We start from the raw sequence: 57,671 nt of genomic DNA, 5'->3' as shown, positions 1-57,671 counted from the left end.
ACTTGCACCGCAGATTGGTTGATATGACAAACTGATGTTCATCATAAAAAAAGCTGCTGAGACAAGCTCAAGCAGCTTTTTGGTTCTGTATTAATGAAGCACGATTTGTTCATTCATCAAATCAATGGCGTAAAGCGATTGCCCATATTCATCTAATAGAAGGTATACTTTGAGCGGGGCAGTGGTTTGATCTGTTTGCTGCGTGAATAGGACACAAGTGAATTTTTCAATCCCATCTGGCAGCTTGCTTTTCAGAAAAGGATGAAGAATAGGAGAGATTCGAAGGGTATCAACATCTTTCAGCCAAAGCTCATCTTGTAACGCAGGATAATGGTCAACCAAAAACTGACGAAACACTTCCAATGTACTCAAGGTAGATATCCTCACTTTCTTCTAACTTGGCTTCAAACTCACCTAAAAACAAACGGAACCAACTCATCATATGATCTCGGTACACGTATTTTCGCATACGGCTTGAGACATGATCACTCACTTTTTAGACTTGATACTGTAGATCAACTGTACTGTCACGAATGTTTAATATGTATAACGTTTCCTATGTCTTCTCATTGACTCCACCACGAATCCAAACAATGGACCTATGATCATATTCTTACCTGTTTTCTTTCGTGATGAAACGACAACTTCCTGCTACAATATTCCATTTTTCTGCAAAAAAGAGGGAGATGGGACAAAAAAAAGAACAGCACTGACTGTTCTTTCAATAGCGTAAAGTGCCAATTCAAATATCCTGTAAAGGAATGACTTCCCCGCTCACTGCATCCACTCCATCATGACAATCTAGTTTTCCACATAAGACATACTGCTTTTCTGTAAAATCATATACATAGATGGGGGTCAGCTCTAACCGATCTTTTAATTTTTCGAAGGCTTCTTGTTTTGTCAGGGTGATTTCGCCAGGGGGGTGGAGTTCATCCAACATGCCACACTCCTTAAACATTTCTTTTCTATCTATGTAATTAACGGCTTCAAATGTAAGGGCATCAATGAATATCAAGATTTTATCTGTAAGCAAGCTTTTCTCTTGTCTATTTGCTTTTACTGTTGCATGAATGTAATGATCACGATGAAGAGAAATGCAAACCCATTTTCCGGTGTCGTTAGGATATTCCTGACTCAACAATTTTTGAACTGCTTTCAAACACTTATCTTTTTCTTCCTCTGTTATGGGCATTGTATCTGGTGAGGGTTCAATTGAAAAGGCTTGATCATCTGAGATGTCTTCTTGAATATTTAATTCCTTTCTTACAAAAGGTTCAGTTATTGGTTCATCCCATTTGATGATTTGGTTGATATTGAGACATTGATGTTCCTGTATCGTACCTTCAAACGAGAGGATTCCGGTTCCATCATTCTTTACATACACTTCTTCTAACGCATAAATTGGACGAATTTTATTCTGATCAAAAGAAGGCCATTCGATTCGTTGCACTTGCTGAAGGGCTAAGCTTTCAATCTTCTCAATGAGCAGCGTATATTTTTCAGCCCTGTGCTTTTTTATAGAAACAAATGGGCCGTGAAGAACAAAGTAAATGAGTTGTCCATGTTCATCCCATTTCACATCAATCATGCCCGAAGGGGTCACTGGTACACCAGCAATTTTTTCTTCAAAAATAAGCTCCCCTTTCTCCTCTTTATGCAAGTGAAAGTGCTCTCCATATATCAACCCTGTTTCTTGTTCAATCCATTTGATGGCGTCATTCTGGCCGCTATCAAAGCACACACCCTCCTTTGCATATGTTTTACCCCTGACAAAAACAGCACTCTCAACCTTTCCTGTATTCAAATTCACTTCTATCACGGCTGTGCCATCCGGATTTAAATCTTCGTCCACAGGTATCGTTTCATGTGGAGGAAACCATTCCATACACAATTTATAAATTGTTTCATTAAACATATTCACATTTCGGTAATACTCGTAGTTTTTTAAACGATAATCATCTAAGCCGAACTTCTTTCTTGTATCATCTATTAGATGCTGTAGAGTTTCATTCATTTGTTTCACCTCAATCTGTTAAGTGATTATCTTATGGAAGGACGAATATGACGATAAAAACGAATAGGATGATAGCTGATAAAAGGCCTAAAACCAAACCCATCATATTTGATTCCTTTGTATACCCTTTTAATTCGTGTTCCTCAGTAGATCGATCAATTTTTCTAAAGCGAAAAAGCATGCTTACATTCATAATAACTAGAAACATAGCCACTAAGAAAAATAGAAATGCAGGTTGTATTTCAAAGAATGGGTTCGTTACATCTCGGAAGCTAAATGACTGAAAAAACATCAGACCACTCAACACTACTCTCGAAATATTTTCTGTTCTCTGTTCTTTCTCCCACTCTTTTCCTAACTTCTCTTTTTCATAAATAGCTACCTGCTCAAAAATGGGAATGATAGATTTTGTTGATTTCCTTTTAAAAAATCCTAAAATACTTTGAAAGAGCATGACAATTCCTAGACAAAAAAACAAATGAGTTAATTGAATATGTAAGAATTGAAAAAAGATTGAAAACGTCACGATCATGATGCCAGCTATTAAATTACATGTGACTAATTGGTTTGTTCTCATTTTTTTCAGTGCTACTTGTTCCATACAATACTCCTCTCCTTCTCTATTGGTTCTAATAAAAGCTCTATCTGTACTACGTTTTTATCGGAAAAACGTTTCAATATTTTTCCTTTCTATTGTGAATTTGGTTTTTCACACACGAAAAAAGTAAAGAGTAATTCCCTTTACTTTTTCGCTTGCCTCTATGGGTTTAGTCCTATTCTCAAACCGCTGAATTGACTGCTTACTCATTTTCATGGACTGTCTAATCAGTTGATATTAGTGTTTAAAAATTTCCCTTCACAATCGTTCTTTTGGCTTTCTTGACAATTCTGCTAGTTGCTTTTGTATCAGAATCCTTTAACCACTGTTCACACAGGGTTATGACCCAATTTGGTTGTGTTTTACTAGCGTCATTGAGCCAGTTTCCTACAGAATCTTGAACATATGTTGATGGATCAGATTTGAGCAAATCTAGAATAGGCTGTGCCCTCATTGGCTCTTGTTTTAATGACTCAATATGCTTTGTCCAAACACCTCTTGGGCGAATAGCTTCTACTGAGAATCGGCGAATATTTTCATCTTTACTTTTAGCCCATGCTGTTAAATGTTCTATACTTTGATCGAGCTGATCCGTTAGGCTTTCTCTCACTGACATCCACGCAATTTCTCGAACTCCAAAATGAGGATCAGCTGCAAATGGTTGAATGTACGCCAATTTCTCTTCCAAAGTTGATAAACGGTGTTTGTTCATATAAGCAGCCCAACAGCGGACGCTATCAGATACATGGTGAGTAAACGCCTGTAGCACTTCCGTTTGTTTTTCCCCATTCTCTTTCTGTAGCCATTCATCTAACAATTGACCGATGAGACGAATTGCTTTCATTCCAGACTCAGCCTTTTGTTGAGTGATCTTAGATGTTAAACCGTCTAAATGATGGTCTAAACCAACGGATGGCAAAACATGACGTAATAACGTCATATGATTGACAGCCAGCCATTCAGTTAAATTCACACTCTCTATTTTTCCTTGATTCAAAAGGAACAAGACGTCATGAGGGATATCAGTCCCCTTTCGAGCGCCTTTTCGATTGATGATCTCTTCGCTTATTTGCATTTATTTTCTCTCCTCGTCTAGTGGTGCTTTTGTTTGATATTCATCGTTTTTAAAAGAAAATCTTTGGATATTGCCCCCTATTGTATCAAATAAACAACTTTACTGGTGCATTCTTCAAATCAAAAAGGAACTACCTGAAATAAGTAGTCCCTTCCATACAAAATTGAATTTAAGTTACCTTCCTTGCAAGATCACCTTCAAACTCTTATGTTGAGAAAATAATCGGTCAAACGCCACCATGAGAATGGTCATGAGTAACGCAAGGAAAACCGTACCGGCGCTGAGCCAGCTTAGGTTCAATACAGAGGTTCCGTTTAACACAATCCCCCCTAAACCCGATCCTAAAGCAAATCCGAATTGAATAAATGATGTATTAACACTTAATGCGATATCAGGAGATTTTGGAACAAGGGTTACAAGATATAGCTGCTGCGCTGGTGATGTACTCCATGTAGCGATCATCCATATCATGATAACAGCCACCATGACCACGAGATTCCCTGTGACAAATGCTAGTAGCATGAGCATCAAGATTTGCAAGATGATGCCAGAAAAAATCGTGAAGATGGGTCCTTTTTTATCTGCTGCCATCCCTCCAAGGCTTGATCCTAAAAAGCTGCATATTCCCGCTAGTAACAAAATGCCACTGATTTCTGTGATGCTTAGGTTGGCTGATGCTTGCAGGAAGGGCGTTAAATAGGTAAATAAAGTCGAATATCCCCCTACATAGAATAACGTGACTGCCACTGCAAGCAATATTCGCTTGTCTTTTAAAATCGATAATTGCATACGAAGCGTCACCGGTTCTTGTTCTTTCATAGAAGGGATCCGCCTATACACCACAATCAGCGGAATAAGCGTGATCACTCCAATGGCTGCGAATAATGCTTTCCATCCGATCATACTGCTTAGAAATGTCCCGATTGGAACGCCTAAAACCAAGGAGCTGCTTAATCCCATTAAAATGATGCCAATGGCTGTTCCTCTTTTTTCCCGTTCTACAAGACGAGTTGCAACCGCCATCGCCACTACAATCGCCGTTCCCCCACTGATTCCTTGTAAAATTCTTGTGATCATGACCATTTCAAACGAATGGCTGATACTTGTGATGAAGTTACTTAAAATAAAAATGATCAGCGTCCATGTTAATATTTTTCTGCGGTCCATATTGATGGTTAGTGCGATGACAATCGGTGCACCGATTGCGGCCGAAAGTGCTAAAGATGTGACCAATAAGCCAGCAGTAGACGTTGTGACATGTAAATCATGTGCGACCATTTGAATAATGCCCGTAATGATGTATTCGATCGTTCCGATTAAAAAAGCTGCTAAAGCAAGTAAATAGACAACGGTTTTATTTTGCATCGTGACGTTTCTCCTTTGGGCCATGTTTACGATTTGATTTCATTCTTAATAGGAATTTGAATTTCAATGAGTCTGCCTTCTTCATTTTCTGACAATGGGTAATAGATTTCTCGGCCCGGCTGATCATCTTTCACGCGGTATCCGTTATGTTCGATCCATGTCGCCAGGTCAACACAAGCAGTTTGTGCGGATGGAGAATGTGAATGAAATAAGAGTGTTGCCATGGTGTCTTCTGCAGGTAACGTGCGAATTGTCATTCCCTGAGGAAGAGAGCACCTTAACGATTTGACGGAATACCCCACCTCAAATTCAAAACATCCTGCATCTCCTCCGATTTGTTGATCTGATCACAGTATAAACCTTTCAGTTAAGGGGAAGGTCAACATGAAGTTGATTAAATTTATCAAAAGCACGAAAAAACCTAGATTTCTCTAAAATCTAGGTTTTGCTCATTATCCTACTATTTTTTCTAACAATCCCATCTCTTCAACAATCTTTATATCATCCATAAATCGTTGCAAACTTACTTTATGCTCTTTCTTTTGTAAATCTGTTGAATAACCTAAGCATAGATTAAAAATACAATCTAACCTTTGTCCGACTCCACTATAAAAATAATTCGTCAATATTCCATTATTTTCACTTGCAAGAACCACAACTGTAGCGATCTCTAATACATATTCTATATCTTCTATAGAAATCGTTTGATCCTTTTTCTTAGCAGTCATGAATTCATGACTATGAATAGAGCGAATCCTACCTTCAAGTAAATTGAGTATAGACCTTTTATAGATGACATACACACTGTGAATATGATGTTTATCAGGACAATAGGGATCTTGTAAAATGAATTTTATACGTTCATCTTCTTTTTCCATTTTTATTGCATCAAGATCATATAATAAAATATGATCAATTTCTTCTATTTTCATAGGAGGAAACATGTGGGATACATCTGTTTTGTTTTTCAATTGATCACCCCGAAATCTAGTCTCTCTTACTCCAAACGTTCCAATCTTTCAAGCCACTTGACAATAGCTCCGTTTTTAAAGAAATCGAGTATGACACCCTCGCAAAATCGTTCAGCTCTCAGAACCCCCATGATGAGAGCCAGTACACACTGCGAATTTAAATTGGAAGCGTCCACATCCTCCATGTCGTTCATTCCCCATTCAATTCCATTTTCTTTGAGGATCTCTCTATAGCGGGTAATCTCCAGTTCTTGATGCTGTTCTGCAAATGTATAGACATCCTCGATAAAACGACGGACCGTTTCGGAATAATTCACATAGGGCATCTGAATCGGGTGTTCCGCTGTTCCGTCATTTTCTTGATCTATGACCCATTCACCAATACCATTGCCCTGAAGCAAAGGGATATAGTTAGTTAGAATCTCAAATTGACTCAACCTCATCCTCCTCCATTCCTTTGATCGACATCTCTGAATAAGTTGATAAAAAAAGTCCGTGATGATCCTACAAGCTAGAAGCCAGTATTCAAATCACGGACCGTTTTATTCATTTCACTTTTTATACTCTAACCATCGATACCACGGTCTCCACATGCGCCGTATGCGGAAACATATCCACTGGCTGCATGTATTCGATTTTGTAGTCTTTTGACATGTATTCGAGGTCTTTTGCTAGTGTAGATGGGTTGCAAGAGACGTAGACAAAGCGTTTTGGTTTGACTTGTTTGACGGTGTCTAGGAAAGTGCGTTCGCAGCCTGTTCTTGGCGGGTCGACGACGATAACATCGGGACGGAAGCCTTCTTTAACCCATTTTGGCAGCCAGTGTTCGGCTGTGCCTGTCACATAAGTCGCGTTTTTCATGCCGTGTTTTTTGGCATTTTTCTTCGCGTCATCAATTGATTCTTTGATGACATCCATACCTCTTACTTCTTTTGCGCCATCTGAGATCCACATTCCAATGGTTCCAACACCGCAATACGCATCGACGACCTTTTCTTTGCCAGTCAGTTTGGCCGCTTTTTTCGCTTCGTCGTAAAGCTTTAATGTCTGCTTCGGATTCAATTGGAAGAAAGCCCGTGCACTCAATTCAAATGAGACGTCTCCTAAAAATTCTTGGATGACCATGTTGCCAGCTAGGTGCGATGTTTTATGCCCAAAGATGACTGACGTTTTTTCGCCATTGATATTGTGCATAATAGACGTCACTTCTGGCAGACGTTTTTGGATGGCTTCGGCGATTTCTTTTTTCTTTGGAAACTCAGGCTTTGATGTGACAAGGACGACTTGTACTTCACCTGTTTCAAAGCCGACACGCACAACAATCGAGCGCACGTCGCCTTTTCTTGTCCGCTCGTTGTAGACAGATACGCCGAATTTCTCTAAAATTTTGCGGACGACGCCTGTTGTTTTGTTCGTTTTCGGATGCTGGACGATACATTCCTTGATCGGAACAAGTTTATGAGAATTCAGCCCATAAAGCCCTGCGATGATGTCGCCGCTATGTGATCTTCCGACTTGGAACTGACTTTTATTTCGGTAGTGCCACGGATCTTCCATACCGATTGTTGGTCTAATGTCGATCTTTTCAACCGACAGCTTTGTATGACGCTCCATTGATTGAATGACAATATCGCGTTTTTCCTTTAGCTGCTGCTCGTATGCCAAATGCTGAAGCTGACAGCCTCCGCACTCTTCGTATACTGGGCACGGCGGTTTGACTCGATGTTCTGAGCGCTTGCGGACTTTCCTCACCGTACCTTCTGCATATTTCGCTTGAACATTCGTTGCTTCAACTACTACTTCCTCACCTGGAAGTGCACCTGGGACAAAGACCACTTGCTTTTTAAAATAACCGACCCCTTCCCCATTGATGCCAAGGCGTTTAATGGTAAGCGGGAACTGCTGCCCTTTTTGCAGAAGGGCTCCTTGCTGTTTTTCTTTCACGTTTATTCTCTCCGTTCTATTTAAACCTTTATCGGTTGTCCTCATTTTATTCCATCTGAATAGTATATCACGACTTGGACGAAGAGCGAAAATGCCTTTCAATTAATTATCTGTCTCTATACTTCTCCATAAATAAAGGGAGGCGTAGCTTAAATACGGTGCCCACTCCTTGCTTAAAACTGCCATCTCTTCTTTTGTTGGCTTTTCTGGCAGGTCAAAGTGACGTTTGATCGCATTTTGAATCCCGATATCTGCCATTGGAAAGAGATTTGGTCTTCCAAGTCCATTCATGAGGACATTTTGAACCGTCCAAGGTCCAATCCCTCTAATCGGAAGCAGACGTTCTTCAATTTCAATATCCGGTAAGTCGTGTAATTCTTCTAAATCCAGAGAGCCGCTCACTATTCGCTTTGAGACATCAATGACATATTCCGCTTTTCGCTGACTGAATTGCAGTTTTCTCAAATCGTCGGTTTCAAGTGATGCAATGGTATCCGGTAAAGGGTCAAACCAGACGCCGTCGATTTGCTCACCATACGTATGAACAAACCGTTTCGTCAGCTCATAAGCAAATGCAAGATTGAGCTGCTGATGAATGATGCATTTCATCAGGCAATGATATAGATGGAAATCCAGCATAAGCGGCGTTCCGATATGACGTTCAAAAATGGGCGCAAGATTTGTTTGAGCAAAATGGTCATGCACGGCATGTAATTGATGCTCCATGCCAAATATCCGCTTCACCTCAGAAAGAATGGCTTCCTCCGGTCCGTTAGCCTGTACCCGGAACGAAGGCGCTTCTTTTGTTCCTGTCGCTTGAACGACTGCAACGTACGGTTTATGATTCAGCCTCATCGGTACTTTGATTTCTCTTTTATCCAGATCGACCGCCTTTAATGGATCGCTCGACAAACGTCTCAGCACTTGATCGAAGTGATAGGGCGGTTCAACCAATAGGTGTTTTTCCCACATGTTTTTCCTCTTCCTTTCTGCCAACACGCAGATGTGATTGTTTCACTTTGCATGAATGATTCTCTATATTGAATACTTTTAAATATAAAGAGTACAAGAATTTATCAGTTATATCTTCCTTATTTATGGTCATTCTCCTTTTGGATAGATGAAAATTTTTAGTCGAATTCAGCTAAAATTCGACAGCAATCTTCAACATTTTAGGATCATTTTCCTTAAATTAGAAATAGAACCTATGGGTGATATCTTCTATTCCAAAAATATTTGTATAATTATGACATATCAAGGAGGTGAACAAAGGAATTAGCGGATTAGGCAATCATTTGTTTCATCTTGCAGGAACATATTTACCTCATTGATAACCGGCTTCACCTAGTTTCACGTTTTACTAAAAGAAGACCCAAAATTTAAAAACAAAGGAGATCCGACCAATGAAAAAAACAATTCTTTCTGTTGCCCTTGCCACTGCTGTTTCTTCGACACTACCAGTATTCGCTGACGCTGCTGAAAAAACATCATCAGCACCCGTCTCTACTACACTACAGCAAACTGTTTTAAACAAAGCTGCTGAAGGTAAAGCTGGAACTAAAGCTAGTCCTAATGTTAACGTCAATTTCGATGTCCTTGGAATTGCCAATGCAATCATTAACGCAGTAAATGCAAATGCCAACCGTTCTGGATTCGTTAAAGGTGTAATGGAAAGCACATTCTATGCTGCTGGCGGCAGATATAACGTCATGGTCTTTAACCTAAGCCAGAACTATGAAGACCGCTTTAATGGCGTGAAAACTTTCGCTACTGCTAACCTTGGTAATGTTGTTTACGGTATTTGGGTTTTTGAAAGCGGTACATTTAAAAACAACGGCGATGGTGGCTGGGATAACTGGGCATTTAGAGGCTGGTTTGACCGTCAAAATAAATTCGTTACGTTCCATCGTCCTTAATTCTCGCTTTATCCATCAATCATACACGCACATTGGACCGATCTCAGCGATGAGATCGGCTTTTTTATGGTGAAAACGTATAAGTTCACCGCTGCTGCTTCATGATATAATGCAAGTCTGGAGGGGTACACATGCTGAAAAAACTTGCAGTGACAAAAAACGGCGACTTGATTGAACATGCAACATTGCAGCAGCTTTCAAGCCCCGATATTGCCTGGTATTGGATTGATTTTTATGCGCCAACGGAAAAGGAAGCAGCACTGTTAAAGGAATTTTTTCAGTTCCATCCGCTTGCGATTGAAGATTGCTTCCATTATTTACAGCGGCCGAAGCTTGATTTTTATGAAGGGTATTTATTTTTCGTTCTTCATGCCCTCAATCAAAAAACACTTCGATCTGAGGAAGTCGACCTGTTTGTTGGAGAAAACTATATCGTTACTTTTCATTTGAAGGAAGCACCCTACATTGATCGAGTCATTCGAAAGCTCAAAGGGTCTGATAAAGCACGAGAGAGCGGTCCAGAGCATATGGCTTATATGCTGATTGACCAGCTCGTCGATGATTATTTTCCTATTATTTATCAAATTGAGGACAGGCTCAATGAAATCGAGGATGAAGAAGGGCATAAAACGTATGGTACATTAATGAACGAAGTATTCGGGATTCGATCCGATTTGCTCAAACTGCGCAGAACCATTATCCCGATGAGGGACCTCTTATATCGAATTGTGAACACGAATATGATGAAAAGCGATGCAAACCGGCAAGCATATTTTAATGATATTTATGATCATATATTGAAACTAACAGAGATCGTTGAGTCAAACCGTGATATGACAGCCGATTTACGAGACAGCTATCAAACACTAAATTCCAATCGAATGAATGCCATCATGATGACACTGACCATTGTCTCGACGATTTTTATTCCACTAACCTTTATTGTTGGGGTATATGGGATGAACTTTGATAACATGCCTGAATTACACTGGAAATATGGCTATTTTGGCGTACTGATTTTCATGGGTTTGCTTGTCTCAGGGATGCTTTTGTGGTTTAAACATAAAGGATGGTTTAGGATTTTCAAATAGTTTTTTGAGAGAAGTGCTTGAAAGGGAGATACTATGGAGAACTGGATTCCACTGACAGACAAAGAACTAAAATCCGCATGGAAGACATTTGATCAAAAGTTTAAATTTAACCCAAGCATCTCTCGCTTTCCAGGTTTTCAAGCACCATCTCCTTACATCACATATGATATCTCTGCTTATTTCGAGGACCCTTCTCTCCTAAGTGCGGATGAAGACCTTGAAAAGAAGGCACTGCTGTCTTTTCAGGAGAATATCACCGGAACGGACGAATATATGCAGGTACTTGATTGGCAGCACGAATGCTATTGGATCACACCATACGGCTCATTTGAAAAAGATGAATTTGGAGAATGGAGAGTTCCTGTGCTCCCAAATGGAGATGACTATTTCTTTTTATCAAAAGAGATGACCTGGGGTTTACTAGGACATCCTTGGGAGCAAAGCATCACGATTTTCGGTGAGGGCTTGATTGACTCCTTTACTCGTCATCGTCCCCTTTTGTTCCAGCGTATAATAAGAGAAGGATAATTCAAAAAGCTTGCAGATGTCTGCAAGCTTAATATTGTTGACAAAGGGCTAAAATGTTGTTTATTTTAGCCCTTTGTCTTCTTTTCAGCGTGATAGAAAACCTTTGCAGTCTAGGAAGGACGAGTACTGGCGCGGAGCGAATGTCACATTCGTGAGCACCAGCACGCAGGACTGACACCGAATGCGAGGGTTTGGCTACACGCTGAAGCTTGCAGATGTCTGCAAGCTTTTTTCTATAGCTGAGGGAGATGCCATACTTTTTCAAGCATGAGATCGTCTAAGCTTTTAAAGGTATATCCTTGTTTTTTTAAAGCAGTGATGGCATCATCAAGTGCCTCGGCATTGTCCCTTGAGACGGTATGAAGTAAGTAAATGGCACCCGGATGCGCCTGTTTCATCATTTGATTGTACGCATACTGTTTTCCTTTTTGATGGTGGATATGCCAATCTACAAACGCTACTGACCAGAAAACGGTTTGGTAGCCAAGCTGTTTCGTTTCCTTTAGTACCCTTTCACTGAACACCCCGCGCGGTGGACGAAGGTAGAGGTTATCTTGTTTTCCTGTGATTTTGTATACCGCTTCATTGACACGATCTAGCTCTTCTTTGATTTCTTTCGTGCTCTTTGTTGTTAAATCTGGATGGTGATAGGAATGGTTGCCAATAATATGACCTTCCTCTGCCATACGTTTGACGAGCTTGGGCTGGTCCTTTACGAAGTGCCCAGTCACAAAAAAGGTGCCTGGTACTTGATGCTTTTTCAGCACGTCCAAGATTTTGGGTGTGTACCCATTTTCATAGCCATTATCGAAAGTAAAATAAATCTCTTTCTTTTTCGTATTTCCTAAATAGAAAGCATCATATTTCTTTAAGAGTGTCGTCAGTTCCTTGCCGGCATCTGCTGGCTTGTGCTCTTTGCTTTTAGCAAATCCCCAATGAATTGGCTGATTAGACACGGCTTCTAGTTTTGAAAAAGGCATCGATACAAAAAGCGCACATAAACAGATCAGTATGCATTTTTTCATTTACGTCACTTCCCGGTTTTTCTTCTATTGTGCAGATTATACCGGGTACTCATACACTTTTTGACCTGCCAATTTAAAGAAAAAAGCTCGCACTGTGCGAGCTATTCTTCCTTCCAATCGGTTTTAAACCGTTCATATTTCGCTTCTAGGTCGTCAATCATCTGGATCAGTCTGTCTATATCCTCAACGTCTGTGGATTCAGGATCTAATGAATCAATCACATTCATAAACATATCTAATCGGTTCTTTAAATAATCAACCTGCTGCTCTTTGCTGTCTGCTGCCTTGCCCATAGATACACTCCCTTTAGCATTTGTTTATAGCTTATCTTTTTTTCCTTTGTAAATCAATTGGGTCCCCTCTTGCGTATAACGGTGATGGGGCTTAAAATTAACTGTTGGCGGGTCTATGTTTGCCCGAATGAAAAGGAGATAGATACCATGAACCAAAAAACAGCACTTCGTCCGATTACACCTGCATTCGACCCTTGGGAAGCCTATCTCGATGTGCAGGATTACGGAGAAATGAAGCTGACAAATATTGAATTGACGACAACGACGTTGTGTAACATGAGATGTGAGCACTGTGCGGTTGGCTATACGCTTCAGCCTAAAGATCCGAATGCACTGCCACTCGATTTACTGCTTCGCCGTTTAGATGAAGTACCGCTCTTGCGTTCCCTTAGCATTACAGGAGGAGAGCCGATGCTGTCTCTGAAATCTGTACGGGAATATGTCGTTCCTTTATTAAAGTATGCCCATGAACGCGGCGTCCGTACCCAAATTAATTCGAATTTAACGCTTGATTTGGCTCGATATGAAGAGATTATTCCATACTTGGATGTCCTACACATTTCACATAACTGGGGAACAGTCGAAGAGTTTGCTACGGTTGGTTTTGCAATGATGGACCGAAAGCCAACCTTTGAGCAGCGTGAGAAATTGTTTAACCGCATGATTGAGAATAGTCAAGCACTTGTGAAAGCGGGTGTAACCGTATCTGCTGAAACGATGCTGAATAAGCGTACGCTTCCTTATATTGAACACATCCATCGTCAAATCGTGGACGAGATGAAATGCCAGCGTCACGAAGTTCATCCGATGTATCCAAGTGATTTTGCCAGCGCCCTTGAATCATTGTCGCTTCCGCAAATGCGGGATGCGATTCATCAGCTGCTCGATGTTCGTGATGAGAACACTTGGATGCTGTTTGGCACATTGCCATTTTATTCATGCAGCACAGATGAAGAAGACCAGCGCCTCTTGACTCGATTGCGTCAAGCGAAAAATGTGACAGTACGAAATGACCCTGATGGCCGTTCACGGTTGAATGTGAATATTTTTGATGGGAATATTATTGTGACAGACTTTGGCGATACACCGCCATTAGGAAATATTGAAACCGATACGTTGCAATCAGCTTATACACGCTGGATGAACACAAAATTGGCAAAAGAACTGAATTGTCATTGCCCAAGTGTGCAATGCCTTGGTCCGAATGTTCTTGTGAAAAACAGTTATTATCAAGATGTTGATTTTACTTCTCGTACAGCCAGGGGGTAACCGATAGATGGACGAAACATTTCTGACAGTGGTCAAGAACAAATACATTGAAATTCTCCTTGTTGGACTCATTCTTTGGCTTGCCGTCTTTATGATCAACAAAGCGCTTCAGATTTTCTTTAAACGAACTGAATTCATTGAAGATAAAAAGAAAAAAACGATTGAGAGCTTGGTCAAATCGGTTTCAAAGTATACAGCTTCCATATGTTTTGTCTTATATGTGGTTTCTCTATTCTTTCATGACTTTGGGAAAATCCTTGCGGGGGCTGGTGTTGCTGGAATTGTCATTGGTTTTGGTGCTCAGACCTTAATTCGTGACATTTTAGCTGGCATCTTCCTCATTTATGAACGTCAAATTCATAAAGGTGACTATGTGACGGTCAATAATCTTTTTAACGGAACCATTGAAGAAATTGGTCTCCGGTCTCTGCAAATTAGAGAATGGAGCGGCAAGCTGTTAACCATTTCAAACGGAGACATTCGTCAAATCCAAAACTACAATATGCACTACATGCGTATCACAGAGTCAGTCTTGATCAGCGCAAACCAAAATCCTGACATTGCTTTCAAGGCGCTAGAAACAGCATGTGATCAGTTAAATCAAATGCATCATGATTTACTGAAAAAAGATGAATTCCAAAACGCCATTGAACCTTTTCAGGTTCATGGCATTATGGGGCTCAATAAATTGAATCGCGGGATTGAGATCACCGTAAAAGGAATGGTCGAGGATGAAAAATACTTCGAAGCCGCCCTCGCTGTGCGAAAAGAAATGATCACACAACTTCATCAGCATGATGTGAAATTGCTTGAGGATCTCGTCTATCCACAGCCTGCAAAATAACCTCATTTGTGATGGGGTTATTTTTTTTGATCACTTTTTGTTCATCATGCATTTAGTTCGCCAGTTAACTAAATACCGGGATCATTTGGTGTGATGAGCTGACTAGACCGCATGAGAAAAATAAGACGCTTGAACAACTTGGACATATCAGCTAAGGAATTCTTTTCTTTTCAGCCCTCTTACTTCTATCCTCTTGACTGATTCATGTATAATAGAAAGCAGATTGATTTCATGCAGCATGGGGACCCTCATACTGTGTATTTACTAAGTGAAAGAGAGTGAATAAGATGGGTCGTAAATGGAACAACATTAAAGAAAAGAAAGCATCAAAGGATGCCAATACAAGTCGTATTTACGCAAAATTCGGGCGTGAAATCTATGTGGCTGCCAAGCAAGGTGAGCCAAATCCAGAATCAAACCAAGCACTTCGTTTTGTCCTAGAACGTGCAAAAACATATAGTGTCCCAAAACACATTGTGGACCGTGCGATTGAAAAAGCAAAAGGCGGCGCAGAAGAGAACTTCGATGAGCTGCGTTACGAAGGATTTGGTCCAAACGGATCTATGGTGATTGTTGATGCCCTGACCAATAACGTCAACCGCACAGCGTCTGATGTTCGTGCAGCATTTGGGAAAAACGGCGGAAATATGGGCGTCAGTGGATCTGTTGCTTACATGTTTGACCAAACAGCGGTGATCGGTGTCGAGGGGAAAAGTGAAGAAGAAACGCTTGAACTTTTAATGGAAGCAGACATTGATGTACGTGACATTATGGAAGAAGATGATACGGTGATCGTCTACGCTGAACCAGATCAATTCCATCAAGTTCAAGAAGCGTTCAAACAGGCAGGCGTAGAAGAATTTACTGTAGCCGAAATCACAATGCTGCCTCAAAACGAAGTGACATTAGATGATGAATCGAAAGCACAATTTGAAAAACTCATCGATGTATTAGAAGAGCTTGAAGACGTGCAGCAGGTTTATCATAATGTGGATTTAGGGGAATAATCAGCTAAGCCATCGTAGTTGTTGGATTCATTCAACTTCTGCGTTGGCTTTTTTATTGTCTAGGTAAGGTTTACGTTCTACTCAAGACCATGTAATATGAAGAAAGAGTCGTTTCCACAAATAACCAAGGAGCTGAGTTTCATTTTTAAAACATGGTGGTTTTCGTATTATGGCTTTATGATCCTCCCTTTTATTGGCCTATGCTTAATTTTCAACAATTTGACGATATTCACTAAAGTCTTTCTCTTTCTTTTCTTTGTATGGTTTTTATATAACGCCTTTGATTTTTACATTCATGAAATGAAAAAGAAAAAAGATAGGACATCTTAATCAAAAAACAGTCATCTCCCCTTGGTAAGAGGAGATGACTGTTTTTAATTCATCCCTTGAAACCCAAACGTCAGGTGATCTTGAACAGGAATCCAAGCGCCGATTCCTTGTGAGGTCACATTTTTCACGACAAGTTTGCGTTTATTTCCCTTGAGCACAAGATACACTTCTCCGTAAGTAACCTTTCCTTTTTCGTTAATGGCTGGAGCGTATGCATGCAGGGTTGCTGCTTTTTTCGGAGATACGTGGTAGGACTGATCTCGCTTTGTTCCTGCACCAATCACTGTGTCGAAGGCGAGCGGAAGTTTTGTTTTTTGGATGGCTTTTTGCATCATCAATGTTTTCACATCTTCTGGGTTTGGAACTTTTGCTGTGAGCCCTCCACTTACTTTTACTTGTTGCTTTTGCACATATTTGCCGATGGCTGTTTTGTTTCCGCCTCTATTATCAATGTGATTCGTGTTCACTTTTTTGTATTCCCAATTGGCGACGGTTTCGTTTGAATCATAGCTGAGTGCCCATCTTCCAAGAAAAATCGTTGCCCTGTAGCCAACTGCTAGCGGTGTACCTGAGATACTGGATTCATTCAGCATTTTAATCAAATGTGTATTTTCAATTGGTACACTTGTTGTTTTAAATAATTCGGCCGTCAGCTCGCTCGGCTGGAGCAGCGGCTGATCTTGTGACGCATTTGGATACGTATTTTCCTTTGAGATACTGGCGACAGACGATGGCACCTTAAACGGCTTTGCTGCCTCGGCTGGAAAGCTGTATAGAAAACTTAAGGATAAGAGAACAACAAACATGATGCGGGGCATCTTTTTCATATCATCACTCTTTCTCATTCATTTTTCCATAGTATTTTCCCGAAAGACGTCCCTTATCCACAAAAGATTATAAAAGGAAAAATCCAATCGCCATAATGAAATAGGCAGCGAGCAATGTAGCACCTTCAAACCAGTTCGTATCCCCATCATTTGAAAGGATGACCGTCAGTAAAACAGAGGATGCCATGGCAATGAGCTCTGGTAATGAGAAGATCAGTGGCATTTGCTTTTCAAAAAACAGAGAGCTGATCACAAGGATCGGTGCGACCATCATGGCGACTTGAAGCGTGGAACCGAAAGCAATTTCCACTGCGACATCCATTTTGTTTTTATACGCCATAATCACAGCAGAAGCGTGTTCTGCTGCATTACCGACAATCGCAACAATGATGACCCCGATAAACAGTTCACTCCAGCCAAACTGTTCTCCGACCGTGTCAAATGTATGGACGAGCCGCTCTGAAATATACGCCACAGCAATTGTCGCAAGGAGTAAAATCGCCGTGGCAAACTTCCCAGACCATTCTGGTGTCTCTTCTTCCGTCGCGGCTCCCCCTTTCGCAATTTCTTGCTTAGCAACATAAACACCCCTGTGGCTGACAAGTTTGAAATAGAGTGCTGCGACATAAAGCAAAATCATCACAATGCTAATGCCAATACTTAAAACAAATTGACGATCTTCTGCCATCCCCATAGAAAAGACTTCTGGAATGACAAATGCCACAATAATCGCAAACATAAGCAGCCCAGAGTTATGCCTTGCATCGTGGACATTGAACTCTTGTCGTTTAAATTTCAATCCGCCAACGAAAAAAGACAGTCCAGCCACAAGCAGTAAATTGCCGATTACTGAGCCAGTGAGTGAAGCAAGGACAATGGCGGTGAGTCCTTGTTTTAATGCAAAAAATGAAATGATTAATTCTACTGCATTTCCAAAAGTAGCGTTTAATAACCCACCAATTCTTGGTCCCGCTATAATGGCAAGACTCTCTGTCGCTCTTCCCATAAAACTTGCAAGACCGATGATGGCGATACAATAGACGGCAAACATGACAGCCTGCGGGAAATGAAGAAAACTACCAATTACAGATAATGGAACACCAATTGCGACAATCACAAGAAACAAACGATTCATACAGCCAATCTCCTTTACATCATATCTGACTGTTATTCTTTCGTGAGTGCCGGCATCATATACATTTAGATTCGTTCGTGTGAAAGGGTGATATCAATCGTTCCTTTCACGGATTGCACCATGGAGCAATGTTTCAACGCAAGTTTCATTACTTTTTCCAGCTGTTCATCAGAGGTGCTGATGCTTTCAAAGATCATATGTAAATGAATATGAGTGATTTTGTTTACAGTTCCTTCTCTTGTCGTTTCAGGTGTAATGGTCAGCCCTTGATAGGATATTCGTTTTTTCCGGCATACATGAATGACCATTTCTCCAAAACAGCCCGCAATAGCCGAGGTGAACAATTGATACGGCCTGTATCCCGCTTCTTCATTTCCTGAAATATGTAGCTGCCTTTGATCAGCATTTGCGATCCACCGATCATTTTCGTATATCAGCTTCATTCCTTTTCCACCTTTCTATTGAAACCCCTATGGTTCCATTGTACGATGAAAGCATGAACTTGTAAGGAGCTTCTTATGTCGAGAATTCATTTTATGATTTTAATTTTACTTGTATCCGTATCTGGTTTTTCACAGGGAGCGTTACTACCTGTTATTTCAATTATTTTCGAACATGCCGGCACTTCCCCGACATTAAACGGACTGCATGCCACCGGCTTATATCTCGGCGTGCTGCTTGCGTCTCCTTTTATGGAAGCGCCGCTTCGCCGCTTCGGATTTAAACCATTAATCGTCATTGGGGGCGCTGCTGTCTTTTTAAGTTTGTTTAGCTTTGTCTTTATTGAATCTTATATCGTCTGGTTCTTCTTGCGGCTGATGATCGGCATCGGTGATCATATGCTTCATTTCTCCACACAGACGTGGGTAACCTATGCCTCATCATCTAGAAATCGCGGGCGAAATATTTCATTGTATGGGTTATCCTTTGGTCTCGGTTTTGCCGCTGGCCCTTTTTTAACACCACTCATTGAAATCAATCCATCCTTGCCGTTTATTGTGTCTGGTGCAGTTAGTTTGTGTATTTGGCTGCTTGTGTTTGTTTTAAAAAATACATATCCTGATACAGGTGAAATGCAGACGTCAGAGCAGACAAATAGTTTGAAGCGCTTCAAGAAGGCGTTTCAATTTGGCTGGGTAGCGTTTATGATGCCGTTTTGCTATGGCTTTTTAGAGACGACGCTCAATAGTAATTTCCCTGTGTATGCACTGAGAAGCGGGGTGACGATAGATGCTGTTGCGTTTATTTTACCTGCGTTTGCGATTGGGAGTATTGTTTTTCAGCTTCCACTCGGGATGCTGAGTGACCGTTTCGGCAGACGACGCATGATTTTAGTTGTGACACTCGTCGGTTCATTCTTTTTCCTTTTAGCAGGGATTTTCATTCAGTCCGTTTTGGCTGTTGCGATCTGTTTCTTTATCGCAGGTATGGCTGTAGGTTCGACCTTCTCACTTGGCATCAGTTATATGACAGACTTATTGCCAAAGCATCTGCTGCCTGCTGGGAATTTGATGTGCGGGATGGCGTTTAGTGCAGGAAGTATTCTCGGTCCGGTTCTTGGCGGATTCTTTGTGCAGACGTTTGAGGGCATGAATTTACTTTACCTTGTCAGCATTGTGATTTTATTTGTGTTTTGTTGTGTTCGATTTGGGAAGACGCTGGCAGTGGTTGAAAGTAACTAAATGGAGGATCTATTTTGTTTACATTTAACATTTCAGATGACTTAAAATTGGCGTGTTTACAAGTAGCCGATGCAGAGGCATTATTTGCACTTATCCAGCAGAATAAAGATCACTTGGGAGAGTGGCTACCATGGGTGAATCACTGTCATCGCATAGAAGATGTTCAATCATTTATTCAATCTGCCCGCGCTGCCTATGCTGAAAAAAAAGATATAGAAGCGGGTATCGTATTAAACGATCAATTAATCGGTGTATTCCGCATGACGTTTCAGCATCGGATAGGCAATATTGGGTATTGGATTGGTGAAGATGCGCAAGGGCAAGGTATTGTGACCAAAACAGTGAAATGTATGACAGATGCCTTTGCTCCTGAAGTCGATGGATTTGAAATCTTTTGTCCTGTTGGGCATGTCAGAAGCGAACGTGTTGCGATGAAAGCAGGCTTTCAGCTCGATCCAAACTATCAGCCAAAGCCTGATGCAGCTTTTCTCCTGAAGCGTTATATACGGAAATTGAATCATTAAAAACTCCCCTGCACCTATGCAGAGGAGTTTTTTCATCTAGTGATACCCATTTTGCCCATTCGCACTTCCGCTTGTTTTGTGCTTTGGCTGATGGCCTTTGTTTTGTTTTGTGTTGCTTCCGCCTTTTTTAGATTGTTTAGACATTCGTTATTCCTCCATCCGTCAAGATTGAACAAGTTCGTTCTTCTTTAGGATGCCCGGTTTTCTTCACACCTTGCCTGGTACGATTTTACGCTTATGTAAAAGCGCATTGAGCTCGCCGCCGAGGATGATCATAATGCCGGTTAAATAAAACCACATCATTAATATAATGATTCCCCCAATGCTTCCGTACATCGCACTATAGTTGGCAAATTCGCCTACATAAAATGAGAACAGCATGCTGACGAGAATCCAGCCAACAGAGGCAAATATGGCACCCGGCAGCACAAATTTCAATTTCAGCCTGATGTTAGGGGCAAAATAATATAGGGATGTAAAAACAATCAGTAAAATCAGTGGACTAATAATCCATCTCATGGCGGTCCAAATGGTGAGAAAGGCATCTGACTGTCCTACTAATTTGGCAACGAATAAACCAAGCTCTTTTCCAAAGACAGGCAGCATCAAGGCAAAAATAATCGTAAGCACCATCGCAATGGTTAAGATGATCGATGTTAAACGTACGAGAATGAAGGAACGATTTTCCTCAACTTCGTAAGCGTGGTTAAATGCTCTGACCACCGCATTAATGCCGTTGGATGCAGACCAGAGTGCCGCAATAATCCCGAATGACAACAATCCGCCGTTACGGTTATTCAGTGTCTCTTCGGCAATGGATTCAATCATCGAAAGCGCTCCCTCTGGCGCATAACCAGAAATGACGCTTAGAACATCCTTTGATGTCAGCGGCAAATAACCAACAAGCGTCAGCACGAAGATGAGAAACGGAAATAATGAAAGCAAAAAGAAATACGCAAGCTCAGCTGATTTTGCCGGTCCTTCATGCAGCAAAAAGCGTCCAATTAACGCTTTAACAAAACCCATACGCCTCATCTCCAATGATCAATCTTTCTGTTTCTTTTGAAAGTGATCCTTTGTTTCTTCAATAATCTCTAATACCTTTGGTGTTGTTTCCTTTAACTGATTCACCTGTTCATTCAGAAAAGACAAATCATCTGAGACCGTTCTCATCAATTGCTTCGTTTCTTCCATTTTTTCCTTCACGCAAGCAGACATCTTGCCAGGCTCTAGGCGGTATTCATCCAGCTTTTGCTGGCAGTCATTCCATTTTTCTTTCAGTGCAGTTCTTGTTGGACGATGAAATAATGTCAGCAATATGCCGCAGGCTGCGCCTATAACAGCTCCCCGAAGCACGATTTGTTTGTTCTCTTCCATCTCATCTGATCTCCTTTCAGTTAAAGGTGTTTCTCTTTTTTTACATACGTCAAAAAACGATCAATTCCTGTTTCAATTAAATCATGTACTTCCTCAAAGTTCCCAGTGTAATAAGGATCTGGCACATCGTCTCGATCGTCGTCTTCTACAAAGTCAAGAAGACGGCCAATAAAGTGATGTTTTCCATAGCCGGCTAAACTGCGGAGGGCGCCTACATTTTCAGCATCCATCGCAATGATATAGTCGTATGTGGTGATATCCTTATCCATGATTTGTCTTGCCGTCATTCCTTCATAGCTGATACCCTTTTCATCAAGCAGCTTTCGTGTTCCTTCATGCGGAGGACTGCCTTGATGCCAGCCGCCAATGCCTGCTGAATCAATCACAAAGTGTTCACTCAGCCCTTCGTCTTCAACTCGTTTTCTAAACATCGCCTCTGCCATCGGTGACCTGCAAATATTGCCGAGGCACACAAATAATACATGAATCATCCTTCATTCTCCTCCTATCTTTTCCCTAAGAGTCCCATTGGAAAACCTTTTCTCTATCATATCAAGCCCTTTTTCTTTTGGAAACTTTGCAAGAAAAACTCCCATCGGCATTGACAAATTACACAAAAACAGGAGAAACTTTAGGAGAATTACACAAACAAAGGGGGACATTAGATGGGAATCATTGAGCAATTTGTCACGACGATGAACAATTTTTTGTGGGGGCCTCCCCTGTTAATTTTAATTGTTGGTACTGGAATCTACCTCACCTTTCGCGTTCTCTTCATTCAAATTAGATTACTTCCTTATTCTTTAAAGCTCGCTTTTTCAAAACAAGACAAAACTTCAGAGGGAGATATCTCCCATTTCCAAGCATTAATGACGGCTCTTGCTGCAACTGTCGGTACAGGGAATATCGTCGGTGTTGCCTCAGCTGTCATTGCAGGTGGTCCTGGTGCAGTATTTTGGATGTGGTTTGCTGCATTTTTCGGGATGGCCACCAAGTTTGCAGAAGCTGTTCTGGCTGTAAAATACAGGGTCAAAAACGAAAAAGGCGAAATGTCTGGCGGACCTATGTATTATTTAGAGCATGGCTTAAAACAGAAATGGCTAGGGGTGCTATTTGCTGTTTTCGGTGCCAGTGCTGCCTTTGGGATCGGCAACCTGGTACAGTCTAATTCCATCTCAGGCGTCATGAATTCTACTTTTCAAATTCCAACTTGGGTAACAGGTATCATCATTACCGCCTTTACGGCACTCGTGATTTTAGGCGGAATTAAAAGTATCGGCCGAGTGACATCTATTTTTGTACCAGTCATGGCTTTATTTTACGTCATTTGCGGGCTCATCATTCTTGTCATGAATGCTGATCTTGTTCCTGGCGCAGTCAGTCTTATTTTCTCAGATGCTTTTACAGGTCAAGCCGTGGCAGGTGGTGCGATTGGAACCGTTATTCGCTGGGGTGTCGCGCGAGGCGTCTTTTCCAATGAAGCTGGTCTTGGATCAGCACCAATTGCTGCTGCAGCTGCGAAAACGGATATGCCTGCCCGTCAAGCTCTCGTCTCTATGACGCAAGTGTTTATTGATACCATCATTGTTTGTTCTATCACTGGCATTACGATTGTCATGGCAGATATGTATTTAACAGAAAAAAGTGATGCGCTGACTTCGTTATCCTTTGCTCACTTCCTCGGTCCAGCTGGCTCAACCATCGTGGCAATCGGGCTGCTCCTGTTTGCTTATTCAACCATCATTGGCTGGTCCTATTACGGGGAAAAATGCTTTACATATTTGGCGAAGGATTCGTACGTCATGTATTATCGTATCGTGTTTGTGATAGCTGTCTTTTTCGGTGCCGTGTTTAAGAATGACTTCGTCTGGGGCGTAGCAGATATGCTCAATGGACTGATGGCCATTCCAAACTTAATTGGACTCATCGGTTTATCAGGTGTTGTGGTGTTTGAATCCAAACGAATCATTGATAAGATCAAAGAGGAGAAAAAGGAAAAAAACATTTCAGTGTCGTCATAATAGCCCTTTTATTCTTTTGCTTTTCTGTTAAAATAGACATATTATTCGACACATGCAGGAAAGGACGTGCCGCCCTTGTCACAGCAAAAAGCGGCTGAAGTCAATCAGCTGATTGAAGACATTTCGCAAAAGCTCAATATGCTGAATATTGGAGTCATCAAAGCAGAAGACTTCAGTCCAGATAAGTATGAAGATATTGAATTTCTTCACCAAATGGTGATGAAAAAATCTTCATTCAGCCCAAGTGAAATGCAAGCCATTGCAAGCGAACTGAAAAGCTTAAGAAAATAATCGTGCACCTGATACTGAATTGCGGTTGACGCCGCTTTCTTACATCCATGCACAGAAAAAGCCAGCACCCCGCAAGGTGCTGGCTTTGTTTATCCTGTCAAAACTACTTATTTGGCGAGCAGTTTTAATGATTCACGGTTAAATGCTGGAATGTCATCAGGTGTACGGCTTGTGACAAGCTGATCCTGACAAACGACGACTTCTTCATCTTTGAATTTGGCGCCTGCGTTTTCCATATCTACTTGAATGGATGTATAGCCGGTCGCGCCTCTTCCTTCCAGCGTCTTCGCTGTAATAAGCAATTGCGGTCCATGACAGATCGCAAATACTGGTTTTTTCTCGTCCATAAAGGCTTTTGTGAATTGCACGTAGCGATCATCCGCACGCAGAATGTCTGGTGAGAAGCCGCCAGGAATCAGAAGTGCATCGAAGTCTTCTGGTTTCACGTTATCGATAGACGCATCGACTCTTACTTCTGCCTCTCCTTGCTTTCCTTTCACTGTTTTTCCTTTTTCGTTTTCAATCACTGTGATCTCATGGCCTGCGTCTTTAAAGGCTTTTGCAGGCTCGGTGAATTCAACATCCTCAAAGTAATCTGTTAAGACAACTGCAATTTTCTTACCCATGTAGAAACCCTCCTGCTTGATTATCGTTTACACTACACACTATACCCCCGCCAATTGAAATCAAACATCCTATCCCTATGAGAAAACCCCCTTTCAGAAAAATAAGCATTTAGACTCATTCACATCCCCTTAACAAGGTAATTGGTATGATTTATGTTATCTTTACAATAATCTGCAAAAAATAACTACAAAAGTTAACGAAACATTTCTACAATAGGTATTGTGGTCAAAAAAATTAGAAAGGCGGAGATCAGGTGAAGAAGCAAGCACATAGGTCTAAACGAAGGAAAAACCTGTCTATTCTGCTCACTTCCATGATGTTGATTAGTCTCATTCTCCCAGCAGTACCTACTCATGCAGAAACAGAAAGCGGCAGTGCCGTAAAGGTCAGTATCTTAGCCACAACGGATGTTCATGCGAACATGATGAATTATGATTACTACAGTGACAAAGAAACAAATGAATTCGGTTTGGCAAAAACAGCCGAGCTGATTGACAAGCACCGTTCACAAAATCCCAATACACTCCTTGTTGATAACGGAGACCTGATTCAAGGAACCCCTCTTGGAGAATACGTTTATAAAAATGAAAAAGACAGCATCATCAATCAAACAAAGGTTCACCCCATTATTCATACACTCAACAAATTAAAATATGATGCAGGTACACTCGGCAATCATGAATTTAACTACGGTTTATCTTTTCTTGACGGTACCATTGCGGGCGCCAACTTCCCGATTGTCAATGCGAACGTCAAAAAGTTAAACGGAGAACACCGATTTACTCCTTATGTCATTCAGGATAAAACCTTTAAAGATGCAAACGGAGCCTCCCAAACTGTGAAAGTCGGTTACATAGGATTCGTACCACCACAAATTATGACGTGGGATAAGAAACATTTAGATGGACAAGTTCAAGTGCAAGATATTGTGGAGTCTGCCAATGAAACCATTCCAGAAATGAAAGCAAAAGGCGCAGATGTCATCGTCGCTCTTGCTCATACAGGAATTGAAAAAACAGCTTCACCTAAAGGATCAGAAAATATGATCTTTGACCTTGCCACGAAAACAAAAGGCATTGATGCGATTGTGTCTGGCCACCAGCATGGCACATTCCCAAGCGCTGAATATAGCGGCGTTGACAAATTTGATGTCGCAAAGGGAACCATTAATGGCATTCCTGTCGTCATGTCAAAAAACTGGGGAAGCTACCTCGGGGTCATTGATTTAACGCTAGAACCAGACGGCAGCAACTGGAAAGTCACAGACGGAACAGGCAAAATCGAATCCGTTGCCGGGGTGACATCTCAAAACAGTACAGTAAAAGATGCCATTCAAACAACTCACCAAAACACCCTGGATTATGTCAGAAAGCCAGTTGGAAAAACAGAAGCAGACATTAACAGCTTTTTCGCTCAAGTAATGGATGACCCTTCTATTCAAATCGTGACAGATGCCCAGAAATGGTATGCACAAGAAAAAATGAAAGATACTTCGTACAAAAACTTGCCGATTCTCTCTGCGGGTGCGCCATTTAAAGCCGGCGGACGCAACGGTGTGAACTATTATACAAATATCGCAAAAGGTGATTTAGCGATTAAAAACATCGGTGATCTCTATCTTTACGATAACACCGTACAGATTGTAAAACTAAAAGGCAGTGAAGTAAAAGACTGGCTTGAAATGTCTGCAGGTCAGTTTAACCAGATCAAACCAAATACTTCAAATGAACAGCCTATTTTAAACGAAGAATACCGCTCATATAATTTTGATGTGATCGATGGTGTGACGTACCAAGTAGATGTCACACAGCCTGCTAAATACAGCACAACGGGCACACTTGTTAACGCTAGTGCGAACCGCATCAAAAACTTGTCTTACAACGGAAAACCCGTTTCTGACAATCAAGAATTTTTAGTCGTGACAAACAACTACCGTGCATCTGGCGGCGGAGGCTTCCCGCACCTCACACAAGATAAAGTGGTGCTTGCCTCAGCAGATGAGAACCGCCAAGTGCTGATGGATTATATTATTGAACAAAAAACCATTAACCCAAGCGCAGATCAAAACTGGTCCATTGCACCGATCAAAGGCGCAACCGTCACTTTTGAATCTTCTCTACTTGCAAAACCGTTCGCAGAGAAATCAAACAGCGTCGACTTTATTCGAAATGCCAGCACAGACGGACTTGGCGTGTACAAGCTAGCGTTTAAAGATGATGATACAACAGAACCACCTGCAACAGACAATTGGCATTTAACGGTGATGCATACAAACGATACACATGCCCATCTGGATGATGCAGCAAGACGCGCAACTAAGATCAAAGAAGTTCGCGCCCAAAGCGAAAACAATATTTTATTAGACGCTGGAGATGTCTTCTCTGGTGATCTCTATTTCACAAAATGGCAAGGACTTGCCGATCTGAAACTGATGAACTTAATGAAATACGATGCCATGACGTTTGGGAATCATGAATTTGACAAAGGTCCATCTGTCCTTCGTCAATTCCTGACAGGTGATGCATCCAGCGTAGATGCTCAAAACCGTCACCAGTTTGAAAAACCGAACTTCCCGATCGTGTCATCAAACGTGAATGTCTCTAAGGAAAAACAGTTAAGCGATTTAGTGAAAAAACCAGCAACATTTAAAGCTGGTGAGAAAAAAGAAGCTGGCATTTACCCTTACATTCTACTTGATGTAAATGGTGAAAAGGTCGCTGTATTCGGTCTAACCACTGAAGACACAGCCATTACATCCAGCAGTGGTCCAAACATTCAATTTCAAGATGCATACAAAAAAGCAAAAGAAACAGTCAATACCATTCAAACTGAGGAAAAAATTAATAAAATTATTGCGCTTACACATATTGGCTATAACCGTGATCTAGAACTGGCTCAAAAAGTAGATGGCATTGATCTCATCATTGGCGGTCACACCCACACCCTTGTTGAAAAATTAAAGGTCATCAATAAAAAAGAACCTACGATTGTTGCGCAAGTAAAAGACTACGGACAATTTTTAGGAAAAGTAGACGTGGCCTTTGACAAAAAAGGCGTCGTACAGCCAAAAGAATCTACTTTTGACCTCATCACGATCGACGACTCTGTGAAAGAAGATGCGGACGCAAAAGCGATTCTTGATCAGTACAAAGCAGATATCCAAGATTTAAAAACCGAAAAAGTCGGGACGTCAGATGTCTTTTTAGATGGACAACGTGAACACGTCCGTGCAAAGGAAACGAACCTTGGAAACTTTATTGCAGATGGCATGTTAAAGAAAGCACAAGAATCTGCTGGGGCTGACCTTGCCATTACAAACGGGGGTGGTATTCGAGGCAGCATTGAAAAAGGAGTTATCACATTAGGGGATATTTTAACCGTGATGCCTTTTGGAAACACACTATATGTCGCAGATTTAAAAGGCAGTCAAATTAAAAAAGCGCTTGAACAAGGGCTTTCAGGCATTGAAGAAGGCGGAGGCGCATTCCCTCATGTAGCTGGCATTGAATATACGTTTACACTGAGTAAACCGGCTGGCAGCAGACTGATTGATGTCAAATTGAAAGATCAAAATGGCAATCTGACTGACATTGATGATCAGAAAACATACCGCGTGGCGACTAATGCATTTGTCGGCACAGGCGGTGATGGCTACAGCGTCTTTACAGAAGCGTCTCATGGTGAAGACTTAGGCTATGTTGACTATGAAATTTTCAAAGAGCAAATTGAACAGGCAGACGGTCATATTTCTCCAGTCATCGACCATCGAGTGAAAGAAGTATTCCTTCCTCGCTTGAAAGGAAAAGGCGCCTATGACATTCAAGATGATGAGAAATTCCAAACGTATGTGCAGCATACGAACAAAGCATTGCTCTATTTAGACAAAGCAACCGAAGCGAAAAAGGTTCAATTGTCTCTATCAAAAGGGCAAGTAGCTGAACTGAAGAAACGAGAGCAAGATCCAAACGTCACCATCTATCATGACAAAGTCGGTCTAGCATTACCGCTCTCCAATTTGTCAGAGCAACAAGCAGATATATCAATGGCAAAAACAAATAAGGTGAAAAACGCATTAACCGACACTTACGATTTCCAAATCAAACAAGATCAGAAAAATGTGTCTACCTTTAAAGATCCCGTCACACTGTTCTTTACATTAGATGCGCCTGAAAAAGCGAAAAAACCAGGTGTCTATTATGTCGATCGTGAGAAAAACCACTATGCCAAAACAAGTAACGGTTCATTCGAAAACGGGATTGTCTCAGGTAAAACGGAGCACTTTAGTGAATACACCGTACTCAATCAAAGTGAAGCGGCTGGAACAGCTCCAGACCAAAATGGCGGAGACGGTGGAACTTCTGCTCCAGGCGGTTCGAATCCAAATCAGGATGGAAGCGGCTTACCAGGCGGCACTCTGCCGAATACTGCAACGATGATGTATACAGCGGTATTGATTGGCTTACTCATGCTCGCCTCAGGCGGTATCCTTTATTACTACCAGCGCAAGCGCACACGAAACAAAGTATCATCTTAATCGAAAAGGACAGAGCATTGGCTCTGTCCTTTCAGATTGTGGACAAAGGGCTAAAATGTACTTTATTTTAGCCCTTTGTCTTTTTTCCATCTCACTATCAATCTTGGGATAAATACATCCAATGACGGTCATCAAATTCTTTCACATCATCTGACCCTATATGACGCAGCATTCTATTAAAGAACGTGATATCATCTTCATCATCAACGGCATATAAATCCTCTTGAACATATTCTCTCGTAATGAAATTCGTTAAGTTCGTGTTATTCACAAATTCAGCAAAGTACGATTTCACAAGGGTTAAATCTTCTTCATTTAATATTTCATCACTGATAATTGAAAGATGAAATACATTCAAAATCGCTTGAATGTCTTCTTCATCCATATAACATAATAGCTCTAATTTTCTATCTTCTTCCGTAAACGGTTTTCGCGTGTCTTCAATGATGACATAACATAAAATCCTGTGATCTTTCATCACGCTAAAAATTTCTAAATCTCTTAATTTTAATGGTCTATTCAGTCTGATCATTTGTCCTCCTAGAATGTTGCTCTTGTTTCCCTAAAACCTGAAATAGACAGAGCCTCGGCCCTGTCTACTTCTCTCTTCTAGCAAAATCCACGAACCTGAAACGATCTAGGCGGTGGCGGCTTTCTGTGTATTGGAATAGACTCGTATCCTCCAAGAACACATAATTCTTCACCACTACCACATGATCAAACCCGTTCAAATCGAGATACCTTTCATCTTCTTCAGTACATGGCTCGACCACAAATTCCTTTTGAGCATAACTAATCGAGACCCCAAGTTCTCCTTCAATATACTCGTAAATCGATCCTTCACAAATGTCCTTAGACAAGACCTGCACATGTTTTTGCAAAAAGTAATCTTTGTCTAAAATGACTTCTTCTCCGCTAATATTGCGAGAGCGAATCACTTCCCAAACGTCCTCCTGCCCACTGATTTTCAGCTGAGACTGAATATACTGATCTGGCTTGATTAAACCGAACTCATGAACCGTTGTTACCGTCTTTCGCCCAAGCGTTTGGGAAAGCTCTTTAAAGCTGACAAGACCCGAAACTGGGAACTGCATTTTCTCTCGATTCAGCAATACTGAGCCTTTCCCACGAATTTTTTGGATATAGCCATTTTGCACAAGGATGTTTAATGCCTTTCTCACCGTCTCACGGGATGTGTCATACATGACAGACAGCTCATGTTCTGATGGGAGGATGCCTTTATCCTGCCATTCACCTTGTTCAATTCGTCTTGCGAGCTGATCATAAATCACTCGAAACTTATTCTCTTTCATTTTCCTTCCGCCCCATTTACTAGCGTTTGGTTAAATGATAAACGATTGACTCATATGGGCGCAACGTAAATCCCTTGATATCTGCCGGCACATCCTCATAATTGGACAGCAGGACTTGCCCTTCCATTTCATTGACATCCTTTGCAAGCTCATCTGGAAGTGTAAAGTCCGTCTCGCCTGCATAAAAATGGTTGATCACGAGAATCTTCTCATCTTTGCCTTCTCGCACATACGCAAACACCTTTGGATCATCTGAAAGCAGTAAAGTAAAGCTCCCATAGGTGATCACATCAAGTTCTTTTCGAAGTCTGCAAAGGGCTTGATAATGATAAAAAATCGACGTCTCGTCTTTTAATGCAGCTTCTACTGAAATATCGTTTTGAGCTGGTTCAATCCAAGGTGTACCTTTTGAGAATCCCACATTTTTTTCCGACGTCCATTGCATAGGTGTCCTTGCGTTATCTCTTGATTTGACCTGTAAAATTGCCAAAGCTTCTTCCTTTGTTTTCCCTTTTTCAAGCATGACTTCGTACATATTGAGTGATTCGATATCGCGGTATGACGAAATGTCCTCAAAGCGAGGATTCTTCATCCCAATTTCTTCACCTTGATAAATATAAGGAGTGCCTTGCATCAAATGAATGGTGGTCGCCAGCATCTTCGCTGATTGCTGATGGTACGTGCCATCATCACCGTACCTTGACACGATGCGCGGCTGGTCATGGTTACACCAAAAGAGTGCGTTCCAGCCGCCACCCTCATGCATTTTCATCTGCCATTCTGACAGAATTGATTTCAACTCTAGAAAATCAAATGGCGCAATGGCCCACTTTTCACCGTTAGGATAGTCAACTTTTAAATGATGAAAATTAAACGTCATATCCAGCTCCTGCCGATCAGGTCTTGTATACCGAATGCAGTCTGCAATATTCGTTGAAGACATTTCCCCCACGGTCATGCTATCGTATTTCGAAAACACTTCCTGGTTCATTTCATGCAAGAATTCATGAATTCTCGGCCCATCTGTATAGTACATACGTCCATCACCTTGCACTGATTGCCCGGCATCATCTAAAAAGCGTTGATCCTTTGAAATGTTATTGATGACATCCAGTCTGAATCCATCGATCCCTTTTTCAAACCAAAAGTGCATGATGTCATATACTTTCCTGCGCACTTCATCATGTTCCCAATTGAGGTCTGCCTGGGTAACATCATATAAATGAAGATAATAGTCACCTGTCGCTTCATCTAATTCCCACGCTGGTCCGCCAAACTTTGACTGCCAGTCATTCGGAGGAGAGCCGTCCGCTTTCGGCTCCTTCCAAATATAATAGTCTCGATACGGGTTCTCCTTCGACTCTCGGGAGGCTTGAAACCACTCATGGAAAATCGACGTATGGTTCACGGCGAGATCCATGATGACACGGATCCCTCGTTCATGTGCTTCTTTCAGCATGTGCTCAAAATCAGCCATTGTGCCGTACATGTCATGGATTTTTGTATAATCACTAATATCATAACCATTGTCATGCTGTGGTGACTCATACATAGGGGTCAGCCAAATACAATCCGCCCCTAGCTCTTTGATATAGTCGAGCTTTTTCGTCACGCCATTGATATCACCTGTACCAGAGCCTGTTGTGTCTAAAAAGCTCTTCGGATAGATTTGATAGACCACGGCTTTTTTCCACCACGGTTCGTTTGTTTGTTGATTCAATTTCCTTCACCACCACTAGTTAAGTTCTTGTGATACATCCTTCTTTTTAAGTTTTGCATATAAAAGGGTACCAATGAATGGGACGATCAGCACAATCACCATTCCGATGGCAAATGCCCCCCAATATTTCGGAATGATCGAGAAGATTCCTGGAATGCCTCCAACGCCGACTGAACTTGCCAGTACCCCTTGTGAGGCAATAAACATACCAGCTATCCCTGAACTGATCAGGGCAAAAATAAACGGGAATCTATAGCGCAAGTTCACCCCAAACATCGCCGGTTCAGTAATGCCCAAGTAAGCAGAAATACTTGATGTCAGCGAGAGCCCTTTTTGCTTTTCATCTTTTAAGACAAACATCATCGCAAGTGCCGCTGATCCTTGAGCAATATTAGACAAGGCGAGCATTGGCCATAGGAACGTGCCGTGCAGTTTTGAGTTAATCAGCTGAATATCGACTGCTAGGAACGTATGATGCATCCCTGTAATGACTAACGCTGCATACAATCCGCCATATAAAAGACCGCCAAGTGCTGCGAATTGCTGGAATACGGTGACGAGTCCAGATGTTAAAACGTTTCCGATCGCAAATGTAACGGGACCAATGACGATAAATGATAAAAATCCAATGAGCAGTAATGTAATTGGTGCAACAACTAACAGCTGAATACTTTCAGGTGTCCGTTTTGTTATAAATAATTCGAGCTTTGCGAGTAAATAGGAGGCAACGAGTATCGGCAGAACTTGCCCTTGATAACCTACCTTTTGCACTTCAAGTCCAAACAAATTCCAAACAGGAATGTCACCTGTCTTTTCCGCCGCTCCATATCCCCACGCATTCAACAGATCTGGATGTACAAGCATCAGTCCAAGGACCATCCCTAAAAGTGGATTACCTCCAAACCGCTTGACAGCCGACCAGCCGATTAATGCTGGCAAAAAGGTAAAGGCAGTGCCTGCAATCAAGTTGATCATATTCGCTAAATCCGCCCATGCCGGATACACATCCACAATGGATTTTTGATCAAAGAAAATATCAGGAGCTGTTAAAATATTATTAATCCCCATCAATAAACCGGCTGTCACGATAGCTGGAAGGATTGGAATGAAGATATCTGCAAGCGTTTTCACCGCGCGCTGAAGTGGGTTTAATTTCTGATCAGAGGCACGCTTGACGTCCTCTTTTGTCGCTTCGCCGATTCCCGTCTGTTTGACCATTTCGGCATAAACCCGATTCACCACTCCTTGACCAATGACCACTTGGTATTGGCCATTCGCTGAGAAAGATCCCTTCACTTCATCAATTTGTTCTAGTGCTTTCTCATCCACCTTAGCTTCATCTTTTAGCACAAAACGAAGTCTTGTCACACAATGTGTGGCTTGATCAATGTTTTCTTTGCCGCCAATGGCTTTCACAATCTGATCTGCCGCTGCCTGATAATCAGCCATGCTATCCCCTCCGAGATCGTTTTTTTATAAGAAAAAAGAATCAAAACTTGTATATACATGTTCACTTCATATTTTATATTTGTATATACATGTAGTCAATAAGCAAATGTAGCGCTTTCATAAAAAAAGCTCCCTCAATGTGCTCAGAGAGGCAGCGTGTCATCATCTTTTTTTATGCTCCGTTAGTTTTTCGTAGACCCTATTCTTATAAAAGGAGGAGGCTGGTCGAGCAAACGTTTGGCGCTTGGATGTGAGTTCATCGAGGCGTTTTTGTTTTTCCTCACATACGAGAGAGAGTTTTTTTCTTTCTTCTCCATCTATACTCGTTTTCAGTAACTCTTTGACCGTCATTAGTTCTTTTTTCAAAGCGGTTTCTTCCCCGGCAAAGCCAGCATTTTTCATGATTCGATAGCCCATCCTCAGCTCTTCTGGTACATGAGCAGCATCATCCTTTGGCAGAGGTTTCCCAAAGCCTGATAGTCCTTCAAAAGCTCCATGGTCCATCGCCTTTTTGATCCGTTCTTCTGACAATCTCTGCGCAAAATCCATGACACGTCTCCTTTCAGATCGTCTGATATTTTGGTTAAGCATAGCAAAAAAGCTGACTCTCTCACAAGAGCCAGCTTTCTCGTTATTTTTTGTCGATTTTAAAAGTAGATACCATTTGTGCCAAGTCCTCTGACATGTCAGAGAGCTGTTCAATCGCACTTGAAATTTGCTGCATGCCAGCACTTTGTTGTTCTGTTGCTGCCGCTACTTCTTGAGAGCTTGCCGCATGTTCTTCTGACACGACCGAAATTTGTTCAATCGATGTAGAAATTGTTTGATATGCTCGTTCTACCTGCTGAATAGATTGAAGCAAATTGTTCGTTCTGCTTGCAAATTGAGACACTCCATCATAAATACCAGCGAAGTTCTGCGAGGTGCCTTTCATTTGCTCACGGCCTTCTTCCACTGCTTTACTGCTTTCCTCCACGCTTTCAAGGACACGCTGACTATTTTCCTGTGTGCCAATGACTAAGTCTGAGACCGTTTTAGCTGCATCAGCTGACTGTTCAGCTAACTTACGGACTTCATCAGCCACAACAGCAAATCCTTTTCCTTCTTCTCCTACACGTGCTGCTTCAATAGAAGCATTCAGTGCAAGCAGATTCGTTTGCGCTGAAATGTCCGTAATAATGGAGATGACACTTTCAATTTCTGTTGAATGTGATTGCAATTCTTCTGCCGCTTGCTTGGAGCTTGTCATCATGTCGTGTAACATGTTGAGATGTTCAAGCACATGCTGCACCAATTTTTGACCAGATTCTGACTGCTCTTGTACTTTTGATGAAACAGATTTCATTTCATCCACTTCTTTTGTCACGCCTTCGATTTGAGTATCGATTTCCGCAACAGATGTTGTGCAGTCTGTAATGTTTGCGACTGAATCATTGATTCCTTCACTCATATTCGTCATCGCTTCTGACACTTGTTGTGCACTTTGACTAGATTCCGTTGTCACTGTGCGAAGCTGTGAAGACATTTTCGACACTTCACTTGATGAGTTTGAGATCTGTCCAATAAGCTCTTTGATCCGTCCCTGCATTTTCTGGAAGGAAGCCGCTAATTGACCGATCTCATCTTGACTTTGAACTTCTACCATGCCAGTTAAATCACCATCTGCAATTCGATCCGCTGATTCCATTAATGAGCGTGCTGGTTTTGCAATTCTTCTTCCCATGAAGAATGAGAAGAGTAATCCGCCGATGAGCACAATCGCAGATGCTACTGTAATATAAATTGTCAGCTTTTTCGTTGTTGCTGGAACAACAGACGCATCTAAGTCAATTCCTAAAATCCCCGTGAGTTCACCGCCTGAATCTTTAATTGGTAAAAAGACGGATTTATGAGTCCCATACGAATCAACGTAAATATCACTTTTGACCATTTTATCTTCAGAAAGAGCTTGTTTCATTTCATCTGAAAAGACATAATCTTGATCAAAATCATTGTCTTCCCCTGTTAGTACGATGATTCTTTCTTTGCCGCCCTTATTTGATAACACGTATAAGTTCTCAAGCGTATGATCTTTTTGTAGTTCTGTGAATTTCTTTTTGATCTCCACATAAATGGGATCATCCTTCCCGCTAATGCTAAGGACATTTCCATCAATATTATCGATTTCTTTTTTCGCTGTATCAATATCTGTTGTTAATCGATAATCAAATTGCTTTAATAATTGGGAAGATAAATCCTGGCTAACTAAATAAAATGTTAGAACGAATAATGCAACGGTTGCGAGTAATGTTACGACAACGACTGACATGATTTTGGAGGATATCGTAAGTCCTCCAAACTTCCTTTGTTTCGCCATTTTTTTCTACATCTCCACTCTCAATTTTAATTTAAGCCTCTACACTTTCAAATTGTCCACAAACAGATGCAATGACATCTTTTAAATAAGATACGATATGAGGGATATGCTCCGGTAACGTATAAGGTGAAATCACAAAAAATTTACTCACACTTAGATAGAATTCTTGACCTTCTTTGGCATTGACTTGTAAAAACTTCGTTGTATCACCAAAGAACATTTCGTCTCTTTTCTCTCCAAGCTTTTCAAAAAGGATTTTGTTCAAATCATTGTTGCGCTCAATTTCCATAGCAGTTGCTTCTCCAGATATTTCTTCCTTAAAACGAGGAGAGCCGTCTAGGTAAATCCTAAACAATGTAGCCATTCCGACATTGTCATCATTGACGACTTCTGCTTGTGGAATTTCCTGACGAAGTGCTTCTCTAAATGCAAGGTTCACCTCTAAAAATTGACCGAGCAAGCGCTGGTATCCTTCAATTCCAAACGTTAGCAGCACACTTAGCATGCTGATGGAGCTTCCCATTCTTGAGCATTCCAGTGTATAACCCGTATGGTATTCGCCGTAGCCTCTATGACCAACGTATGGTGTCTCTTGTTCTTCCAGATCTAAACGCTTTAAGTCAGCAGCGTTTTTCACTAAGAATAAACTAGATGTGTATGGTGTTTGTCCGAGTTTTTGAAAGTCAAAACACATCGTGTCAGCAAGAGAAAGATGCTGGAATTTCGCTTTGATTTCTTTTAGCATACGAAGAACACCGTCTGAGAATTGCAGCGGGTTTTCAGATACATCATACTCATTAAAGAAAGCAAAGAATCCACCAAGCGCCGAATCTGCATGAATATGCGGCACCTTGAGACCATACTTCTCAGCAATGGCTTCTGCCGTTTCACGCACCCCTTTTACATCATCAATTGCAATGGCATCTGTTGTTCCGGTTGTTGCCACAATATAAACGGGAATTCCGCCATTTTGGGCAACACGTTCCATTTGACAACGCAAATCTTCCATATCCATCGAATGATCTTTATTCGTCTTAATTCTGATTAAGTTGTCTGTGCCAATCCCTGTTGCTTCCATTGACTTAAATAAGCTGTAATGTGCTGCATCAGAACAAAACGCATAAAGATTTTGCGGGACACCTTTTCGTAATGACTCCGGTGCAACTTTCGCAATCGCTAAACGAAGTCCCGAGAAAATAGCCCCTTGACCTCCCCATGTTGTGTAGCCCCCGCTCACATTTGGATCATATCCGATGAGCTTAGACATCATTGAGACCACTCTGACCTCAGCTTCCGCACCTGCTGGTCCATACACATCCCAAAGGTTGTTTCCGTTAACCAGCATAGCCGTCAGCATGCCTAGAATTCCTGGTGTACTTGCCATTGGCAAAATGTTCGTGAAGAAATACTTCGTGTGGTATGGATGATTATGTAAAAGCTTCAGTAATTCTTCATTCACAAGTTCCGCTTGTTGTCCGTTCATCGGAATTTGACTTGTTTCAGTGAGCTTTTTGTAAAAGTCCTCCTCGCGATTCTTTTCACCTTTTAGGTGAGCACGGTTCGGATCCTTCAGGTCATCGACCCCTGAAATGATCTGTTCCATTAATTTAATGAGTTCTTTCCGCTCTTCTGCATTTCCGTCCTCACTCGGAAACCAGTTCTGAACGAGGTTCTGTGCTCGTACAGTCATATACTATCAATCCTTTCAATGGAAGATTTCCTGTCACTGTCTATATCGACCCCGTTTTAAAAGTTTATAGTGTCGAACTGTTCACTTAAGTATATTTAGATAATTTGTTCACCCGTCAAAAAGAATAAAACCCTTACAATACACATCAAAACCATTATGTTTGTGAAACAACAATATATATCAATATACTTTCTTGAAGGAATTATTATCCAGACAATTCAGCGGTTTATTCATTCATTTTTTTTACTTAACCTGCATAAACATTAATAAACACTGGAAATACGCCTAAATACACCATTGTAGAAATCAAATTAATTCTTTAGACTTGTGTCTTTTTACCTGTTTTATTGATATAGCAACAGGAAAAATACAGAATTTTCTGTAATTATTAGGATGAATTTCACAAAAAGTTTTTCGGAGATCGAATATTTTCGATGTCTTCCCATTTCTAGCTCGGACAGGTTGCCTTAGGTGCTCACCGGTTATGACTTTTCTATTTGTGCATTTCATGGTATATTCTAATGGTTCGTTTTCTTTCGTTCCGCCTCTTCCGTTTAACGGAGAAAAGGAGTGTTTAAATGAAAACATTTATTCAAAAAAGGGGCCTCGGCTTCTTTGTAATTGCAGCCATCTTGTTATGGCTCAAGACGTATACAGCTTATTTAATCGAATTTAAACTTGGTATATCAAATGTGCTTCAGCATATTTTGCTTTTTGTGAATCCTATTAGCTCCAGCTTGTTCTTTCTTGGCTTTGCTTTATTGTTCAAGAAAAAATGGCAGCCTGCCGCTATCATTGTGATTCACTTTTTCATGTCTTTTTTACTTTACGCAAACATCGTGTACTATCGATTCTTCAATGACTTTATCACGCTGCCTACAGTGATGCAGGCAGGAACGAATGGCGGACAATTAGGTGATAGTGCATTTTCACTCATGCGTTGGACTGATATGTTTTACTTTCTCGATACCATCATCTTGATCGTACTCGCAGTCCGCATGAAAAGACAGCAGCAAACAAGTACAGCGACAGTACCTGTTCAAAAAACAAAATCGTTTAGACTCGTTCTTGTGTCCTCTGTTCTGATCTTTGTTGTCAACTTAATCGCAGCAGAAATTGATCGCCCAGAGCTTTTATCAAGATCGTTCGACCGCAATTATTTAGTCAAATACTTGGGTGCTTATAATTTTACGGTGTTTGATGCTATTCAAAATGTGAAATCAAACAGCCAGCGTGCCCTGGCAAATTCAAGTGACGTAACAGATGTAGAGAATTATCTAAAGGCGAACAGCGCTGATCCTAACCCGGCTTATTACGGGAAAGCGAAAGGCATGAACGTCATTACAATTTCTCTTGAATCACTGCAAAACTTTGTCATTGATTACAAAGTGAATGGAAAAGAGGTCACTCCTTTCCTCAATTCATTAGCCCATGACAACAAAACGTTTTATTTTGATAACTTCTTCCATCAAACAGGACAAGGAAAGACATCTGATGCGGAATTTATGATGGATACGGGGCTTTTCCCATTATCACAAGGCTCTGTGTTTATTAACAAAGCTCAAAACACATATCAGGCGCTTCCTGGCATTTTGAAAAAGGACCAATACACGTCCGCTGAATTCCACGGAAATACGAAAACGTTCTGGAACCGAAATGAAATGTTTAAGTCCTTTGGATATGACAGATTTTACGATTCTGAGTACTACGATATGAATGAACAAGATACGAAGAACTATGGATTGAAAGACAAACCTTTCTTCAAAGAATCCATGCCAATGCTTGAAAATCTAAAACAGCCGTTTTATTCGAAATTCATTACGCTGTCAAACCACTTCCCATTTGGTATGGATGAAGGTGATACCGATTTTGAACCTGGCGACTTCGGAGACTCCGTCGTTGATAACTACTTCCAATCTGCTCATTATTTAGATGAAGCCATTGAACAGTTCTTTAATGACTTGAAGAAATCCGGTCTCTATGACAATACCGTCGTCATTATGTACGGTGACCATTACGGCATTTCAGAAAACCATAATGAAGCGATGGAAAAAGTGACTGGCGAAAAAATTGGAGATTATGAAAATGCCCAGCTTATGCGTGTGCCGCTCTTTATCCATGTGCCAGGCGTAAAAGGCGGACAGATTCATAAATACTCTGGTGAAGTCGATGTTGCGCCTACCCTTCTCCACCTGCTCGGAGATGATACGAAGAACTATTTAATGTCTGGTTCTGATATCTTATCGAAAAACTTTAAAGAGCTTGTGCCATTTAGAAATGGAGACTTCGTGTCTAAGGACTACACGAAAGTAGGCAACAATTATTACAGCAACAAAACAGGTGAAAAAATCGAGCCGACTGAAAAGGCATCACAAGAAAACGAAACGGTGAAAAAGATGCTAGAGACATCTGATAAGATTGTCACGGAAGATTTACTCCGTTTCTACAAACCTAAAGGCTTTACACCAATTGAGCGAAATGATTATGACTACACAAAGAAAGTACAGGATGAAAAAGATTCCTCTTCCGCCAAAGATGAATCCAGCTCGTCTTCCAAATAACTTTCTCATTTAAGGCCCCAGCCGATCCAAGATCAGCTGGGGCTTTTTACGTTTGATCCGCATGACACCGGGTATAGTTGAAGAAGGAGGGATTGATTAATCATGAAAAAAACAGCAGCTTTTGTTGTGACCGCTTCACTCGCTTCTTCCACCTTATTTGCTTTCAGCCCGGCGATTTCAGCGCACGCCATGACCCAAACGCAGGCAGAACAGTCCATTCCTCAAGGGCCGAATGCAGCGCTAAACAGCATCTATCAGCTGGCGCATAAAGGACAAATGCCATACTATGCAGAAGGACTCAAAATAGGGGTTCAAACAAAAAAAGACGTTCGGCATAAACTAGGACAGCCTTATCCAGAAACGGGTCAAAGCGGCTTTGATTTGTATCATGCCGAAATGGGCAACCCTGGATTTGCTTTTCACTATGACAAAAAAGGCAAGATTAACGAAATCCGTTATTTTGGAACAAATGTAGAAAAAGAAACGAATATCGGAGGAATGACTCCTTCCCTATTAAAGAAACAGCTTGGACCAGCAGATTCAGTCAGCACCATCCCGCAAACAAAAGAGAAGAAATACGTTTATCAGACCGGTAATTATGAGCTCGAATTTATCGTCGGACATGATCCAGATATCAGTCAGCACGAGCTGACTGTGGTGCATATTAACCTCATCAAAGCCGGTTCCTAAATAAAAAGCATCCTGAGTTTTCGCTCAGGATGCTTTCTTTTATTAAGATGCCACTTCTAAATGCGGCTTTCTTTTCAGTTTTCTCTTAAGGACTGGACCTGCTACATAATCAAGGCCAAGTTTTCCGGCATTTCCTTTCGCTGCCATAATGAAGACGGCGATCAGAAGAAGAAGCGGGTTAACAGAGACGGTTCCAGCTAGTAAGAAAGAGACATTCATCACGCTTCCAAAAAAGGCTGCCGTTGTTGTAAACAATCCAACAATTAGTCCTAGACCAACTAAGATTTCTCCCCACATGACCATGGCACTGAAGAGTCCGGCATTTGGCAACGCGACATTTTCTAAAAACCAGACATAGAACGGATAAACAAGATGTCCATCTTTCACAACAGGTTCAGCTATGGCAAATTGCAAATATCCTGATGCATCGAATCCACCTGTTAGTTTTCCAATACCAGATGTCAGCCAAGTCCATCCGATATAAAGTCTTGCTGCCAAGAGAATAACGGCTGCCCATACATTCGTTTGTAAGAATTTTGTAAACATGATGATGCCTCCTTTTAAATTATGTGAAATATTTCACATTCTCTTTATGATCTTATTATACTACTTAATATACATTTGTGATCCTTTTCACATATATATTCACAAATTGTTCATGAATATCTAGTTGAGGTAAACTTTTCTCTTGTTATCACCGTCTAAGTTATTTCAGACAGTGAAAAGGGGTTACATTTTGTATGAAAACATTATTGCAGAGGCTGGGATCTGATCTGGATTGAAGATGATGAGGTAACTAATGAGACTTTTGAAGTCATTGCGCATTGGCTGTTGGTATCAATAATTACATAGTTGCTAAGGAAAAGCAGGCTGACTGGAGCCTGCTTTTTTGTCTTTGTTAACAAAGATCTTATTAATTAAGATTTACTATGTTTTTTTCTTTTATTTTTATATTAGATGACTTTTCAGAATCTTGATTTTTCCACTCTATCTCTATTTCTAATTTGTGTCCTTTTATTTTTTCTTCTGGTATGAAATCAAATGTTGTTATATGATCTGGAGCATTTTCAGATTTATCTGTGGCATATTCCGCCAAATCATAGTTCTCATTTTCTTCATATACTTTTCCATCTATTTTTAGTTTTAATGTTTTAATTTTTATTTCTTTTTCTATATTTTCGTTCCCTTTCCAATAAAGTTCCAAATAATAGTTTGGGCCTATACTTGTCTTGTCACTTCTCGTTAGTTCTGCTTTCCAATACTTATCTTTACTTTCACCCATGAATTTTGGGTAATTGTTTTTCGCATAAATTATTACGCATGTTGCGGTAATAAATAGAATGAATATGGTTGATAGAAGAATGACTTTTTTAATTTTCATATTTTTCTCCTTAAATTTAATCAAAATAAATACAAATATACCAAAATTATATTTAAAATATAAGGGTGAATGTGATTTTTTTGCTCCTAATTGTTGAGTCTCCAAAAACAGCCGTTTCCTTTCAGGTCGGTTCATCGACCTTTCGTATGCCGCTTGTTATCTCGTTTTTGCTGATTGGCTTTTTTATTTGGGTGGCCGAAAATGTCACGACCTTTTTAGGAGCATGGCAATATCCAAATCAGCAGCATGCTTGGTCTCTCGTCCATCTTGGTAAAATCAGTTCATGGTTTTTACTTGTTGTCATCAGCATTGTACTGGTGATCGAACAGCGAAAACAAAAAAACGTTCAGCCCATTTGATCTGGCTGAACGCTTTTTTTAGTCCCGAGCGACTTCCTTGCGAAGATCATCGGCGACAAATTCGACATTTGTTCCAATGATGATTTGTACAGAAGTTTTTCCTGACGTCAGTACCCCTTTGGCACCTGCTTTTTTCAATGTACCTTCATTTAATAAATCTGTATCTTCTACTGTTAAACGAAGACGGGTCGCACAATGGTCAATTGTGGTGATATTGCCTTTGCCGCCTAGTCCCTCTACGAGCATACTTGCTCCGGCAGTATGTGTATCATCCCCTGGGATATCTTCGATGTCATCATCTTCCCTGCCCGGTGTTTTTAGCTTTAACAATTTAATCAGGAAATAGAAAACAACAAAGTAAATCACGCCATAGATGACCCCAACCACAAGTAACAGAATTGGTTTTTGCGCAATTCCAAAACTTAAAACGTAATCAATCGCACCGGCTGAAAAAGCGAAACCGCTATGAATGCCTAAGGTGTTGACAATAAAGAGCGAAAGACCCGTTAATATCGCATGAACACCATATAAAAGTGGAGATAAAAACATAAATGAGAATTCAATTGGTTCTGTGATCCCTGTAATAAATGACGTCAGTGCCATTCCAATCATAAGACCGGCTGTTGCTTTTCGTTTTTCAGGCTTTGCTGTCACAATCATCGCGAGACATGCCGCCGGCAGCCCAAACATCATCACTGGGAAGAAACCAGTCATAAAGACACCTGCACTTGGATCGCCTTTGAAGAACCGCGCTAAATCACCTGTCGCTCCGCTGAATTCACCGAATTGAAACCAAAATAGATTATTCAGCACATGGTGAAGTCCTAATGGAATGAGCAAGCGGTTAAAGAAGCCAAACAGCCCGGCACCCGTTGCTCCAAGACTTAAAATCCACTCCCCTAAATCATTGATCACACTTTGAATTGGAGGCCATACATATCCAAAAACGGCTGCTAATAGAATGGTAAAAAGTGCTGTCATAATAGGCACAAGCCGTCTTCCACTAAAGAAACCTAAGTATTCAGGCAGTTTCGTGTCCTTAAATTTATTGTAAACGTAACCTGCCAAAAGTCCGCACAAAATACCACCCAATACCCCCATATTGTTGGTCGAATTGATCGATGTGGTACCAGCTGACAAAATAAAATAAGAGATCGCTCCAGATAACGCCGCTGCTCCGTTACCATCCTTTGAAATACCAATCGCTACACCCATAGCAAAAATTAAAGCCAAATTCGCAAAAATTGCATTTCCTGCCGCATGAATAAACGGGATGTTGAATACATCTTCCCGCCCAATAGCCAAAATGATACCCGCTGCAGGAAGCACAGCGATTGGAAGCATAAATGATTTTCCTAACTTTTGAAAAAACTGAAACACCATCTTATTTCTCCCCCCTTCGTCATCATCATGAACAAATCTCTCATGATGTTCATAAAAAATATATCATATGCACATCTAGTTATCTATACCAATTTGTCCACATCTCACCCAAATCTCAGCCTTTACTCTTTTGGCGTAAAATGTGGTAAGCTATTGAATAGAATGAAGTTATAGAAAGCGGGAATGAACAGTGATTGTCAAACATGATCATGAGTTAGAAGCCTTAAAAAAAGTCGGCCGAATTGTCGCTTTGGCAAGAGAAGAAATGAAAAGCCAAGCGAAACCAGGCATGTCTACAAAAGAATTAGATTTGATTGGGAAAAAAATATTAGAAGAGCATGGAGCCAATTCAGCTCCTGAAAAAGAATATGATTTCCCCGGTACGACTTGCATCAGTGTCAATGATGAAGTCGCACATGGCATTCCAAGTGAAAAAACCATTTTACAAGAGGGCGACCTTATTAATATTGATATCTCAGCAGAGCTTGATGGATATTATTCCGATACTGGGATTTCATTCGTTTTAGGTACAGGAGATGCTCGTCTTGAAGCATTATGCCAGTGTGCAGAGGATGCATTCCTTGAAGGATTAAAGCACGCGAAAGCCGGAAAAAGACAAAATCAAATTGGCCGTGCAGTCTACAATACAGCCAAAGAACAAGGATTTACCGTCATTAAAAACCTGACAGGACACGGCATTGGGAAAAGCCTGCATGAAGCACCTAACCATATTTTGAACTATTATGATCCATTCGATAATGCTTTGTTTAAGAATGGGACAGTCATCGCCTTTGAACCTTTTATTTCAACAAATGCTGAATCGATATATCAAGCGGATGACGGCTGGACATTTAAAACACCTGATAAGAGCCTGGTCGCACAGATTGAACATACGATTGTGATCACAAAAGACGAACCGATTATTTTAACAAAGCTGTAAGTAAGCGGGTCCCCTCCTTCACTGGAGGGGGTTTCAGCGTGTAGACAAACCCTTTCACGAATCTGTCACGACTAAACAAAAATGCCTGTGGTAAAATAGGCAAAGATATGCGAAAGGGGTCTTATTTGATATGTGGTTCATCATCATCGGTGTTATCTTCTTTATTGAAAGTATTATTTTAACGGTTGTAGGTATTAAGAAAAAACAATCCATGATGACCTACCTCGGGATTGTCATCATGATTATGACAGTCGGCATGATCATCGTTACCCTCAACCCGCCAAATTCATAAATGATTATTTCCAGCATATACATGGATCATAGGCAGATAGAATCAGTTTTCATTTCTAAACACCTGCACACTTTTCACGTCCTTTTTTGAGATGTTACAATGCAGGCAGTTTCCATTGAAAGGAGTTTTCTATCATGCATTATGGTAGCAAAGGCTGGTATGTCGAAGAATTAAAGAAGCTTGGTGTGACCAAGCATGAAGGAAGAAAGCTTCAAAGCTTTAAAACTTATTTCCTTGCAAATCTTCTTGAGCAAAAGAAAACGAGCTCTTAAATGTTGAAAAGCCGTACATCCATATCAGATGTACGGCTTTTTTATATGGGCTGAACACGTTTTTCTAAAGATTTTCTGACCACATCTGCTAAGGCATCTACTTCAAGAACTGCTTTCAGCCTGTTTTGATCTACTTGACGGTATTTGACTTCATTGACTTCGTGGACTGTGATGGGATGGGGCGCTTTTTCGACTAACACAAGAGCTTCATCAGGAGAGACCATTCCTTCTTTCAGCACACGCAAATAAAAACCGGTATATCCCGTTTGCTGCACTTCCTTCACAAGCTTCATGTTTCCATGCTTAAGAGAGAGCTTCACACATGGCTGTCTTGGCTGGCTGACCTCAACAATCGCTTCCCCAAACTGAAATACATCTCCAATACGGACTTCTGTCTCTACAAGCTGATGCACGGTCACGTTCTCACCGAAGGCTGCCTCCTGTAACGGCACCCCTAAAAATTGCTCAAAATAAGTATAGTGATCATATGGAAAGACGCAAACGGCTTTATCATCACCTCCGTGATGGACCAAATCACCTTGTCCATCTCCATCAAAATTGAGCTTACTCAAATAAACAGGCTCGTGAATACGCTTTTTGTTGATGGCTGTTTTGATTTCTTTACCATTCACATAGGTGGTGATAGGTTGTCCTACTTGAATTCCTTCGATGTCGTACCTTGTCTGCCCCACTCTCGCCATCTCCTTTGATTGTCTGATTGCTTTTATTTTACATGGTTTGACAGTCAAATCATAGTCGGTACGTGAAGGAACGAGGCAGGTTATGGTACGATGAGAAAAAAGGAGAGATGACATTGGTTCATTATCACGCTATTGTAAAAGGACGAGTTCAAGGAGTCGGTTTTCGTTATTTTGTTCAAGGAGAAGCCTTCAATCGAGGGATAAAAGGCTGGGTACGCAACACAGATGAGGGTCACGTGGAGTTAAAAGTAGAAGGAGAGCAGCAGGAAGTTTTTGACTTTTTAGACACCGTCCGTAAAGGCAGTCCTTTTTCAAAAGTCACACATTTGGACATGGAGCCGCTCACCAAGTTCGCCCATTATCAAGACTTTCGGATTAAAGGATAGTTGATGTGTATCCTTTATTTCACAACAGTAAATGGGTTTGCAACATCATAACCAATCAAGGTTGTACGTGAAGCATCTTTGTAGAGACTCACATGAACATCATAGTTGGCTGATCCACTGTTAGGAAGTAATAAACGAGTAGGTGCTGCGAAAGCGTTTTGTCCAGAGATAGACCCTTCGTGTGTAAAGACTGGTGTCACTGGGAAAGTAAGTTTTCGAACAGTAGCTGTATAATAAAGTGTTTCATTTGTTGTTGCTGTCATGTTGACGTTGACCTGAGGATGAAGCGAAGTATAAGTTGAACGATCGGTTGTCACCTTTAAATCGATGACATTCTGAACCATTGCTCCAGTCGTTGCTTTAGCTCTTTCATCACCTAGCGGTAGAAATCCGTTGAAACTGAATACAGCCAAAAATATGAGCAACGTCATTTTTTTCATCTCTATTCCCCCTTTTTGATTTCACCGCCATTAAACCATCATTTTCCAAATTAAACAACATTCAAAAGACTCATTTCATACAAAAAAACCTAGCTTTTCGCTAGGCTCTTTCCGTCCCGTGGTAGGGTTTTTCCTGATAAAAATAATTCGGTTTCACGATCGTATTGTCATAGTGACGATGGAAGATATGCGTAGCAGCTGGTGATACTGGCGGAATCAGCCATGTCCAATCACCAGTCAGCTTACGATCAGCCTTTTCTTCCTGTTTTTCAAACTGCTTGAATTGATGGGCTGCTGTATGGTGATCCACAATGGTTACCCCTGCCTCGCGATAAGAGTGCAGAACCGCGACATTCAATTCGACAATGGCTTTGTCTTTCCAAAGTGACGAATTTTTTGTTGTATCGAGCCCTAAAATAGAAGCGACTTTTTTCAACATATTGTAGCGGTTTTCGTCAGCTAGATTACGTGCGCCAATTTCTGTTCCCATATACCATCCATTAAACGGTGCCGCATTGTAATGAATGCCACCAATTTCTAATTTCATATCAGCAATAATCGGAACAGCATACCATTTCAGTCCTAAATCACCGAATCCATCATATTCAGGATGAGTGATCTCTACCTCTTGAACAATCTCTTTCGGAAGATCATACAGAACCGGCGGCTGATCTTTTAGCTGAAACATCAGTGGCAGAAGGTCAAAATGCGTGCCTTCGCCTTTCCAGCCATGCGCTTCACACAACTTGGTTAATTCAAGTGATGCCTCGTCCCCAATGATGCCATATTCCGACTCATATCCCGCATAACGAACGAGCTGATGATTATAAATAACGACTTCCTTCCGTCCCTTATTCTCTGGTGGGAAGATGGTAATGGACGGTTTGATTTTACCGCCATTTGTCGCATACTCAATATGATGAAAGAGTGCCTCTTTCACCTCATCTTCTGTTGTCACGTGCCGGCAGTCATGCACATGCAGTGTTGACCAAAACAAGCGCCCAATGCACCGGTTGCTGTTGCGCCATGCCATTTTTGCCCCGTGAGCTAATTCTTCCTGCGTATGAGTATACATGCCGTCAGACTCAATTTCTTGTTTTATTTCATGCAGACGTGCTGCTTTTTCTTCATTTGACTTGCCTAATTCTTCATAGCATACAGAAATAAAAGCTTCTGCTTCATTCCACAACGCTTCTTGGTTACTCAAACATACTCGCCTCACTTTAATACGAATATATCCATTGTAGCGGTTTCTATTAATAAATTCACTTGTTTCAAACCATTTTTTATCATATCGTGCGACGATTGTCCTTAGACAATGGATGAATCAATGACTTCAAGGGTCTTTTGGAGCCAGCGAACATACCCTTTTTCCCTTTCGATTGCTCTTGTCAGTACTAAATAATGCCCGAATTGTGTTGAATGCAGTGATTGGGCAGATGGATCTTCTTCTGTTAAAATGTTCAGTTTCTGTTCAAGCATCTCCACTTTCTTTGTTCGCTCCTGCAGCTGATGTGAGAAGAGACCGACCGCTTCTTTTTGATCCATAGATGAGATAAAGAACGTTTTTAACATAAATTCATCTTTTGTTGTGTCTGGAATCGGGCCTTTTTTCCTTAACCATTCATGCAGTTCTCTTTTTCCTGCATCAGTGATTTGATAGACCTTCTTCTCTAGCTTTTTTCCTTGTATGTGAATATCAAATTCAATAAAACCCTCTTCTGTTAGCCGCTTTAATTCAGGGTATATTTGACTATGCTTCGCACTCCAAAACTGTCCAAGGGAATCTTCAAAGTGTTTCTTCATATCGTATCCCGTCAGCTCACGCTGATCTAGTAAGCCAAGAATGGCATATTTCAGTACTCTCATGACATGCCTCCAACGCATATTCTTTGACAATAGTATACCATACACCCTAAAATAAACATGTAAATCATGACATGTTTGAAACAACATCATTTTAATTGAAAGAAGGAATAAACATGGATCAATTCGTTGGACTTCATATGATTTATACGTATGAAAATGGCTGGGAATATGAGATTTACATTAAAAATGATCACACCATTGATTACCGCATTCATAGCGGAATGGTTGGAGGCCGCTGGGTTCGTGATCAAGAAGTGAATATTGTGAAGCTGACAAAAGGGGTATACAAAGTTTCCTGGACGGAACCGACTGGGACAGACGTGTCTTTAAACTTTATGCCTGAGGAGAAACGCATGCATGGGGTCATTTTCTTCCCAAAATGGGTGCATGAACGTCCAGATATCACCGTTTGCTATCAAAATGACTATATCGACCTCATGAAAGAATCCCGTGAAAAATATGAAACCTATCCGAAGTATGTCGTACCAGAATTCGCAGACATTACGTACATCCACCATGCTGGGGTAAACGATGAAACGATTATCGCAGAAGCACCGTATGAAGGCATGACCGATGAGATCAGAGCTGGACGAAAATAGAAAAAGCGGCACGCACTGTGCCGCTTCTAGATGATTGACAAAGGACTAAAATGAACTTGATTTTAGTCCTTTTTATTTCATACCTAACGTCTTTTGAGATAACAAGAATCGGTAAACTGGTAGTTCATCGCCTACTTTTGATGCAATAAAACCTGATGACATATAACTGTCTTTTGATTCTGGTTCAAGGGCAAGTGACAACAAATTGGTCTCTGGCTGTGCCGTCACATATACCTTTGTTCCTTTTGGCAGTTGACGTTTCTTTTCAACGAGTCTCGTTTCAAGCTGAATATCTGTTTTGCTTGTTTCCACTCGTTTTGTTACCTGATAGGCTTGTACAGGTACTTTCATGCCAACAGGAAGTGTCACACTTTTTAACCCTAAAGTTCTGAGCTTTCTATCTACTCCTTCATGTCCTGGGAGAATAAGATAAGCTGTCGGCCGTTCTCTTGTCAATACAGGAACCGCATCACTTGCACTATGAAAACGTACCGGGACATTGGTGGTTTGTCCTTTCTCAATATCCACCATTTCAAGTGAATCGTTCACAGGCGCCTTGAAAGCATCTTGAATGACCACTTGATCATCATCGTTTGATTGAAGACCTTTTTTCACAAGTTTCAGCCGCTCCGTCACCATTTGCTGCTTCACCTGCTTAGCATGCTTCACTGTTGTCTCAATGATTTTTTCATGAGTGGTGACTTGTGCTGCCACGCGCCGGGTAAAGTCCTCTCTGCCAATTCCAATCCCCCTACTTTCTACAAGAAAGGATAAAGCTGGTGAAAGCGCTAGGGCATTTCGGCCAATTCGTGCATCAGTTCCGCCTTCATAAAGATCGATTTTTCCGTCCTTCCCTCTTGTGTTTGTATAATATAAATCGTTGGAAAACCCCTTATTCGTCAATGTTTCACGCACTCCGTTGACGTACAATTCATTTGACGTGAAACGAATACTTTCAGGAATGTTCAAATTCTTACTGGATAATATCAGCAAATCGTGATACTTGAGTGCACCTGATGCACCGATGTCTTCAAACTGCTTTTGACCAACATCATATTCATGGGCATCGATGACGACCTCGGGTGCAAAGCGATTAAATTCTTGATGAAGGGCTGTCAGCTCTGGAGACTCTAGTGTCATGTGGTCACGGTTGCCATCCATTCCGTTTGCAAGCCTGCGGTCAAATGCATAAGAACCATCTGGATTGATTCTTGGAACAATGATGACGTTGACATGGCTCAGTATACGCTCTCCGTCATCACCTGCTAGTCGTTTGGCGATGACAAGGGCAGATTCACCGGAGGCTGGTTCATTTCCGTGTATTTGTGCTTGAAGCCAGATCGTTGGCTTTTTTGACAGTGGAGAGATGTGGCGATCCTTTGTAAAATAGAGGGCTGGAATGGATCTGCCTTCAATGGATGTTCCAATCTGTTTTTGCGTGGCGTAAGGACTTTTACTGACAATGTCACGTAAAAAATCTTGAAGCTCTTCTTGTGTGGTAAATGCTTCTCCTTTTTTCTGAAAGGCAGGGGTATCAAACGTTTCGTCAGGCTCAGGATACAGTTTTTGAACCGAGGCTGGCTGCTCATAGCTTTTTCCATAATAAGGGGTCTCAGCATTCGCTGAAGCTGGGGTCACCATCGACAAACTTCCTGCCATGAGGCATACAGCAGCAAAAAGAATGGTACTTTTCTGTTTGGACATGCTATCCTCTCCCTTCGTTGATTTGCATTATAAAGAAAAAAACAGCAAAAGTGTCAGCATTTTTCAAAAATATATCTTTTGGAGGAATCATGCATGTCTTTATATAGGGCAAATGAATGGAGCTTGCCCTGCAATAGGACCTAAAAAAGAGCGCCTGCATGAGCAGCAGACACTCTTCTCATTACCAGATCGAAATGGCCCCAATGAGAACCGCCATCACTGTCATGGCGACGACTGCAAGAACCGCCCATTTCATGCCAAATTTCTGATGCTGATCTAGTGAGACCCCAACGAGTCCCACAAGTAAATGAGTCGATGGAACAAGTGGGCTTAACATATGAATCGGCTGACCAATGATAGATGCTCTCGCAATCTCAATTTTATCGACACCGTATGCTGCCGCTGTTTCTGATAGGATCGGCAGTACCCCATAAAAGTATGCATCATTCGGCATAAAGAAAGTGAAGATCCCGCTTGTTAGCGCGACAATGACTGGAATAAACCCGCCAAGCTGCTCTGGAATAGCCGAAACAATCGAAATCGCCATTTCATCAACCATTTTCGTCCCAGTTAAGATGCCTGTAAAAACACCTGCCGCAAAAATCATCGAAGCAATTGCCAAAACATTTGTGGAATGAGCCGCAATCCGCTCACGCTGCTGTTCTAAATTCGGATAGTTCACGATAATGGCGACACAGAAGGCAAGAACAAACAGAACCGTTAAGCTGACTTTTCCAGACACAAGCAAGAGAACCAATAGCAAAGTCAGTGTCAGGTTAAACCACCAAAGTTTCGGTCGCTTAATATCATCTTGCAGCGCTGCTGCCATTTCATTTGCATGAATCGGCTGTTCGAGCTCAATAACACCAAGACGTTTTCTTTCAGACTTCCCAAGAAAGTATGCCACCACAATCATGCTCAAAACCCCTGCACCAATGACTGGAATCATCGGGCCAAATAAAAGCGATGGATCAACGCCAAGTGCACTTGCCGCTCTGGGTGTTGCCCCTCCCCATGGAATCGTATTCATAATCCCCATGCCGACTCCGGCGATACCCGCTAAAATAATCGGACGAATGCCAAGCAGTGTAAATAGTGGAAGCATGGCTGTTGTTGTAATCATGTACGTTGTGGTTCCATCACCGTCAAGTGCGACAAGCATCGTCAGGACGGCTGTTCCGACAACAATTTTTAATGGATCGCCTTTGACGATCTTTAAAATTTTCGCCACCATTGGATCGAATAAACCTGCATCAATCATAATCCCGAAGTACAAAATGGCAAACATGATCATGACCGCCGTTGGTGCAACTTGCTGTACACCTTTGACAATCATGTCTGAAATTTCTGTAAAATGAAAACCCGCAATAAGAGCAAATGCAATCGGTGTTAATACCAATGCCGTTAGAACAGACATACGTTTCGTCATAATTAAAACCATAAATACAATCATCATAAGAAATCCTAAGATCGCTAACATTTCGTTCACCCCTTATGTTGTATACGCTTTCATTAAATGTTGGTATCCCATTTCCAACCCTTTCTGTCATGATATCTGACGTCTGAATTGAAGTAAATATTATGAATTTTAATTCTTTTTTGGTCGATAAATGCTTTTTGTTCATTTTGTGCAATCGTTGTTGTTTGTTGGTTACATGAAAAAAAGCGGTCTCATTTGACCGCTTGTTCTCCTTGTATAAATTGCTCATATCGCCTTAATTGATCTTCCATAAAGACCTTTGCTTCTTTACTATTCATATAACGGCCTGTCCAGCCTTTTTGTTTTAACTGCTTTTTCCATGACTTCGTTTGCGTCATTTTTTGAAGAAGCTGATCCCATGCTCGAATGTCGTGCTGATTCATTTGCTTTGGTCCCATCACACCACGCCAATGAGAGAAGATAAGCGGAATCCCTTGTTCTTTCCAAGTGGGCACGTCTTTGAATCCTTCTAAACGCTGATTCGTTGTGGTCGCAACGAGCTTCAATCTTTTCTTTTCATAATCATGGCGAACCTCTGTAATGGTCGTAGTCGCCGCATCTACCTCATGGTCAATGAGTGCTTGAAATAAATCATCTGCACTGTCAAATTTTAAAAACTGAATGCGGTACGGATCTATCCCTGCCATTTCGGCAGCCCGTGCGAATGAGATTTGATCATCATTTCCAAAGTCCGGGGCAAACCCAATTTTTAAGGAATCCGGTTTCTTTTTTAGTGCGTGTAATAGCTCTTTTCCATTTGAGAAAGGAGAATCAACTGGCACTGCGACTACCTGCCACTCTTCCGCAAGAATAGCAAGCGGGGTGACATCATTCATGGTCACGTTACTGCTGCCCAGCAAATTACGGCTTAATAATAAGCTTGAATTTAAACTGATATAATTGGCATCTCGCTCCATCATATAGGTCCAGCCTTTATCAACCGTTCCGCCTCTTTGATAAAGAATATGCACAGGCTCTTCCACTAGCTTTTCTTGTTCTAACACGGTTTTCATCACTTGAGCCGTTTGGTCAAATCCGCCGTCAGGTACACCTGATACCACAATGTATAATGGGCTGTGCTCCAGGAAAGAATCTTTTGCTGTTTTTTCATTAAAGGTGAGCGTTGTACAAAGACAGACCAAAATGAGTAAGAGTATTCCTTTTTTCATTTTTATGACTCCGTTTGTTTTTTGGCGGGATAATATTTTCGTTCTGGTCTACCAATGATTCCATACGCCAGCTCTGCCCGGCATTCTCCCGTTGTCACAAGATACTCTACGTATCGTCTTGCTGTTGTACGTGATGCGCCCATTTTTTCTCCGAGTTCTTCCGCTGTAATTCCGTTCATCTCTGCTGCCATGAATGTTTTCACTTTGTCCAAAGTCAATGAATTAATGCCTGTTGGCAAGTCTCGCTCATCCTTTTGTTGCGATTCTTCCTGTATTTGACCAAAAAACAGATCAATCATCGTTTGATTGACTTCATCTTTTGAATTGATTAACTCTCTCTTCTCTTTATATTCGGTTAAAACCTGCGTGAATTTTTGGGCGGTCACTGGTTTGATTAAATAATGAACCACTCCATAATGCAGTGCGTCTCTTAACAGCATCGTTTCCGTTGCAGCCGTGATAATGATCACATCCACTTCAGGATGGCGCTCTCTTAACAGCGGCAAAAGGTTCGTGCCGAGCTCATCAGGCATGTAGACATCAAGTAAAATGAGATCCGCTTGTTCTTTTTGAAGTGCCTCCCACAGATCCTTTGCACTCTTTGCCTTGCCGGCAATTTGAAAGCCTTGTACCTTTTGTATATAAGATTCATGAATCGCAGCGATTCGAAAATCGTCCTCCGCAATGAGTACCTTGATCACAACCTATTCCCCCTTTGTGCCTTTCGGTATGTAAACAGTGAAGATGGCACCGCCTTCTTTTTGGTTCGCAACTTCAATCCAGCCCCCAAGTTCATCTAGCACTTCTTTGACATTGGCAAGTCCATAACCTCGCCCTTCTCCCTTTGATGAATGTCCTCTTGTGAAAAGTTGTGAAATGGCTCCTTCATCTACACCGTCCCCTGAATCAGATACCTCTATGATAATATCAAATCCAATATCTGTGATGAACAAGCTGACTTCTCTTTTCTCTTTATTCAATACAGCCTCAAACGCATTGTCTACGAGATTGCCAATGATGGTAATAAAGTGAGATAAACTTAAATGGGCTGGGAGCGGCTCCAATGAACTATTTTCATCAATGTGAAAATGAACCTTTTTCTCGGATGCCTTTCCTAACTTCCCAAGTAAAATGGCTTGTATCTTCGGAGAGCGAATTTGTTTCATGAGTAAATCATGCTGGCGATTTTGAAGTGTATACTCTTCTTTAATTAACTCAATGGCTTCATCCACTTGTTTCAACTCAAGCAAGCCTAAAATAGCGTACAGCTTATTCGAAAATTCGTGTGTTTGTGCTCTAAGGTCTTCTGAATATTGACTGACCTCTGTCAATGTATCCAGCAGCTTTGTCAGCTCGGTTTTCTCCCTGAAGCTCACAATTCCTCCAAATACTCGATTGTCCTGCACCACTTTTTTGACATTTAGCACGAAGGTTTTATCATTGACGACTGATTCTATGTTAGGTTCAATCGTCTCTACCTTTAGATAGGAAAGAAGATTGGCATTTGGCAACACTTGATCAATATGAAGAGGCAGCGTTGAAGAGACGCGTAGCATCTGTTCAGCTGACGTATTCATCATCGTAATGGCACCTTTACGGTCAAATGCAATGATTCCCTCTTTAATCGCATGCAGCATCGCTTCTCTTTCTCGATATAATGAAGCAATTTCATGCGGTTCAAGCCCTAATATATCTTTTCGAATACTCCTTGTTAAAAAAATCGCTCCAAAAACCCCAGGCAAGAGCACAAGAAGGGCAATATAACTTAATTTGAAGAGTTGATGAGCTGTCGCTTGATCGATATCTCTTTTTAAAAATTCGACACTGACTGTCCCAATAATTTCTTCATGACTGCCTGTTTCTTTCATGATCGGAGCACTTCCTCTGACAACGGTTTCACCATCAGAATCACCCATTGATATGGAAGTTCCTCCAAATAGCAGTGTACTTCTTCCTTCCGACACACTGATGGTTTTCCCTACATCCTCATGATTCGTATGAAAAAGAACCTTTCCTTTTTGATTGGTGATAAAAATGGCATGTGCTCTTACTTGCTCCTTCATTTGTTCAAGCACAGCCTGTTCTTCATTTTGCGAATCTCCCGTGGCCACCGATGTTTTAATGGGCGGCATATAAGATATCGTTCTAGCAGTTTGCACCGCCAGCTGTTCAGCTTGGCTCTGCCTTTCTGATGTCTGCAAAAAACCAAAACAAATGGTCAATAAGGCAATAACAACAAGTAAAAGACCAATAATTAACCCCAAAATTTTTGTTTGTAAAGTGACTTTCCTTTTGCCCATCCTCACCGCCACAACCCCTAATTCAGTAGATTCACCCGAATAGACTCTAAGAAAATCATATCATTTTTTCTCATGAAGTTAAGAGAAAATTCACATAGATAAAAAAAGGATGACTCAGTATTGAGTCATCCCTGTGTGCCTATTACGTGATGGATAAACCAGCACTCGCATAGCCTTCTACAGTATTCACTAAGGAAAGACCAGTAGCTGTTGCCGAGAATACGACAAGCAATCTTGTTTCTGGTGTGACTGGTACACTTAAACCAGTAGCGATACCGTTTGTAATAGCCCCTATCGTTAAAATACCGGTTAATGCCGGTGCCAATGTAACGCTCGCTACTTGCGTGAAGCTGTTATCTGGTGTTGGTGAAGCAAACAGACTAGCCGTCACAGTAATATTTGTGCCAACTAGAGAAAGGGCTGCTGTCGTACTAAAATAGCCCGCAAATGACGTAATGGTTCCTGCTCTCGGAACGGAGAATGCCATGTTTAACAATGTTCCTGCTGCTCCGGTTAAATCAATGATTCCGCCTACAATACTGACACCAGTGGCTGAGTTACCGAATCCTACCAAGCTAGATGTCCCGACCAAACCGCCAGCGATGGTTGTTAAAGCGACAGGTAAACCTGATGCAAATGGGATAATCGCACTCGATCCTGTTGCTCCTGTGGCTCCCGTTGCACCGGTTGCTCCCGTGGCGCCTGTTCCTGTAGCCCCTGTTGCACCCGTATCTCCTGTGACTCCTGTGGCGCCTGTGACTCCGGTTGCTCCTGTTGGACCTGTATCTCCGGTGGCACCGGTTGCTCCCGTGGCGCCTGTCACACCTGCGGCTGCCAATAACGTATAATCTGGAGACGTATCTGGTGTGCCGGTTGGTGGTGCTGTATTTACGACATAAGTTCCACCTTCATATGTCACCACTTGACCTACTGTATAGGTTGGAGCTGTTGCTGGGTCAAATGCCAAAATACCTGCTAACCCTACTCCGGTTGCTCCGGTATCTCCCGTTGCACCTGTGGCTCCGGTTACTCCAGTCGCTCCCGTCTCTCCCGTGGCGCCTGTTGCTCCGGTTACTCCGGTCGCTCCCGTATCTCCCGTGGCGCCTGTGGCTCCTGTTGCTCCAGTCGCTCCCGTCTCTCCCGTGGCGCCTGTGGCTCCTGTTGCTCCAGTCGCTCCCGTTTCTCCCGTGGCGCCTGTGGCTCCGGTTACTCCAGTCGCTCCCGTATCTCCCGTGGCGCCTGTTGCTCCGGTTACTCCGGTCGCTCCCGTATCTCCCGTGGCGCCTGTGGCTCCTGTTACTCCAGTCGCTCCCGTATCTCCTGTTG

General features: G+C 41.5%; 58 protein-coding genes and 1 pseudogene (1 of these 59 running past the window's edge). 20 read left to right on the top strand and 39 right to left on the bottom strand.

Annotated elements, in window-relative coordinates:
• Positions 1 to 35, top strand: partial view of an AcpB/EbpR/MafR family transcriptional regulator gene (locus BA79_RS15215; protein WP_035703713.1) — the end only. 1,474 nt of this gene lie to the left of the window's left edge; the window shows 35 of its 1,509 coding nt (coding positions 1,475-1,509); the start codon falls outside the window, past its left edge; its stop codon occupies positions 33 to 35.
• Positions 36 to 90: 55 nt separating this feature from the next.
• Here the strand turns inward: BA79_RS15215 and BA79_RS15210 are convergent, their stop codons facing one another.
• The 10 genes from BA79_RS15210 to BA79_RS15165 all read right to left on the bottom strand — a co-directional run bounded on the left by BA79_RS15210 (position 91) and on the right by BA79_RS15165 (position 8,942).
• Entirely contained in the window at positions 91 to 372 is a 282-nt protein-coding gene (locus BA79_RS15210) for a hypothetical protein (RefSeq protein WP_017366847.1), read from the bottom strand.
• Between the two features lie 370 nt (positions 373 to 742).
• Positions 743 to 2,017 carry a hypothetical protein gene (locus BA79_RS15205; protein ID WP_035703710.1) on the bottom strand — a complete coding sequence of 425 codons (1,275 nt, stop codon included), beginning with the start codon at positions 2,015 to 2,017 and terminating at the stop codon, positions 743 to 745.
• Between the two features lie 31 nt (positions 2,018 to 2,048).
• Complete coding sequence (locus BA79_RS15200; RefSeq protein ID WP_035703708.1) at positions 2,049 to 2,618, bottom strand: hypothetical protein; 570 nt, start codon at positions 2,616 to 2,618, stop codon at positions 2,049 to 2,051.
• A gap of 241 nt (positions 2,619 to 2,859) precedes the next feature.
• Entirely contained in the window at positions 2,860 to 3,690 is an 831-nt protein-coding gene (locus tag BA79_RS15195) for a DNA alkylation repair protein (protein ID WP_035703706.1), read from the bottom strand.
• Positions 3,691 to 3,864: 174 nt separating this feature from the next.
• Positions 3,865 to 5,055 carry an MFS transporter gene (locus tag BA79_RS15190; protein ID WP_035703704.1) on the bottom strand — a complete coding sequence of 397 codons (1,191 nt, stop codon included), beginning with the start codon at positions 5,053 to 5,055 and terminating at the stop codon, positions 3,865 to 3,867.
• Between the two features lie 26 nt (positions 5,056 to 5,081).
• A complete protein-coding gene (locus BA79_RS15185; protein ID WP_248596545.1) occupies positions 5,082 to 5,279 on the bottom strand; it encodes a GyrI-like domain-containing protein in 198 nt (65 codons plus the stop codon).
• Between the two features lie 228 nt (positions 5,280 to 5,507).
• Positions 5,508 to 6,026 carry a hypothetical protein gene (locus BA79_RS15180; RefSeq protein ID WP_035703703.1) on the bottom strand — a complete coding sequence of 173 codons (519 nt, stop codon included), beginning with the start codon at positions 6,024 to 6,026 and terminating at the stop codon, positions 5,508 to 5,510.
• A gap of 26 nt (positions 6,027 to 6,052) precedes the next feature.
• Positions 6,053 to 6,463 (bottom strand): DUF6508 domain-containing protein, encoded by a 411-nt coding sequence (locus BA79_RS15175; RefSeq protein WP_081827006.1) that lies wholly within the window; start codon positions 6,461 to 6,463, stop codon positions 6,053 to 6,055.
• A gap of 121 nt (positions 6,464 to 6,584) precedes the next feature.
• Positions 6,585 to 7,970, bottom strand: coding sequence for a 23S rRNA (uracil(1939)-C(5))-methyltransferase RlmD (gene rlmD / locus BA79_RS15170; protein WP_017358803.1), 1,386 nt, complete (start codon positions 7,968 to 7,970; stop codon positions 6,585 to 6,587).
• A gap of 102 nt (positions 7,971 to 8,072) precedes the next feature.
• A complete protein-coding gene (locus tag BA79_RS15165; protein WP_035703699.1) occupies positions 8,073 to 8,942 on the bottom strand; it encodes a DNA-3-methyladenine glycosylase family protein in 870 nt (289 codons plus the stop codon).
• A gap of 431 nt (positions 8,943 to 9,373) precedes the next feature.
• On the opposite strand from BA79_RS15165, the gene BA79_RS15160 reads away from it, so the two are divergent.
• The 3 genes from BA79_RS15160 (at position 9,374) to BA79_RS15150 (ending at position 11,505) form a co-directional block, all read left to right on the top strand.
• Positions 9,374 to 9,886 carry a hypothetical protein gene (locus BA79_RS15160; protein ID WP_008341732.1) on the top strand — a complete coding sequence of 171 codons (513 nt, stop codon included), beginning with the start codon at positions 9,374 to 9,376 and terminating at the stop codon, positions 9,884 to 9,886.
• A gap of 131 nt (positions 9,887 to 10,017) precedes the next feature.
• Positions 10,018 to 10,977, top strand: a complete 960-nt coding sequence (corA, locus tag BA79_RS15155; RefSeq protein ID WP_035703696.1) for a magnesium/cobalt transporter CorA — start codon at positions 10,018 to 10,020, stop codon at positions 10,975 to 10,977.
• Positions 10,978 to 11,010: 33 nt separating this feature from the next.
• On the top strand, positions 11,011 to 11,505 hold the full coding sequence (locus BA79_RS15150; RefSeq protein WP_035703694.1) for a DUF2716 domain-containing protein: 495 nt from the start codon (positions 11,011 to 11,013) through the stop codon (positions 11,503 to 11,505).
• 233 nt (positions 11,506 to 11,738) lie between these two features.
• On the opposite strand, the gene pdaA is transcribed toward BA79_RS15150, so the two are convergent.
• A complete protein-coding gene (pdaA, locus tag BA79_RS15145) occupies positions 11,739 to 12,530 on the bottom strand; it encodes a delta-lactam-biosynthetic de-N-acetylase (RefSeq protein WP_035703693.1) in 792 nt (263 codons plus the stop codon).
• A 101-nt stretch (positions 12,531 to 12,631) separates the two neighbouring features.
• Positions 12,632 to 12,823 carry an SE1561 family protein gene (locus BA79_RS15140; RefSeq protein WP_003218031.1) on the bottom strand — a complete coding sequence of 64 codons (192 nt, stop codon included), beginning with the start codon at positions 12,821 to 12,823 and terminating at the stop codon, positions 12,632 to 12,634.
• Positions 12,824 to 12,970: 147 nt separating this feature from the next.
• On the opposite strand from BA79_RS15140, the gene yfkAB reads away from it, so the two are divergent.
• The 3 genes from yfkAB to BA79_RS15125 all read left to right on the top strand — a co-directional run bounded on the left by yfkAB (position 12,971) and on the right by BA79_RS15125 (position 15,943).
• On the top strand, positions 12,971 to 14,092 hold the full coding sequence (gene yfkAB / locus BA79_RS15135) for a radical SAM/CxCxxxxC motif protein YfkAB (RefSeq protein WP_017358799.1): 1,122 nt from the start codon (positions 12,971 to 12,973) through the stop codon (positions 14,090 to 14,092).
• A gap of 7 nt (positions 14,093 to 14,099) precedes the next feature.
• Positions 14,100 to 14,936, top strand: coding sequence for a mechanosensitive ion channel family protein (locus tag BA79_RS15130; RefSeq protein ID WP_035703689.1), 837 nt, complete (start codon positions 14,100 to 14,102; stop codon positions 14,934 to 14,936).
• 287 nt (positions 14,937 to 15,223) lie between these two features.
• Entirely contained in the window at positions 15,224 to 15,943 is a 720-nt protein-coding gene (locus tag BA79_RS15125) for a YebC/PmpR family DNA-binding transcriptional regulator (RefSeq protein ID WP_007496614.1), read from the top strand.
• Between the two features lie 374 nt (positions 15,944 to 16,317).
• Here BA79_RS15125 and BA79_RS15120 read toward each other — a convergent pair whose 3' ends face one another.
• The 3 genes from BA79_RS15120 to BA79_RS15110 form a co-directional block, all read right to left on the bottom strand.
• Positions 16,318 to 17,100 (bottom strand): YfkD famly protein, encoded by a 783-nt coding sequence (locus tag BA79_RS15120; RefSeq protein ID WP_017366830.1) that lies wholly within the window; start codon positions 17,098 to 17,100, stop codon positions 16,318 to 16,320.
• Positions 17,101 to 17,167: 67 nt separating this feature from the next.
• A complete protein-coding gene (gene cax, locus BA79_RS15115) occupies positions 17,168 to 18,235 on the bottom strand; it encodes a calcium/proton exchanger (protein WP_035703687.1) in 1,068 nt (355 codons plus the stop codon).
• A 65-nt stretch (positions 18,236 to 18,300) separates the two neighbouring features.
• Positions 18,301 to 18,678, bottom strand: coding sequence for an OsmC family protein (locus BA79_RS15110; protein ID WP_035703685.1), 378 nt, complete (start codon positions 18,676 to 18,678; stop codon positions 18,301 to 18,303).
• A gap of 75 nt (positions 18,679 to 18,753) precedes the next feature.
• On the opposite strand from BA79_RS15110, the gene BA79_RS15105 reads away from it, so the two are divergent.
• Positions 18,754 to 19,917 (top strand): MFS transporter, encoded by a 1,164-nt coding sequence (locus BA79_RS15105; protein WP_035703683.1) that lies wholly within the window; start codon positions 18,754 to 18,756, stop codon positions 19,915 to 19,917.
• 14 nt (positions 19,918 to 19,931) lie between these two features.
• Positions 19,932 to 20,441 (top strand): GNAT family N-acetyltransferase, encoded by a 510-nt coding sequence (locus tag BA79_RS15100; RefSeq protein WP_035703681.1) that lies wholly within the window; start codon positions 19,932 to 19,934, stop codon positions 20,439 to 20,441.
• A gap of 207 nt (positions 20,442 to 20,648) precedes the next feature.
• On the opposite strand, the gene BA79_RS15095 is transcribed toward BA79_RS15100, so the two are convergent.
• Genes BA79_RS15095 through BA79_RS15085 form a run of 3 tightly spaced genes read right to left on the bottom strand, consistent with a single transcriptional unit; the run spans position 20,649 to position 22,309 of the window.
• Positions 20,649 to 21,467 carry a YihY/virulence factor BrkB family protein gene (locus tag BA79_RS15095; protein WP_035703678.1) on the bottom strand — a complete coding sequence of 273 codons (819 nt, stop codon included), beginning with the start codon at positions 21,465 to 21,467 and terminating at the stop codon, positions 20,649 to 20,651.
• Positions 21,468 to 21,485: 18 nt separating this feature from the next.
• On the bottom strand, positions 21,486 to 21,818 hold the full coding sequence (locus tag BA79_RS15090) for a hypothetical protein (RefSeq protein WP_035391343.1): 333 nt from the start codon (positions 21,816 to 21,818) through the stop codon (positions 21,486 to 21,488).
• 20 nt (positions 21,819 to 21,838) lie between these two features.
• Positions 21,839 to 22,309 carry a low molecular weight protein-tyrosine-phosphatase gene (locus BA79_RS15085; protein ID WP_008341755.1) on the bottom strand — a complete coding sequence of 157 codons (471 nt, stop codon included), beginning with the start codon at positions 22,307 to 22,309 and terminating at the stop codon, positions 21,839 to 21,841.
• Positions 22,310 to 22,483: 174 nt separating this feature from the next.
• Between BA79_RS15085 and BA79_RS15075 the strand changes: the two genes are divergently transcribed.
• Both BA79_RS15075 and BA79_RS15070 read left to right on the top strand, forming a co-directional pair.
• Positions 22,484 to 23,839, top strand: a complete 1,356-nt coding sequence (locus BA79_RS15075; protein ID WP_007496593.1) for an alanine/glycine:cation symporter family protein — start codon at positions 22,484 to 22,486, stop codon at positions 23,837 to 23,839.
• Between the two features lie 75 nt (positions 23,840 to 23,914).
• Entirely contained in the window at positions 23,915 to 24,130 is a 216-nt protein-coding gene (locus BA79_RS15070) for a DUF1128 domain-containing protein (protein ID WP_008341757.1), read from the top strand.
• A 107-nt stretch (positions 24,131 to 24,237) separates the two neighbouring features.
• Here BA79_RS15070 and BA79_RS15065 read toward each other — a convergent pair whose 3' ends face one another.
• Positions 24,238 to 24,756, bottom strand: coding sequence for a type 1 glutamine amidotransferase domain-containing protein (locus BA79_RS15065; protein ID WP_007496591.1), 519 nt, complete (start codon positions 24,754 to 24,756; stop codon positions 24,238 to 24,240).
• 254 nt (positions 24,757 to 25,010) lie between these two features.
• On the opposite strand from BA79_RS15065, the gene BA79_RS15060 reads away from it, so the two are divergent.
• A complete protein-coding gene (locus tag BA79_RS15060; RefSeq protein ID WP_035703674.1) occupies positions 25,011 to 29,291 on the top strand; it encodes a multifunctional 2',3'-cyclic-nucleotide 2'-phosphodiesterase/3'-nucleotidase/5'-nucleotidase in 4,281 nt (1,426 codons plus the stop codon).
• A 97-nt stretch (positions 29,292 to 29,388) separates the two neighbouring features.
• On the opposite strand, the gene BA79_RS15055 is transcribed toward BA79_RS15060, so the two are convergent.
• The 7 genes from BA79_RS15055 to BA79_RS15025 all read right to left on the bottom strand — a co-directional run bounded on the left by BA79_RS15055 (position 29,389) and on the right by BA79_RS15025 (position 37,819).
• Positions 29,389 to 29,823, bottom strand: a complete 435-nt coding sequence (locus BA79_RS15055; protein ID WP_035703671.1) for a hypothetical protein — start codon at positions 29,821 to 29,823, stop codon at positions 29,389 to 29,391.
• Between the two features lie 64 nt (positions 29,824 to 29,887).
• Positions 29,888 to 30,604, bottom strand: coding sequence for a trehalose operon repressor (gene treR / locus BA79_RS15050; RefSeq protein ID WP_007496585.1), 717 nt, complete (start codon positions 30,602 to 30,604; stop codon positions 29,888 to 29,890).
• A gap of 19 nt (positions 30,605 to 30,623) precedes the next feature.
• Entirely contained in the window at positions 30,624 to 32,324 is a 1,701-nt protein-coding gene (gene treC / locus BA79_RS15045; RefSeq protein ID WP_035703668.1) for an alpha,alpha-phosphotrehalase, read from the bottom strand.
• A 15-nt stretch (positions 32,325 to 32,339) separates the two neighbouring features.
• The gene (treP, locus tag BA79_RS15040; RefSeq protein ID WP_035703666.1) at positions 32,340 to 33,773 is read right to left on the bottom strand and encodes a PTS system trehalose-specific EIIBC component; all 1,434 of its coding nucleotides are present in this window, start codon (positions 33,771 to 33,773) and stop codon (positions 32,340 to 32,342) included.
• 162 nt (positions 33,774 to 33,935) lie between these two features.
• Positions 33,936 to 34,322, bottom strand: coding sequence for a DnaJ family domain-containing protein (locus tag BA79_RS15035; protein WP_035391356.1), 387 nt, complete (start codon positions 34,320 to 34,322; stop codon positions 33,936 to 33,938).
• An 82-nt stretch (positions 34,323 to 34,404) separates the two neighbouring features.
• A complete protein-coding gene (locus tag BA79_RS15030; protein ID WP_025206923.1) occupies positions 34,405 to 36,129 on the bottom strand; it encodes a methyl-accepting chemotaxis protein in 1,725 nt (574 codons plus the stop codon).
• A 31-nt stretch (positions 36,130 to 36,160) separates the two neighbouring features.
• Positions 36,161 to 37,819 carry a pyridoxal phosphate-dependent decarboxylase family protein gene (locus tag BA79_RS15025; RefSeq protein WP_007496575.1) on the bottom strand — a complete coding sequence of 553 codons (1,659 nt, stop codon included), beginning with the start codon at positions 37,817 to 37,819 and terminating at the stop codon, positions 36,161 to 36,163.
• A 578-nt stretch (positions 37,820 to 38,397) separates the two neighbouring features.
• On the opposite strand from BA79_RS15025, the gene ltaS reads away from it, so the two are divergent.
• Complete coding sequence (ltaS, locus tag BA79_RS15020) at positions 38,398 to 40,380, top strand: lipoteichoic acid synthase (protein ID WP_017358781.1); 1,983 nt, start codon at positions 38,398 to 38,400, stop codon at positions 40,378 to 40,380.
• A gap of 102 nt (positions 40,381 to 40,482) precedes the next feature.
• Positions 40,483 to 41,070: a YjgB family protein gene (locus BA79_RS15015; RefSeq protein ID WP_035703660.1), complete on the top strand. Its 588-nt coding sequence runs from the start codon at positions 40,483 to 40,485 to the stop codon at positions 41,068 to 41,070.
• Between the two features lie 42 nt (positions 41,071 to 41,112).
• Here BA79_RS15015 and BA79_RS15010 read toward each other — a convergent pair whose 3' ends face one another.
• Together BA79_RS15010 and BA79_RS15005 are read right to left on the bottom strand one after the other, a co-directional pair.
• Positions 41,113 to 41,616, bottom strand: a complete 504-nt coding sequence (locus BA79_RS15010) for a DoxX family protein (protein WP_007496570.1) — start codon at positions 41,614 to 41,616, stop codon at positions 41,113 to 41,115.
• A 367-nt stretch (positions 41,617 to 41,983) separates the two neighbouring features.
• On the bottom strand, positions 41,984 to 42,451 hold the full coding sequence (locus BA79_RS15005) for a DUF4944 domain-containing protein (protein ID WP_019743524.1): 468 nt from the start codon (positions 42,449 to 42,451) through the stop codon (positions 41,984 to 41,986).
• A 71-nt stretch (positions 42,452 to 42,522) separates the two neighbouring features.
• On the opposite strand from BA79_RS15005, the pseudogene BA79_RS15000 reads away from it, so the two are divergent.
• Positions 42,523 to 42,810: pseudogene (locus tag BA79_RS15000) on the top strand (DUF817 family protein); the annotation flags it as partial.
• 18 nt (positions 42,811 to 42,828) lie between these two features.
• Here BA79_RS15000 and nagE read toward each other — a convergent pair.
• The gene (nagE, locus tag BA79_RS14995) at positions 42,829 to 44,193 is read right to left on the bottom strand and encodes an N-acetylglucosamine-specific PTS transporter subunit IIBC (RefSeq protein WP_035703655.1); all 1,365 of its coding nucleotides are present in this window, start codon (positions 44,191 to 44,193) and stop codon (positions 42,829 to 42,831) included.
• 190 nt (positions 44,194 to 44,383) lie between these two features.
• Between nagE and map the strand changes: the two genes are divergently transcribed.
• From map to BA79_RS19215, 3 genes are all read left to right on the top strand, one after another.
• Positions 44,384 to 45,133: a type I methionyl aminopeptidase gene (map, locus tag BA79_RS14990; RefSeq protein WP_008341769.1), complete on the top strand. Its 750-nt coding sequence runs from the start codon at positions 44,384 to 44,386 to the stop codon at positions 45,131 to 45,133.
• Between the two features lie 130 nt (positions 45,134 to 45,263).
• Positions 45,264 to 45,425 (top strand): hypothetical protein, encoded by a 162-nt coding sequence (locus BA79_RS19625; RefSeq protein ID WP_008341770.1) that lies wholly within the window; start codon positions 45,264 to 45,266, stop codon positions 45,423 to 45,425.
• Between the two features lie 134 nt (positions 45,426 to 45,559).
• The gene (locus BA79_RS19215; protein WP_008341771.1) at positions 45,560 to 45,697 is read left to right on the top strand and encodes a YflJ family protein; all 138 of its coding nucleotides are present in this window, start codon (positions 45,560 to 45,562) and stop codon (positions 45,695 to 45,697) included.
• A gap of 41 nt (positions 45,698 to 45,738) precedes the next feature.
• Here BA79_RS19215 and BA79_RS14985 read toward each other — a convergent pair whose 3' ends face one another.
• Positions 45,739 to 46,389, bottom strand: a complete 651-nt coding sequence (locus tag BA79_RS14985; RefSeq protein ID WP_035703652.1) for an MOSC domain-containing protein — start codon at positions 46,387 to 46,389, stop codon at positions 45,739 to 45,741.
• Between the two features lie 122 nt (positions 46,390 to 46,511).
• Between BA79_RS14985 and BA79_RS14980 the strand changes: the two genes are divergently transcribed.
• Complete coding sequence (locus tag BA79_RS14980; RefSeq protein WP_035703651.1) at positions 46,512 to 46,784, top strand: acylphosphatase; 273 nt, start codon at positions 46,512 to 46,514, stop codon at positions 46,782 to 46,784.
• Between the two features lie 14 nt (positions 46,785 to 46,798).
• On the opposite strand, the gene BA79_RS14975 is transcribed toward BA79_RS14980, so the two are convergent.
• From BA79_RS14975 to BA79_RS14965, 3 genes are all read right to left on the bottom strand, one after another.
• Positions 46,799 to 47,224 (bottom strand): hypothetical protein, encoded by a 426-nt coding sequence (locus BA79_RS14975; RefSeq protein ID WP_035703650.1) that lies wholly within the window; start codon positions 47,222 to 47,224, stop codon positions 46,799 to 46,801.
• Between the two features lie 100 nt (positions 47,225 to 47,324).
• Complete coding sequence (locus BA79_RS14970) at positions 47,325 to 48,431, bottom strand: nitric oxide synthase oxygenase (RefSeq protein ID WP_007496564.1); 1,107 nt, start codon at positions 48,429 to 48,431, stop codon at positions 47,325 to 47,327.
• Between the two features lie 104 nt (positions 48,432 to 48,535).
• A complete protein-coding gene (locus tag BA79_RS14965; protein WP_019743519.1) occupies positions 48,536 to 49,093 on the bottom strand; it encodes a PadR family transcriptional regulator in 558 nt (185 codons plus the stop codon).
• Between the two features lie 113 nt (positions 49,094 to 49,206).
• Here BA79_RS14965 and BA79_RS14960 point away from each other — a divergent pair, with 113 nt between their 5' ends.
• Positions 49,207 to 49,692 carry a phenolic acid decarboxylase gene (locus tag BA79_RS14960; protein WP_008341777.1) on the top strand — a complete coding sequence of 162 codons (486 nt, stop codon included), beginning with the start codon at positions 49,207 to 49,209 and terminating at the stop codon, positions 49,690 to 49,692.
• Positions 49,693 to 49,764: 72 nt separating this feature from the next.
• Here BA79_RS14960 and BA79_RS14955 read toward each other — a convergent pair whose 3' ends face one another.
• The 6 genes from BA79_RS14955 to BA79_RS14930 all read right to left on the bottom strand — a co-directional run.
• Positions 49,765 to 51,396 (bottom strand): M14 family metallopeptidase, encoded by a 1,632-nt coding sequence (locus BA79_RS14955; protein ID WP_035703645.1) that lies wholly within the window; start codon positions 51,394 to 51,396, stop codon positions 49,765 to 49,767.
• A gap of 181 nt (positions 51,397 to 51,577) precedes the next feature.
• On the bottom strand, positions 51,578 to 52,876 hold the full coding sequence (gene citM, locus BA79_RS14950) for an Mg(2+)/citrate complex secondary transporter CitM (protein ID WP_008341779.1): 1,299 nt from the start codon (positions 52,874 to 52,876) through the stop codon (positions 51,578 to 51,580).
• A gap of 191 nt (positions 52,877 to 53,067) precedes the next feature.
• Positions 53,068 to 54,045, bottom strand: coding sequence for a tripartite tricarboxylate transporter substrate-binding protein (locus tag BA79_RS14945; protein WP_017358771.1), 978 nt, complete (start codon positions 54,043 to 54,045; stop codon positions 53,068 to 53,070).
• Between the two features lie 2 nt (positions 54,046 to 54,047).
• Positions 54,048 to 54,746: a response regulator gene (locus BA79_RS14940; RefSeq protein ID WP_035703640.1), complete on the bottom strand. Its 699-nt coding sequence runs from the start codon at positions 54,744 to 54,746 to the stop codon at positions 54,048 to 54,050.
• A 3-nt stretch (positions 54,747 to 54,749) separates the two neighbouring features.
• Positions 54,750 to 56,345 (bottom strand): sensor histidine kinase, encoded by a 1,596-nt coding sequence (locus tag BA79_RS14935; RefSeq protein WP_035703638.1) that lies wholly within the window; start codon positions 56,343 to 56,345, stop codon positions 54,750 to 54,752.
• Positions 56,346 to 56,487: 142 nt separating this feature from the next.
• On the bottom strand, positions 56,488 to 57,671 hold a 1,184-nt coding region (locus tag BA79_RS14930), incomplete at its 5' end, for an exosporium glycoprotein BclB-related protein (RefSeq protein ID WP_035703636.1).

Source organism: Bacillus altitudinis 41KF2b (assembly GCF_000691145.1).
Taxonomy (GTDB): domain Bacteria; phylum Bacillota; class Bacilli; order Bacillales; family Bacillaceae; genus Bacillus; species Bacillus altitudinis.
Note: the sequence above shows the minus strand (reverse complement) of the source record. Positions and strands in the feature narration are given on the sequence as shown.

Coding starts and splice junctions, on each gene's coding strand:
- BA79_RS15075 (WP_007496593.1), top strand. CDS start 22,484: ATGGGAATCATTGAGCAATTTGTCACGACGATGAACAATTTTTTGTGG.
- cax (WP_035703687.1), bottom strand. CDS start 18,235: ATGAATCGTTTGTTTCTTGTGATTGTCGCAATTGGTGTTCCATTATCT.
- pdaA (WP_035703693.1), bottom strand. CDS start 12,530: ATGAAAAAATGCATACTGATCTGTTTATGTGCGCTTTTTGTATCGATG.
- BA79_RS15055 (WP_035703671.1), bottom strand. CDS start 29,823: ATGATCAGACTGAATAGACCATTAAAATTAAGAGATTTAGAAATTTTT.
- treP (WP_035703666.1), bottom strand. CDS start 33,773: ATGGCTGATTATCAGGCAGCGGCAGATCAGATTGTGAAAGCCATTGGC.
- BA79_RS15035 (WP_035391356.1), bottom strand. CDS start 34,322: ATGGATTTTGCGCAGAGATTGTCAGAAGAACGGATCAAAAAGGCGATG.
- BA79_RS14935 (WP_035703638.1), bottom strand. CDS start 56,345: ATGGGCAAAAGGAAAGTCACTTTACAAACAAAAATTTTGGGGTTAATT.
- treR (WP_007496585.1), bottom strand. CDS start 30,604: ATGAAAGAGAATAAGTTTCGAGTGATTTATGATCAGCTCGCAAGACGA.
- citM (WP_008341779.1), bottom strand. CDS start 52,876: ATGTTAGCGATCTTAGGATTTCTTATGATGATTGTATTTATGGTTTTA.
- BA79_RS15005 (WP_019743524.1), bottom strand. CDS start 42,451: ATGAAAATTAAAAAAGTCATTCTTCTATCAACCATATTCATTCTATTT.
- BA79_RS15010 (WP_007496570.1), bottom strand. CDS start 41,616: ATGTTTACAAAATTCTTACAAACGAATGTATGGGCAGCCGTTATTCTC.
- yfkAB (WP_017358799.1), top strand. CDS start 12,971: ATGAACCAAAAAACAGCACTTCGTCCGATTACACCTGCATTCGACCCT.
- BA79_RS15120 (WP_017366830.1), bottom strand. CDS start 17,100: ATGAAAAAGATGCCCCGCATCATGTTTGTTGTTCTCTTATCCTTAAGT.
- BA79_RS14965 (WP_019743519.1), bottom strand. CDS start 49,093: ATGAGAGTACTGAAATATGCCATTCTTGGCTTACTAGATCAGCGTGAG.
- BA79_RS14945 (WP_017358771.1), bottom strand. CDS start 54,045: ATGAAAAAAGGAATACTCTTACTCATTTTGGTCTGTCTTTGTACAACG.
- BA79_RS15085 (WP_008341755.1), bottom strand. CDS start 22,309: ATGATTCATGTATTATTTGTGTGCCTCGGCAATATTTGCAGGTCACCG.
- BA79_RS15090 (WP_035391343.1), bottom strand. CDS start 21,818: ATGGAAGAGAACAAACAAATCGTGCTTCGGGGAGCTGTTATAGGCGCA.
- BA79_RS15015 (WP_035703660.1), top strand. CDS start 40,483: ATGAAAAAAACAGCAGCTTTTGTTGTGACCGCTTCACTCGCTTCTTCC.
- BA79_RS15195 (WP_035703706.1), bottom strand. CDS start 3,690: ATGCAAATAAGCGAAGAGATCATCAATCGAAAAGGCGCTCGAAAGGGG.
- BA79_RS15165 (WP_035703699.1), bottom strand. CDS start 8,942: ATGTGGGAAAAACACCTATTGGTTGAACCGCCCTATCACTTCGATCAA.
- BA79_RS15110 (WP_035703685.1), bottom strand. CDS start 18,678: ATGAAGCTGATATACGAAAATGATCGGTGGATCGCAAATGCTGATCAA.
- BA79_RS15150 (WP_035703694.1), top strand. CDS start 11,011: ATGGAGAACTGGATTCCACTGACAGACAAAGAACTAAAATCCGCATGG.
- BA79_RS15190 (WP_035703704.1), bottom strand. CDS start 5,055: ATGCAAAATAAAACCGTTGTCTATTTACTTGCTTTAGCAGCTTTTTTA.
- BA79_RS15185 (WP_248596545.1), bottom strand. CDS start 5,279: ATGGCAACACTCTTATTTCATTCACATTCTCCATCCGCACAAACTGCT.
- BA79_RS15160 (WP_008341732.1), top strand. CDS start 9,374: ATGAAAAAAACAATTCTTTCTGTTGCCCTTGCCACTGCTGTTTCTTCG.
- BA79_RS14960 (WP_008341777.1), top strand. CDS start 49,207: ATGGATCAATTCGTTGGACTTCATATGATTTATACGTATGAAAATGGC.
- BA79_RS15140 (WP_003218031.1), bottom strand. CDS start 12,823: ATGGGCAAGGCAGCAGACAGCAAAGAGCAGCAGGTTGATTATTTAAAG.
- BA79_RS15200 (WP_035703708.1), bottom strand. CDS start 2,618: ATGGAACAAGTAGCACTGAAAAAAATGAGAACAAACCAATTAGTCACA.
- BA79_RS15205 (WP_035703710.1), bottom strand. CDS start 2,017: ATGAATGAAACTCTACAGCATCTAATAGATGATACAAGAAAGAAGTTC.
- nagE (WP_035703655.1), bottom strand. CDS start 44,193: ATGGTGTTTCAGTTTTTTCAAAAGTTAGGAAAATCATTTATGCTTCCA.
- BA79_RS15030 (WP_025206923.1), bottom strand. CDS start 36,129: ATGGCGAAACAAAGGAAGTTTGGAGGACTTACGATATCCTCCAAAATC.
- corA (WP_035703696.1), top strand. CDS start 10,018: ATGCTGAAAAAACTTGCAGTGACAAAAAACGGCGACTTGATTGAACAT.
- BA79_RS15125 (WP_007496614.1), top strand. CDS start 15,224: ATGGGTCGTAAATGGAACAACATTAAAGAAAAGAAAGCATCAAAGGAT.
- BA79_RS19625 (WP_008341770.1), top strand. CDS start 45,264: ATGTGGTTCATCATCATCGGTGTTATCTTCTTTATTGAAAGTATTATT.
- BA79_RS15065 (WP_007496591.1), bottom strand. CDS start 24,756: ATGGGTAAGAAAATTGCAGTTGTCTTAACAGATTACTTTGAGGATGTT.
- BA79_RS14975 (WP_035703650.1), bottom strand. CDS start 47,224: ATGAAAAAAATGACGTTGCTCATATTTTTGGCTGTATTCAGTTTCAAC.
- BA79_RS15130 (WP_035703689.1), top strand. CDS start 14,100: ATGGACGAAACATTTCTGACAGTGGTCAAGAACAAATACATTGAAATT.
- BA79_RS14955 (WP_035703645.1), bottom strand. CDS start 51,396: ATGTCCAAACAGAAAAGTACCATTCTTTTTGCTGCTGTATGCCTCATG.
- BA79_RS15095 (WP_035703678.1), bottom strand. CDS start 21,467: ATGGGTTTTGTTAAAGCGTTAATTGGACGCTTTTTGCTGCATGAAGGA.
- BA79_RS19215 (WP_008341771.1), top strand. CDS start 45,560: ATGCATTATGGTAGCAAAGGCTGGTATGTCGAAGAATTAAAGAAGCTT.
- BA79_RS15025 (WP_007496575.1), bottom strand. CDS start 37,819: ATGACTGTACGAGCACAGAACCTCGTTCAGAACTGGTTTCCGAGTGAG.
- ltaS (WP_017358781.1), top strand. CDS start 38,398: ATGAAAACATTTATTCAAAAAAGGGGCCTCGGCTTCTTTGTAATTGCA.
- BA79_RS15105 (WP_035703683.1), top strand. CDS start 18,754: ATGTCGAGAATTCATTTTATGATTTTAATTTTACTTGTATCCGTATCT.